This window comes from Streptomyces sp. NPDC053474 (genome assembly GCF_044544845.1).
Lineage (GTDB): Bacteria > Actinomycetota > Actinomycetes > Streptomycetales > Streptomycetaceae > Streptomyces.
On sequence record NZ_JBITXV010000016.1, the window covers coordinates 113,774 to 171,444 of the forward strand.

32 protein-coding genes and 1 pseudogene (2 of these 33 running past the window's edge) are annotated in these 57,671 nt (G+C 73.2%); 7 read left to right on the plus strand and 26 right to left on the minus strand.

Annotated features, from left to right (window positions below; genetic code table 11):
• The 5 genes from ACIG3E_RS32080 to ACIG3E_RS32100 form a co-directional block, all read right to left on the minus strand.
• Nucleotides 1-2,920, minus strand: the 5' portion of a protein-coding gene (locus tag ACIG3E_RS32080) for an alpha-mannosidase (protein ID WP_399623071.1). It extends 98 nt beyond the left edge of the window; only the first 2,920 of its 3,018 coding nucleotides appear in the window; its start codon is at nucleotides 2,918-2,920; its stop codon lies off the left edge, out of view.
• 280 nt (nucleotides 2,921-3,200) lie between these two features.
• Nucleotides 3,201-4,472, minus strand: a complete 1,272-nt coding sequence (locus tag ACIG3E_RS32085; protein WP_399623072.1) for a glycosyl hydrolase — start codon at nucleotides 4,470-4,472, stop codon at nucleotides 3,201-3,203.
• 43 nt (nucleotides 4,473-4,515) lie between these two features.
• Nucleotides 4,516-5,430 carry a carbohydrate ABC transporter permease gene (locus ACIG3E_RS32090; protein ID WP_399623073.1) on the minus strand — a complete coding sequence of 305 codons (915 nt, stop codon included), beginning with the start codon at nucleotides 5,428-5,430 and terminating at the stop codon, nucleotides 4,516-4,518.
• A complete protein-coding gene (locus ACIG3E_RS32095) occupies nucleotides 5,427-6,398 on the minus strand; it encodes a carbohydrate ABC transporter permease (RefSeq protein ID WP_399623074.1) in 972 nt (323 codons plus the stop codon). The genes ACIG3E_RS32090 and ACIG3E_RS32095 overlap by 4 nt, the downstream gene beginning before the upstream one ends.
• 24 nt (nucleotides 6,399-6,422) lie before the next feature.
• Nucleotides 6,423-7,727, minus strand: a complete 1,305-nt coding sequence (locus ACIG3E_RS32100) for an extracellular solute-binding protein (RefSeq protein ID WP_399623075.1) — start codon at nucleotides 7,725-7,727, stop codon at nucleotides 6,423-6,425.
• A gap of 341 nt (nucleotides 7,728-8,068) precedes the next feature.
• Between ACIG3E_RS32100 and ACIG3E_RS32105 the strand changes: the two genes are divergently transcribed.
• On the plus strand, nucleotides 8,069-9,091 hold the full coding sequence (locus ACIG3E_RS32105) for a LacI family DNA-binding transcriptional regulator (RefSeq protein ID WP_399623076.1): 1,023 nt from the start codon (nucleotides 8,069-8,071) through the stop codon (nucleotides 9,089-9,091).
• Nucleotides 9,092-9,185: 94 nt separating this feature from the next.
• Here the strand turns inward: ACIG3E_RS32105 and ACIG3E_RS32110 are convergent, their stop codons facing one another.
• The 8 genes from ACIG3E_RS32110 to ACIG3E_RS32145 form a co-directional block, all read right to left on the minus strand.
• Nucleotides 9,186-13,571, minus strand: a complete 4,386-nt coding sequence (locus ACIG3E_RS32110) for a CHAT domain-containing protein (protein ID WP_399623077.1) — start codon at nucleotides 13,569-13,571, stop codon at nucleotides 9,186-9,188.
• Nucleotides 13,572-13,648: 77 nt separating this feature from the next.
• Nucleotides 13,649-14,998 carry an MFS transporter gene (locus tag ACIG3E_RS32115; protein ID WP_399623078.1) on the minus strand — a complete coding sequence of 450 codons (1,350 nt, stop codon included), beginning with the start codon at nucleotides 14,996-14,998 and terminating at the stop codon, nucleotides 13,649-13,651.
• A complete protein-coding gene (locus ACIG3E_RS32120; RefSeq protein ID WP_399623079.1) occupies nucleotides 14,995-15,795 on the minus strand; it encodes a helix-turn-helix domain-containing protein in 801 nt (266 codons plus the stop codon). The genes ACIG3E_RS32115 and ACIG3E_RS32120 overlap by 4 nt, the downstream gene beginning before the upstream one ends.
• 280 nt (nucleotides 15,796-16,075) lie before the next feature.
• Entirely contained in the window at nucleotides 16,076-16,249 is a 174-nt protein-coding gene (locus ACIG3E_RS32125) for a hypothetical protein (RefSeq protein WP_172381448.1), read from the minus strand.
• Between the two features lie 312 nt (nucleotides 16,250-16,561).
• The gene (locus ACIG3E_RS32130) at nucleotides 16,562-18,070 is read right to left on the minus strand and encodes an SDR family NAD(P)-dependent oxidoreductase (RefSeq protein ID WP_399623080.1); all 1,509 of its coding nucleotides are present in this window, start codon (nucleotides 18,068-18,070) and stop codon (nucleotides 16,562-16,564) included.
• Nucleotides 18,071-18,145: 75 nt separating this feature from the next.
• Nucleotides 18,146-19,591 carry a wax ester/triacylglycerol synthase family O-acyltransferase gene (locus tag ACIG3E_RS32135; protein WP_399623081.1) on the minus strand — a complete coding sequence of 482 codons (1,446 nt, stop codon included), beginning with the start codon at nucleotides 19,589-19,591 and terminating at the stop codon, nucleotides 18,146-18,148.
• A 125-nt stretch (nucleotides 19,592-19,716) separates the two neighbouring features.
• Nucleotides 19,717-21,591 carry a molecular chaperone HtpG gene (gene htpG / locus ACIG3E_RS32140; protein ID WP_399623082.1) on the minus strand — a complete coding sequence of 625 codons (1,875 nt, stop codon included), beginning with the start codon at nucleotides 21,589-21,591 and terminating at the stop codon, nucleotides 19,717-19,719.
• A 168-nt stretch (nucleotides 21,592-21,759) separates the two neighbouring features.
• On the minus strand, nucleotides 21,760-21,984 hold the full coding sequence (locus ACIG3E_RS32145; RefSeq protein ID WP_242726957.1) for a DUF5988 family protein: 225 nt from the start codon (nucleotides 21,982-21,984) through the stop codon (nucleotides 21,760-21,762).
• Nucleotides 21,985-22,721: 737 nt separating this feature from the next.
• On the opposite strand from ACIG3E_RS32145, the gene ACIG3E_RS32150 reads away from it, so the two are divergent.
• A complete protein-coding gene (locus ACIG3E_RS32150) occupies nucleotides 22,722-23,210 on the plus strand; it encodes a type II 3-dehydroquinate dehydratase (protein WP_399623083.1) in 489 nt (162 codons plus the stop codon).
• An 11-nt stretch (nucleotides 23,211-23,221) separates the two neighbouring features.
• Here the strand turns inward: ACIG3E_RS32150 and ACIG3E_RS32155 are convergent, their stop codons facing one another.
• Nucleotides 23,222-23,953: a response regulator transcription factor gene (locus tag ACIG3E_RS32155; protein ID WP_399623084.1), complete on the minus strand. Its 732-nt coding sequence runs from the start codon at nucleotides 23,951-23,953 to the stop codon at nucleotides 23,222-23,224.
• 1,280 nt (nucleotides 23,954-25,233) lie between these two features.
• On the opposite strand from ACIG3E_RS32155, the gene ACIG3E_RS32160 reads away from it, so the two are divergent.
• The 4 genes from ACIG3E_RS32160 (at nucleotide 25,234) to ACIG3E_RS32175 (ending at nucleotide 28,911) form a co-directional block, all read left to right on the plus strand.
• On the plus strand, nucleotides 25,234-26,340 hold the full coding sequence (locus tag ACIG3E_RS32160; RefSeq protein ID WP_399623085.1) for a LuxR C-terminal-related transcriptional regulator: 1,107 nt from the start codon (nucleotides 25,234-25,236) through the stop codon (nucleotides 26,338-26,340).
• A gap of 176 nt (nucleotides 26,341-26,516) precedes the next feature.
• Nucleotides 26,517-26,714 carry a ferredoxin gene (locus ACIG3E_RS32165; RefSeq protein ID WP_399623086.1) on the plus strand — a complete coding sequence of 66 codons (198 nt, stop codon included), beginning with the start codon at nucleotides 26,517-26,519 and terminating at the stop codon, nucleotides 26,712-26,714.
• 249 nt (nucleotides 26,715-26,963) lie between these two features.
• Nucleotides 26,964-27,767, plus strand: a complete 804-nt coding sequence (locus tag ACIG3E_RS32170) for a class I SAM-dependent methyltransferase (RefSeq protein WP_399623087.1) — start codon at nucleotides 26,964-26,966, stop codon at nucleotides 27,765-27,767.
• Nucleotides 27,768-27,843: 76 nt separating this feature from the next.
• Nucleotides 27,844-28,911 carry a methyltransferase gene (locus tag ACIG3E_RS32175; protein ID WP_399623088.1) on the plus strand — a complete coding sequence of 356 codons (1,068 nt, stop codon included), beginning with the start codon at nucleotides 27,844-27,846 and terminating at the stop codon, nucleotides 28,909-28,911.
• 80 nt (nucleotides 28,912-28,991) lie between these two features.
• Here ACIG3E_RS32175 and ACIG3E_RS32180 read toward each other — a convergent pair whose 3' ends face one another.
• On the minus strand, nucleotides 28,992-30,245 hold the full coding sequence (locus ACIG3E_RS32180) for a cytochrome P450 (RefSeq protein WP_399623089.1): 1,254 nt from the start codon (nucleotides 30,243-30,245) through the stop codon (nucleotides 28,992-28,994).
• Nucleotides 30,246-30,543: 298 nt separating this feature from the next.
• On the opposite strand from ACIG3E_RS32180, the gene ACIG3E_RS32185 reads away from it, so the two are divergent.
• Nucleotides 30,544-32,151 (plus strand): bifunctional 3-(3-hydroxy-phenyl)propionate/3-hydroxycinnamic acid hydroxylase, encoded by a 1,608-nt coding sequence (locus ACIG3E_RS32185; protein WP_399623090.1) that lies wholly within the window; start codon nucleotides 30,544-30,546, stop codon nucleotides 32,149-32,151.
• A 71-nt stretch (nucleotides 32,152-32,222) separates the two neighbouring features.
• Here ACIG3E_RS32185 and ACIG3E_RS32190 read toward each other — a convergent pair whose 3' ends face one another.
• The 11 genes and pseudogenes from ACIG3E_RS32190 to ACIG3E_RS32240 all read right to left on the minus strand — a co-directional run.
• Nucleotides 32,223-33,467 (minus strand): cytochrome P450, encoded by a 1,245-nt coding sequence (locus ACIG3E_RS32190; protein ID WP_399623091.1) that lies wholly within the window; start codon nucleotides 33,465-33,467, stop codon nucleotides 32,223-32,225.
• A 289-nt stretch (nucleotides 33,468-33,756) separates the two neighbouring features.
• Nucleotides 33,757-34,698 (minus strand): ROK family protein, encoded by a 942-nt coding sequence (locus tag ACIG3E_RS32195; RefSeq protein ID WP_399623092.1) that lies wholly within the window; start codon nucleotides 34,696-34,698, stop codon nucleotides 33,757-33,759.
• Nucleotides 34,699-34,712: 14 nt separating this feature from the next.
• Nucleotides 34,713-35,405 (minus strand): HAD-IA family hydrolase, encoded by a 693-nt coding sequence (locus ACIG3E_RS32200; RefSeq protein ID WP_399623137.1) that lies wholly within the window; start codon nucleotides 35,403-35,405, stop codon nucleotides 34,713-34,715.
• 41 nt (nucleotides 35,406-35,446) lie between these two features.
• Entirely contained in the window at nucleotides 35,447-36,547 is a 1,101-nt protein-coding gene (locus tag ACIG3E_RS32205) for a Gfo/Idh/MocA family protein (RefSeq protein ID WP_399623093.1), read from the minus strand.
• Complete coding sequence (rifK, locus tag ACIG3E_RS32210) at nucleotides 36,544-37,704, minus strand: 3-amino-5-hydroxybenzoate synthase (protein WP_399623094.1); 1,161 nt, start codon at nucleotides 37,702-37,704, stop codon at nucleotides 36,544-36,546. Before rifK ends, ACIG3E_RS32205 begins: the two co-directional genes overlap by 4 nt.
• Nucleotides 37,705-37,931: 227 nt before the next feature.
• Nucleotides 37,932-38,816, minus strand: coding sequence for a shikimate dehydrogenase family protein (locus ACIG3E_RS32215; protein ID WP_399623095.1), 885 nt, complete (start codon nucleotides 38,814-38,816; stop codon nucleotides 37,932-37,934).
• Nucleotides 38,813-40,084: a 3-deoxy-7-phosphoheptulonate synthase gene (locus ACIG3E_RS32220; protein ID WP_399623096.1), complete on the minus strand. Its 1,272-nt coding sequence runs from the start codon at nucleotides 40,082-40,084 to the stop codon at nucleotides 38,813-38,815. The genes ACIG3E_RS32215 and ACIG3E_RS32220 overlap by 4 nt, the downstream gene beginning before the upstream one ends.
• Nucleotides 40,081-41,154 carry a 3-dehydroquinate synthase family protein gene (locus ACIG3E_RS32225; protein WP_399623097.1) on the minus strand — a complete coding sequence of 358 codons (1,074 nt, stop codon included), beginning with the start codon at nucleotides 41,152-41,154 and terminating at the stop codon, nucleotides 40,081-40,083. The genes ACIG3E_RS32220 and ACIG3E_RS32225 overlap by 4 nt, the downstream gene beginning before the upstream one ends.
• A 46-nt stretch (nucleotides 41,155-41,200) precedes the next feature.
• Nucleotides 41,201-42,049, minus strand: coding sequence for an arylamine N-acetyltransferase (locus ACIG3E_RS32230; protein WP_399623098.1), 849 nt, complete (start codon nucleotides 42,047-42,049; stop codon nucleotides 41,201-41,203).
• Between the two features lie 43 nt (nucleotides 42,050-42,092).
• Entirely contained in the window at nucleotides 42,093-51,044 is an 8,952-nt protein-coding gene (locus ACIG3E_RS32235; protein WP_399623138.1) for an SDR family NAD(P)-dependent oxidoreductase, read from the minus strand.
• An 18-nt stretch (nucleotides 51,045-51,062) separates the two neighbouring features.
• A pseudogene (locus tag ACIG3E_RS32240) lies at nucleotides 51,063-57,671 on the minus strand (SDR family NAD(P)-dependent oxidoreductase) (its annotated part continues 617 nt past the right edge of the window); the annotation flags it as partial.

Genomic DNA, 57,671 nt, shown 5'->3' on the forward strand with positions numbered 1-57,671 from the left:
GCCGCTCCAGGAGGTCGGTCACATCCACGGCCGCCGCGTCGAAGCCGAGGCGCAGCGTGGTGCGGGCCCGGCCGCCCCGCGCCTCGTGGAAGCGGATCACGACGTCACCGCTGCCGTCGTCGGCGAGCTTGACGGCCGTGACGACCACGGCGTCGTCGCCGACGCTCACCAGCGGCGCGACCTCCGCCGCGCCCCCGGTGACCCGCCGCTCCGGCAGGTTGATCCGGTAGCCCTCGCGCACCGCGTCGACGATGCCCGCGCCGGGCGCGAGCGCGTGCCGGAAGCGGTGGACGCCCTGGTCGGTCTCGGGGTCGGGGAAGCGGGGCGCGCGCAGCAGCGACACCCGCACCGTGGTGGTCGTCCCGGCGTCGCTGTCCCGCACGGTACGGGTCACGTCGTGGCCGTACGTGGAGTCGTTGACGAGGGCGACGCCCCAGCCGGGCTCCTCCACGTGCACGAAGCGGTGGTTGCAGGCCTCGAACTTCGCGGCCTCCCAGCTGGTGTTGGTGTGGGTCGGCCGGTGGAAGTGCCCGAACTGCGTCTCGGACGCGTACCGCTCGGCGTGCACGTCCAGCGGGAAGGCCAGCTTGAGGAACTTCTCCGTCTCGTGCCAGTCCACCTCGGTGTCGATGTCGAGGCGCCGCAGGCCCGGGGCGAGGGTCAGGACCTGCGTCATCCGCGAGTCCCCGAAGCGGCGCTCGACCCGCACGGACGCACCGTCGCCCGCGGTGACGGCCTCGGCGTCGGTGAGGTCGGTGACGGTGTGGCGGTAGAACTCGTCGACGTCCCACGCGTCCCACATGTTCGGGAAGTCGGCGTGCAGCTGCGGCAGGTTCAGGGCCTGCCCCGGCGCGACCGTCTCCCGCCCCGACACCAGGTCGTAGGCGGAGACCACGAGCCCGCGCGCGTCGACCTCGACGCGCAGCAGGCCGTTGTCCAGGACGTAACCGCCGTCGGCGCGGGCGGCGATCCCCGACTGGCCGTCGGTCACCGGGGCGTGGGCGCCGCCCGCGGGGACACCGGCCCGGGCGTGCGGCGCGGAGTTGAACACGAGGGTGTGCCCGCCCTCGCCCGCGAGCGCCCGCTGCGCCGCGTCGATGATCGCGTTCAGGTCGTCCGCCACGGCCGCGTACGTCGCCCGGGCCTCGCGGTGCACCCAGGCGATCGACGAGCCGGGCAGGATGTCGTGGAACTGGTGGAGCAGCACCGTCTTCCAGATGCGGTCCAACTCCTCGTACGGGTACGGGAATCCGGCGCGCACGGCGGCCGTCGCCGCCCACAGCTCGGCCTCCCGCAGGAGGTGCTCGCTGCGGCGGTTGCCCTGCTTGGTGCCCGCCTGGCTGGTGAGCGTCGCGCGGTGCAGCTCCAGATAGAGCTCGCCGACCCACACCGGCGCGTTCGGATACTCCGCCTCGGCCTTCTCGAAGAACTCCGCCGGGGTCTCCCACCGCACGGTCGGCGAGCCCTCCAGGTTCCGCAGCCGGGCCACCTTCGCGATCATCTCGCGGGTCGTGCCGCCGCCCCCGTCGCCCCAGCCGACCGGCGCGAGGGAGTGCCGGGCCACGCCCTTGTCCTTGAAGTTCCGCGCGGCGTGGTGGATCTCGCTGCCCTTGACGGCGCAGTTGTAGGTGTCGACGGGCGGGAAGTGCGTGAAGATCCTGGTGCCGTCGATGCCCTCCCACTGGAAGGTGTGGTGCGGGAACTTGTTGGTCTGCGACCAGGAGATCTTCTGGGTGAGCAGCCACTTCGACCCGGCGGCCTTGATGATCTGCGGCAGGCCCGCGGCGAAGCCGAAGGTGTCCGGCAGCCACGCCTCGTCGTTCTCGACCCCGAACTCCTCGATGAAGAAGCGCTTGCCGTGCACGAACTGCCGCGCCATCGCCTCCGAGCCCGGCATGTTCGTGTCGGACTCCACCCACATGCCGCCCGCCGGTACGAACCGGCCGTCGGCGACCGCCTTCTTCACCCGCGCCCACACCTCGGGCCGGTGCTCCTTGACCCACGCCCACTGCTGCGCCTGCGACATGGCGAAGACGAAGTCCGGGTCGTCGTCGAGCAGACCCGTCATGTTGGAGGTGGTCCGCGCCACCTTCCGTACGGTCTCGCGCAGCGGCCACAGCCACGCCGAGTCGATGTGGGCGTGGCCGACGGCGCTGACGCGGTGCGCGGAGTCGTGCGCGGGCGCGGCGAGGACGCCCTCGAGGCGGGCGCGGGCGGCGGCGGCCGTGCCGTTCACGTCCTGGAGGTCCACGGCGTCGAGCGCGCGGTCGACCGCCCGCAGGACCTCGTGGCGGCGGCCCGAGTCCTCGGGCAGCTCCTGCATCAGCTCGCCCAGGACCTCCAGGTCCATGACGAGCCCCCACACCGTCTCGTCGAACACGGCGAGGTCCATGCGCTCCAGGCGGTACTGCGGCTCGCTGCCCGCGGTGTCCTTGTCGCCGAGCTGGGTGGGCAGGAAGGGGTGGTAGTCGAGGATGACCGGGTTCGACGCGGCCTCGACGCGCAGGTCCACGCTCTCGCCGCCCTCGGCCGGAGAGGCGATCCGCACCCACTGGTTGCGGGGGTTGAGGCCCTTCACCGGGGTGCCGTCGGGCCGGTAGACGAGGCCTTCGCACTGGAACCCGGGCATGTTCTCGTCGAAGCCGAGGTCGAGGATCGCCTCCACCGTGCGGCCCGCCCAGGCGGCCGGGACGGTCCCGGTGACGTGGAACCAGCTGGTGCCCCAGGGGGCGCCCCAGCGGGCCCCCACCTCGATGGGCTCGGGGGTGGCGGCGAGGCCTTCGGCCACGGGTACCGGTTCGCCCGGGGCGTTCCAGACGGCCACGGTCAGGGGGACGGACTCGGGGTAGACGGCGGGCCGTATGCGCTCGTCCAGAACGCGCTTGAGTCGGCCTTCTACCAGTTTGCGGTCGTCGTGCATGAGGGGTCTCCCTAGGTCGTCGCACGTGCATGGCTGAGGTGGTGGCCCTGCCGGGGGCTCCCCAAGCCCGCCCCTTCCCGAAACTGGGGGCTCCGCCCCCAGACCCCCGCTCCTCAAACGCCGGAGAGGCTGAAGGGTCTGCCGCGACCGGCGACAGTTCCAGCCCGTCCGGCGTTTGAGGACGAGGCGCGAAGCGCCGAAAAGGCGGGGGCACGGGGGCGGCAGCCCCCGGATCGGGAAGGGGCGGGTCAGGGGCGTCCCACGCGGGCGGCGGGAACGGTCAGAGGACGTCGGACGGGAAGACCACCTCCGTGATGCCTCGCTCCGCGAGGTACCCCGCGTCCACCGCCCGTTCGGCGAGAACCAGCGCGGGCCGCACCCCCTGCCCGGCCAGCCGCGCGAAGGCCTCGAACACGTCCCCGCCGGGCCCGCACCGGGCCCGCCGCCCCGCGTCGGGGCCGACGTCGACGACGACGGCCGTGCTCCGCGCCGCGGGCGCCTCCCACCGCTCCTTGGCGAGCCGGGCGAGGGCGGCCCCCGCGGGCTTCACGCGGCCCTCGTTCGTGAGCAGGCCGAGGCTGTACTCAAGGTCGGGGAAGTCCGCGAGGGAGCGCGACACGTCGTGGGAGCACCACCACGTCACGCCCCACACGTCGGCGCAGTCCAGCGCCGCGGCCACGGTCCTCTCGGTGAACGCGGCCGCGTCCGCCGCGGGGATGAGCGGGGCGGGCGCGCCGACCTCCTGGAGCCACACGGGCCGGTGCGGGTCCAGGGCCCAGGCCTTGGACAGCTCGATGAGGTAGGCGGCGTGCTGGCCGGTGGCGACCCCGTCGCGCCCGTGCCGCTGCGCGGTGCCGTTGAACACCCACGAGTGCACGGCCGTCACGGACCCGAGCCGCGCGGCCTGCGCGGGGGTGAAGGGCTGGTCGTCCTGGTACCAGGCGGCGTCGTACTCGGCGTGCAGGTGGAGGCGTCCTGGCGCCCCCTCCTCGCACGCGGCGAGGACCTGCTCCAGCCAGGCCCCGGCCTGCTCCTGGGTGATGCGGTCGGGGTCGGGGTGCGGCCCGGCGGCGAACTGGTTGATCTCGTTGCCGATGGTCATGCCGATGAAGTTGGGCCGGTCGGCGAGGGCCGCGGCGAGGGTCCGCAGGTACTCCCGCTGGCCGGAGATCACGTCGGGGTCGGTGAAGAGGTTGCGCCGGTGCCAGGTCTGCGTCCACGCGGGCAGGAAGTCGAAGCTGGACAGATGGCCCTGGAGGCCGTCGACGTTGACGTCGAGCCCGCGCTCGGCGGCGGCGTCGGCGAGCGCGACGAGCTGCTCGACGGCGCGCGGCCGGATCAGGGTGCGGTTGGGCTGGAAGTACGGCCAGATCGGGAACACCCGGATGTGGTCGAGCCCGAGCGAGGCGATGGCGTCGAGGTCACGGCGTACGGAGTCCAGGTCGAAGTCGAGCCAGTGGTGGAACCACCCTTCGCTGGGGGTGTAGTTGGCGCCGAAGCGGGGCGGCCTCGCGGGGGCGGCGGCCGGTCCTGGCAGGTCGTCTGACGTCAAGGCGGATCCTGGTTCTCAAGGAGAGGGGCGGGTGGGGCGGGCCTCAGCCCTTGACGGCGCCCTCCCCGACCCCGCGGAAGAAGTACCGCTGGAGGCAGGCGAAGAGCACGATCAGCGGCAGCACGGCGATCACCGTGCCCGCGGCGACGAGGCGTTCGTCGTTGGCGAAGGTGCCGTGCAGGTAGTTGAGGCCGATGGTCAGGGTGAACTTGTCGGGGTCGCTCAGCACGATCAGGGGCCACAGGAAGTCGTCCCAGGCGCCCATGAAGGCGAAGATGGCGACGACGGCGAGGGTGCCCTTCACGGCGGGCAGCGCGATGCGGACGAACCGCTGCCACACGTTCGCCCCGTCGACGAACGCGGCTTCCTCGATCTCGTACGGGACGTTGAGGAAGGCGTTGCGCATCAGCAGCACGTTGAGCGCCGAGACGCAGCCGGGCAGCAGGACGCCGATGAGGGTGTTGTTGAGGCCGAGGTCCCGCATGGTGGTGAACTGGGCGATGATGATGCCCTCGACGGGCACGAGCATGGCCAGGATGAACACGAGCGTCGCCGCCTTGCGGCCGCGGTAGCGCAGGCGCGCCAGGGCGTATCCGGCGAGGGCCGCGCCCACGCAGTTGGTGACGACGTTGGCCGCGGCGACCTTCAGGGAGTTGAAGGCGTAGTCCCACACGGGGATGGTGTCGGCGACGCGTTCGTAGTTGTGCAGGGTCGGGTCGGACGGCAGGAACGTGGGCGGGGAGCTGAAGATGTTCTCGTGCGGCCCCTTCAGGGACGTCGACAGCTGCCACAGGAACGGGCCGATCATCAGGGCCAGGACGAGCAGCAGCAGGAGGTAGCGCAGGGCGAGCTCCCACACGCGCAGGCGGCGCCCGTTCTCGTCCGTGAACCGCCGCTTCCGCGGCCTGACGGTCTCGGCGCGCTCCGCGCGGCCCGCTTCGGCGGAGGGGGTCGTCATCGGTTCTCCTTCCGGTCCGCGCGCAGCACGAGCAGCATCAGCGCGACGGTGACGACGAAGATGACGACGGAGATCGCGGAGGCGTAGCCGACCCGGCCGGTCAGCCCGGTGCCGTTGCGCTGCACGAGCATCACGAGCGTGGTGTCCTCGCCCGCGGGCCCACCGGTCGGCCCCGCCATCAGATACACCTCGGAGAACACCTTGAACGCGGCGACCGAGGACAGCGCGGCGACCAGCACCATGGTGGAGCGCACGGCGGGCACGGTGACGCTGACGAAGCGGCGGATCGGTCCGGCCCCGTCGACGGCGGCGGCCTCGTGCAGTTCGCGCGGGACGTTCGCGAGCGCCGCCAGATAAATGATCATGTAGTAGCCGAGGCCCTTCCAGACCGTGACGGCCATGGCGGAGAACAGCAGCAGCCACTGGTCGCTGAGGAAGCCGACCTTGCCCGCCCCCACCGCCTCCAGGACGGCGTTCACCAGGCCCCGCTCGTCGAGCATCCACACCCAGATCAGGCCGACGACGACGATGGAGGCGACCACCGGCGTGTAGAAGGCGGACCGGAAGAACGTGATGCCGGGGATCTGCTTCTGTACGAGCATCGCGAGCAGCAGCGGCAGGACGACGAGCGCGGGCACGACCACGAGGACGTACAGGGTGCTGTTGCGCAGGCCGATCCAGAACATCTCGTCGTGCAGCAGCTCGCGGAAGTTGGCGAGGCCCACGTACTCGCCCTCGACCAGCTGCCGTTTGTCGGTGAAGGCGTTGATCACCGTGCTGACGAAGGGGTAGAGGATGAACCAGCCGACGATCACGAGGCCGGGGGCGGCGAACAGCCAGGGGCTGGTGGGCAGTTGGCGCCGCACGCGGCGGCGGGCGCCCGCCTCCCCTGCGGCGGTCCGCCGGGCGGCCGAGGGGGCGGCTCCGGCGGGCCGCACCGGGGTGGCGGCGGGGCTTGAACTCTTCATGGCTGCGGTTCCCTGGTCGGCGGATCAGCTCTGCTGGAGCAGCCGGTCACACTGCTTGACAGCGTTGTCAAGCGCTTCTTCGGGGCTCTCCTTGCCCTGGAGCGCCTTGGCGACGGAGTTGCGGAGGGCGACCTTCATCTGCTCGCTGAACAGCACGGGCGTGTAGTTCACCGCGGTCTTCAGGGACTTGGCGGCGGCGACGCGCACGCGCGTCTCGTCCGTGCCGTCCTCCTTGGTGAAGTACGGGTCGTCCAGGGAGCCCTTGGTGCTCGGGAAGATCGCGACCTTCTTGGCGAAGGACATCTGGCGCTGCGCGTCGGTCACGAAGTGCGCGAAGGCGACGGCGGCGGGCGTCTGCTTGGTGCGCTTGTTCACCATCACGCCCATCACGTACATGTTGTCCTTGCCGGTGGAGCTGATCTGCGGCGTGATGCCGATGTTCTTGTAGAGGCCCGGGGCGTCCTTCTTGAACTTCTCCAGGTCCAGGGCGCTGCCCGGGTTCATCGCGACGGCCTCGGTGAGGAACTTCTTGCCGGTCGACTCGGGCGTCGCGGTCAGGGCCTGGCCGTCCAGGGCCTTGGCGTCGTAGAGCTTCTTGTACTGCGTGAGGAGCTTGACGCCCTTGGCGTCGTTGAAGGTGAAGCCGGTGCCTTCCTTGTTCATCAGCGGGACGCCGTAGCGGCCGAAGTCCTCGATGGTGGGGACGTTGGCGAGCGTGGCGATGTCGCCGTCGCTCTTGTCCGCGATCTTCAGGGCGTCGGCGAAGAGCTGATCGTAGGTCTTCGGCGGCTTCGCCGCGTCCAGGCCCGCCTCCTTGAACAGCCGCTTGTTGTAGAACAGCGGGCCGGTGTTCAGGTACCAGGGGAAGGCGTACGTGCCCCGCACTCCGGGGACCTGGTGGCTCTTCCAGGCGCCCGGCAGATACTCCTTCTCGTACTTGCCCGCCGCCTGGTCCAGGTCGAGGGCGATGCCCGCCTTGGCCAGCGGCGCCACCAAGTCCGGCGAGACGTTCACGACGTCGGGCAGGGTACCCCCGGCGGCATCCGCGCTGATCTTGTCGGCGTAGCCCTCGCCGGGCTGGTCGACCCACTTGACCTCGGTGCCCGGGTACTTGTCCTCGAAGTCGTCGATCAGGCCCTCGAAGTACGACTTGAAGTTCGCCTTCAGGTTCCAGGTCTGGAAGGTGATCTTGCCTTCGACCTTGCCGGAGGCGTCGGTCGAGCCGCCGTCGTCATTGCCGCCGCAGGCGCTCAGGACGAGCAGGGAGGCGACGGCGGCGGCAGCGGGGACCGCCCGGCGGGGGCTGCGGAATATCCGGGAATGACGCACGTGAACGGCTCCTTTGCTCGGCCCGGCGCATGGCGGCACGGGCCACCGGCAGCGGTGGCGACCCGCGTGGAACCGCGGATTCGCACCGAGGCAGACCCTGCATGGAGTTCCGGTGAAAAGTCAATGGATTGGTGCCGATTCGTCTCCTCCGAGGCCACTCACACTCACTAACTCGCAGTTCAGAGCCGTTGGTTGAAAGCCTTGCCACCCACAGCTAATGCGCTTTAGGGTGTGCTAGCTCAAGCGCATTAGTACCTGCGCGGCCGGAGCGCATCGGGCGCTCCGCACGCGGAAAGGGGCAACGGGTGCAAGGCAAGCGGTCACCGGCACGCCGGCCGACCATGAAGGACATCGCCCTGCGCGCAGGCGTCTCCGAGAGCGCCGTCTCCTTCGCGCTGAACGACAGACCCGGGGTCTCCGAGGTGACCCGCGACCGGGTGCGCAGGGTCGCCGAGCAGCTGGGCTGGCGGCCCAGCACGGCGGCGCGCGCCCTGTCCGGCGAGGGCGCCGCCACGGTCGGCCTGGTGGTGGCCAGGCCCGCCGCCACGCTCGGCGTCGACTCGTTCTTCCTCCAGCTGATCTCGGGCATCCAGGAGGTCCTTGCCGAGCGTCAGCTGGGGCTGCTCTTCCAGGTGGTGGAGGACGTCGAGGCGGAGTGCGCGGCGTACCGGCGGTGGTGGGCCGAGCACCGCGTCGACGGCGTCCTCGTCGTGGACCCGCGCACCGACGACCCGCGGCCCGCGCTCCTGGAGGAGCTCGGGCTGCCCGCGGTGGTCACCGGCGGCGTGCCCGACCCCGAACGGCCGCCGCGCGCCGGGCTCTCGACCGTGTGGGCCGACGACGCGGGCGCGATGGCGGCCGTCGTCGGCCATCTGCACGCGCTCGGGCACCGCCGCATCGTGCACATCGCCGGGCTCCCCGGCCTCGCGCACACCGAGCGCCGCGTGCGCACCCTGCGTGCCGAGGCCGAGCGCCGGGGCCTGCGCGGGGTCCGGTCGGTCACCACCGACTACTCGGACGCCGAGGGCGCCGCCGTGACCCGCCGGGTACTGCGCTCGGCCAGCCCGCCGACGGCCCTCGTCTACGACAACGACGTGATGGCCGTCGCCGGGGTGGCGGCCGCGGCCTCCCTCGGCTTCGCCGTGCCCGCCGACGTGTCGGTGGTGGCCTGGGAGGACTCGGCCCTGTGCCGCATGGTGCACCCGTGGCTGACCGCCCTGTCCCGGGACACGGTGTCCTTCGGACGGACGGCCGCGCGCGAGCTCCTCGGCCTGCTCGACGACGGCCCCGCACGGACGGTGCAGGTGCCGTTGCCCACGCTGATCGAGCGGGAGAGCACGGGGGCGGTGCGCGCGGCCGGGTGAGCCGCCCGCGCGCTCACGCCGGGCGGCAGGGCGAGTCCGACCCGGGTCTCGCGCCGCGGCAGAGGCTCGTACCCCGCGGGCAGGCCGGTGGCGGTCAGCCTGGGGCGCTCCCTCGGGGCGCGGTACGGGGGCCGGGGTGCGGGGCGCGCCAGTCGCCGAGCAGACGGAAGGCCGCCCAGCTCTCCAGGCGGCCGCCGCCCGGGCGGTCGCGGGCCGCGAGCAGGGCGGTGCGCAGGGCGGCGCCGGGTGCCTCGCCCGCGGCGGTCAGGTCGTGGAAGTCGCCCATGAGGGCGGCCGTGGTGGCGTCCGGCACCCGCCATAGGCTCATCACCAGGGAGCGCACGCCCGCGTGGAGCAGGGACCAGCTCAGGCCGAGGGTCTCGTCGGTGCGGCTGGCACGGCCGCGGCCGGTCTCGCAGGCGGACAGGACGGCGAGCCGGACGCCGTGCCAGTCCCGCCGCAGGATGTCACGGGCCGTCAGGACGCCGTCGGCGAGGACGAGTCCGCAGGCCAGCGGGTCCGTGGCGGCGAAGGAGGCGTGGCAGGCGGCGTGGAACACCTCCGCGCCGGGCAGGGCGCGCAGCACCCGCTCCCGGGTCGCCCCCTCGCCGAGCAGCGGGGCGCAGCCGAGGCGCTCGCCCAGGGCCAGCGCCTCGGCGCGCGCGTGCGGCAGGTCGCCGCCGGGGTCACCGAGGACGACGGCGCCGGTGCCCGCGACGGGCACGAATGGGGTCTCCCCTGCTAGAGCGGAGCCGAGAGCTCGGGGAAGGGTGAGGGTGCGCAGGAGCGACACGGTCGGCAGATACGCGACGGCGTTGCGGTCGATCAGCGCCCCGGAGCCGTCGGGGCGCAGCGCGTGGAAGGGCACGCGGTGCAGGGCCCCGGTGGGGCAGATCACGACGGTGTCCTCGGGGCGGGTGAGCGCGGCCAGCGGCGCCACCAGCGGGTCGAGGACGCGGTGGAAGAGGCCGGGCGTGTCCTCGGCCATCTCGCGGACGCGCCCCGCGCTGCTCAGGTGGTCCCCGATGAAGCGCAGCACCGCCGTGCCGTCGGCGTCGACCGGGGTCACGCGCACGGGGCCCTCGGCGCCGTCGCCGCCCAGGGTGAACAGGGCGATCTCGCCGGTGTCGAGCAGCGCGTACGAGGCCACCACCGTGCGCGCTCCGGCGAGTTCGCGGGAGACGGCGCCGGGGTCCATGACGGTGGCGCGGCGGACCCCGACGTATTCCTCGGCGTGCGGGCCGTATCCGGCGAGCCGCCGCCACAAGGCGTCGAGGCGCGCGGTGAGGTCGTCGTGGCGCTTCCAGTCCACCGCGGGCGCCGCCGCGAGGGCCGCGCGCTCGGCGATGAGGGCCGCCTCGTCGGCCAGCAAGGCGGGCGGTACGCCGTCGGGCGCGCGGAGCTGGGCGGTGCTCATGGCGTCGAGCAGGGAGCGGGCGCGCAGCCGCTCGGACGCGGTGAAGGCCGCGGCAATGTGGTGGCCCGGGTCGGGGCGGTGCGGGCCGTCCGTGGCGGGTTCCGCATCCGCCGTGCGCCGGGCCTCGCTCTCCGCGCGCTGGAGGCGGTAGCGGGTCAGCAGTTCGTACGCCTCGGCCCGGGCGTCCTGGAGGTGGCCGCGCCGCTCGGGGTGCGGCTCGGCCGCGCACACCAGGTCGGCCAGTTCCACGCCGAGTTCGAGTACGTCCGTGGCCGTGTGCTGCTCGCCGTGCTCCCAGGCGGCGCGGGCCATGGGCAGGATCGCGGGCCAGGCACGCTCGGCGGACAGGACGCGCCAGCCGCGCGTCGCGGTGGGCTCGCTCCCGGATGCCCAGAACAGCGGGTCGCCCTGCTGCCCCGGCACGCCCGACAGGTGCAGCACCTGTTCGTAGGCGAGCACGGCGTGGCCGAGGTCGGGGTGGCGGCGCAGCACGGCGGCGGTGGCGAGCCAGTCCTGGGCGAGCCGGTCGGCGTCGCCGGAGTCGCGCCCACGGGCCTCGGCGAGGTGGTGCAGGGCCATGCGCGGGAAGCCCTGTTCGCCGAGGACGACACCCAGGGAGTGGTGGACGGTGGCCAGCGCGATCGGCACCGGGGAGCGCGGCGCCTCCCGCTCGGCGAGCCGCAGGGCCTCGTGGAACCGGCTCAGGGCGCGCTCCCGCTCCCCCAGCTCGTGCCAGGCCACGGCGAGTTCGACGAGCGACACGATCCGCTCGTGGTCGCTGTCCGGGACGTCGGCGGTGATCTCGTCGAGCCTGCGCTGGTACTCATCCGCCGCGGCCGCGTCGCCGCGGCGGCGCGCCACCCGCGCGAGGTCCCGGTACAGCTCGGTCCAGTGGTCGAGGCCGCCGCACCGGCCGTGGTCGAGCCAGGGGCCGCGGCCCGTGCGCTCCCGCTCGTGCTCGTCGGTCACCAGCCACCGCTCGGTCTGGCGCAGCAGGTCGTACGCCTCGCTATAGCGCCCCATGGCGTCCAGGACGCCCGCGGCCTGCTTCAGGGCGTCCGCGAGCAGCCGCGCGCGGCCCGGCTCCTCGGGGTCGCCGGTGGGCCACTGCCGGTCGAGGTGCTCGGCGATCTGTACGCCGCGCCGGGCGAGCAGCAGGGAGCGCTCGAAGTCGCCCGCCTTGGCGGCCCACTGGGACACCGTCATCCGCAGCGTGTCGAGGGCGCCCGCCCAGTGGTCCGCCCCTTCGGCGCGCAGCCAGGCGTCGAAGCGGTCATCGTCACCGGCCGCGGCGAGCAGTTCGCCGAGCGCGGGCTCGCGGTCCCGCACGGTGGCTTCGAGCTCGGCGGGCGCGTGGGGTTCGGCCGCCGGGGGTGTTGCCACGGCCTCATCGGTGGCCGGGGCCGGGGCGGGCACCACGGCCGGGGGCGGCAGGGCTTCGAGGGCCTGCCGGGCCCCGCCGCAGCCGGGGTCGAGGGCCAGCGCGCGTGCGTAGCAGCGCCGGGCCTCCTCCGTGCCGTCGAGCGTGTCGCGGTAGGTGTCCCCGAGGAAGCGCCAGGCCATCGGCGTCTCCTCGACGGCGAGCGACTCCTGGAAGTAGGCCCGGGCGAGCCCCTTCTCGCCGCGTACGAAGTGCACGTCGCCGAGCATCAGCAGGGCGAGCGAGCTCTCCGGGTCGGCGTCCAGGGCGCGTTGGTAGTACGTCGCGGCGTCGGCGTACTCACCGCGGTGGAAGTGGTGCTCGCCCTGGCCGATGAGCTCGGACGCCTCGCGCTGGGCGCGGGTCACGAGGTCGACGCCGAGCACCTTGGCCACCGTGGCCGCGAGGCCCGGCTCCTCCTCGGCGAGCTGTTTCAGCCGGACCGCGCCGTCCGGGCTGCCCGCGACCATGGCCGCCCAGAGCTGGGCGGCGACCTCGCCGCCGTCGGGGTCGAGGAACGGTTTCCCGTCACGCAAGGGCGGGTGCGCGGGCGGCGGCGCGGCGGGGGCGTTGCCCGTCGTGGGCAGCACGTCGGTGAGGTCACGGCCGCCGGTGACGAGGGCCAGCTCCTCGTCCCACTTTGCCGCCTCCGGGCGGAGCCTGGCGGTGAGGAGCAGCGCGATCAGCTCGACGAAGGGCTCGTCGTCGGGCACCTGGCTTTGCTCACGCCCGTCGCTTTCCCCGCGCCCATCGCCTTGCCCACGCTCCTGGCCTTGCTCGCACCCGTGACCTTGCCCGCGCTCCTGGCCTTGCCCACGCCCATCACCTCCCCCACGCCCGTCCCCGGCCTCGGCCTCGGCCGACCTGCGGGCGAACTCAGCCATCCAGGCGATCCACAGTTCGACGTCCGCGTCGGGGCCCCACTGCTGCGGCCAGCGCTTCAGGACGGCTTCCCGGCTTCCCTCTGTGGGGTCGCCGCCCCCGGCGACCGTCGCCACCACGTCGTACGCCGCGCAGCGCACCGTCAACGCCCGGCGCAGGCCCGTGAGTTCGTATCCGCACATCTCCTCCAGCGGGCCGAGCACGTCCCGTGCGGGTGCCGGGAACCGGTCGGTGCCGTCGTCGGTGAGGGCGGCTCCGACCGTGCCGAGTGCGAAGGCGACGCCGTCGAGCGGGGCGGCGTCCGGGTGTGCGGCGAGCGAGAAGTGGTGGTGCGCTTCGGCCCGGTGCCCGGTCGCGTCGGCGGCGATGCCGCGCACCAGATGGGTCTGCGCGGCCAGCATCCGCGCCATACGGCGGACGCCGTTCCCGGGGAGGGCCTGACCGACCACCAGCGCGGCGCCGATCCCTTCGAGCACGTCGGCCAGGAGCCCGGCTTCCTCGGGAACGCGCCGGGGGTCCTCGCAGGTCGCCCCGTACCCGAAGAGGTCCGCGAGCAGGCCCGTCGTCGCAGCGGGCGAGCGCCGTGCCACCTCGTCCCGGCGGGCCGCGAGCGGCAGTGCCGCGAGGGCGCGCAGCCGCTCCCCGGCCGCCGCCCGGTCGGCCACCACCGGGCCCTGTGCTCCCTGCGTCTCCGGAGGCCGCGGTCCGAACCGGTCGTGCATCGACCTGGCCCACGTCACCAGCATGGTCAGCCCCAGCACCACGTCCCCCTCACGCCGTCCCTCACCTCACCCCGGGGGAAACGCGGTGTGTGGCGTCGCGGTTCCACGGCGTCACGTCAACGTTCCGCCGTGGAATCGGAGTTGACCAGCGGGAACCGATCGGCGGGCGCGCCGGTAGCGGCCGCCGGTTCCGCGCGGCGCGCCCACAGCGCGGCGCCCGCGAGCAGGACGGCGGCACCAAGGAGCCAGCGCGCGGGCCCGGCGGGCAGGAAACCGGCGATCAACCCCGTGAGCGCGCCGACCAGTTGCAGCGCGAGGGACTGGACGGAGAGGGCGGTGGCCCGGCCCTCGCTCGGCACGCGGCGGTGCAGCAGCTCGTTCTGGCTGGGGTTCGCCGCGCCGAGGCCCAGGTACACGAGCGCGTAGCCACCCACCGCGAGCAGCACCGGGGCCGGTCCTGTGGCGGTCGCCGTGACCGCGAGCAGCAGCAGACCGCCCCCGGCGGCGCCGAGGCAGAGGAGGACGGCGCGCTCCCCGCCACCGGCGACGCGGGCCACGGGCGGGGCGAGCTGGCTGCCGAGGGCCGAGCAGAGGTATCCGGCGCAGGCGAGCCCCGCGAACACCACCGCTCCCGACTCCGCCGCGCCGGTCAGGTCCGCGGCGCGGCCCGGCGTGAGCAGCTCGACGGTGACCAGGGCGCTGCCCGCCGCGCCCGCGCTGAGCACGACCCGGCGCACCAGGGCGTCGCTGCCGCCCAGGCGCATCCCGGCGACGATGGTCCCGGGGACGCCGCGCAGCACGCCCCGGAGGGTGGCCCGCGGGCGGGGCGGCTCGGGCAGGGCGGTCAGGACGTACACGATGAAGGCGAAGGCGACGCCCACGCCGAGCAGCGCCGGTACGGACAGCGGCAGGACGAGCCCCGACGTGGCCCGGTCGAGGCGGGCGCCGAGGTCGGGGCCGAGCCCCAGGAGCCAGGGCAGCGACCCGCCGACGAGCGTGCCGACCGCCAGGGCGACGGAGGAGGCGGTGGCGCCGCGCGCCAGGCCGGTGCGCAGCTCGGCGTCGGGCCCCGCGCTCGCCTGCACGGTGTCGACGTACCAGGCCTCGGCGGGGCCGCTGGACAGGGCGCGGCCCGCTCCCTTGAAGGCCATGGCGAGGGCGAGCACCCAGGCGGTGGTGCCGAGCGCGTGCAGGGTGAGCGCCACCACGTCGAGTACGCCCGCGGCGGCGAGTACGGCCTTGCGGCCGAGGACGTCCGCGAGCCCGCCGGTGGGCAGTTCGAGCAGCGCGGCGGTCAGCGAGTGCGCGGCGACGCAGCCCGCGACCGCCGCGAGGGCGAGGCCCCGCTCGGTCATCAGCGGGACCATCGGGGCGATGGCGAGGCCCAGCGGCAGCCAGAAGAGGCCGCAGGCGATCACGTATCTGCGCCGGGCGCCGCAGGGGTCGAGGGGTCGGCGGACCGTCATGACACGCCCCCGCTGACGTTCCGGTGCGTGCCGGAGCCGCCGCGTCCGCCGGGGCCGTCCGGCTCGTCACCGCGGGCGGCGTCCGGTCCGTACGTCTCCGGGTCGTCAGGTCCGTACGCCTCCGGGTCGTCCGGTCCATACGCGCCCGGATCCTCAGGCCCGTCGGACGCGCCTGCGGCGTCGCCCTCCGCCGGGCCGGGTCCGCTGTCCTCGGCGGGTGCCGGTGTCGCCACCGGCAGGGTCGCGGCGAAGACCACGACCTGCTCCGCGCCCGGGTCCGCTGCGTCCCGTGCGGTCAGTTCCGCGAGCTTGCCCTCGAAGGCCTGCCACAGCTCGGCCAGGGAGGCGGCGGTCAGGCGCGGCATGAGGTCGGTGATCCCGGCGTGTTCGCGCCACTCGGGCCCGAAGCGCCCGGCGTCGAGGTCCCGCTCGTGCCGGGCCAGGGACCGGGTCAGATGGTCGATCTGGCGCCGGGCCATGCTGCTCCGGAAGGCGCGGCCCTCCGGCGAGGCGTCCATGTCCGCGTTGTTCCAGCTGGTGACGGCGTGGACCGACCGCCAGCGCCGCTCGCGCCCGTCGCGGTGCTCCGCCTCGGCCACGAATGCGTACTTCGCCAGGACCCGCAGGTGGTAGCTGGTGGAGGCGGACGACTCGCCGGTCTTGACGGCGAGCTCGCTCGCGGTCGCGGGGCCGTCGGCGCGCAGCAGGCCGAGCAGCCTGATGCGCAGGGGGTGGGTGAGGGCCTTGAGGGCGGCGGCGTCCCGCTCGGGGTCGAGGATCCGGTGTTCATCAGCCATACGGGGAGGCTAGGCCGCCACGCACACTTTCCCAAATAGTTTTTGCAGAATTTTCTTGGGGAAATCTTGGCGCGAGCGGACGGACCGGCAGGACGCAGGGCGGCCAGGAGGGCTGTGAGGGCAGGAGAGCCGGGGGGCAGGAAAGGCGGGGGGCAGGAGGGGCCGGGGAGGCGAGAGGGCCGGAGATACAGGAGGGCCGGGATCGTACGGCGTACGAGACGGCACGCACCCCGCGCCATGGGGTCGGCGCGGGGTGCGTGGGACGTGCGAGCGGATGCCGTCAGTCGATACCCGGCAGGATGTGCGGCTCGGCGAGGTCGTCCTCGTAACCGGCGAGACGGATCGGGGCCGCCTTGGCCCAGGCCTCCAGGTTGCGGAGCTGCTTCGGGCGGCCCGCCCGCTCACCGCCGGTCTCGGCCTGCCGCTTCTCCTGCTTCGTCAGATCTGGTGTCACCGCGCACTCCTCTGTGTCGCGTAGCGGACAAACGATGCCTCATTGCTTTCGCTGTCTTCGCGGTCGCGGTGGCGCCGGGTTCGGGCGGGATCGCGGCCGTGGTGGCGAGCCTGTCCCGGGACGGCAGCGAGGCGGTGGTGGATGCCTTCCAGCCGTCCGTTCGCACCAGATTAACCAAATGAGCGGCGGTCTGCTCGATAGCGCTAGACCTAAGGGGTGACTTCCGGACATCTCCCCGCGAGGAGACGCCCCGTCAGCCGAAGGAGGCGCGCGCCGCCCTTGACGCGGGGGCGGGTGCGCGGTGCGTCGGCGTCACCACTTGCCGGGCGCGTAGTCCTTCAGGAAGACGCCGTACACGTCGTCGCCCGCCTCGCCGCGTACGACGGGGTCGTAGACGCGGGCCGCGCCGTCGACCAGGTCGAGCGGGGCGTGGAAGCCCTCCTCGGCCAGGCGCAGCTTGTCGTAGTGGGGGCGCTCGTCGGTGATCCAGCCGGTGTCGACGGAGGTCATGAGGATGCCGTCGGTCTGGAACATCTCCTGGGCGCTGGTGCGGGTCACCATGTTCATGGCGGCCTTCGCGGCGTTGGTGTTGGGGTGGCCCGCGCCCTTGTAGCCGCGGCCGAACACGCCCTCCATCGCGGAGACGTTGACGACGTACGCGCGCTTGCTCGGCGCCTTGCGCGCCGCCTCGGCCATCACCGCGCGCAGCTTGCTGATGAGGATGAACGGCGCCGTGTAGTTGCACAGCTGCGTCTCGAGCAGCTCCACCGGAGAGATCTGCTCGATGGACTGCACCCAGGTGTTGCTGTCCACGACGTCCGGCACCAGGCCGCCCGCGTCGATGGCGCTGCCGTCGCGGTGCCGCTCGACGCTGGCGTTGCCCGCGACCAGGGCGAGGTCGGCGACCTGCTGCGCGTCGAGCCCGGTGACCCCGACGGGCAGCGCGGCGAGGCCGTCCACCGCGCCGGAGTTGAAGGCGCCGATCACGTGGTGGGCGGGGAGCTCACCGGCGGGCAGCGGAGCGCTCTCGCCCTCGACGAGCGCGGCGTAGGCGGAGGGCAGCCGACGCACGGTCTGCGTGGCGTTGTTGATCAGGATGTCCAGCGGGCCCCGCTCGGCGACCTGCTCGGCGAGGGCCACGGCCTGCGCCGGGTCGCGCAGGTCGATGCCGACGACCTCCAGGCGGTCGATCCAGTCCGCCGAGTCCTCCATGGCCTTGAACCGGCGGATGGCGTCCTTCGGGAAGCGCGTGGTGATCGTGGTGTGGGCACCGTCACGCAGCAGCCGCAGCGCGATGTACATGCCGATCTTGGCGCGGCCGCCGGTGAGCAGCGCGCTCTTGCCCGTGAGGTCGGCGCTGGCGTCGCGCTTGGCGCGGTTCAGGGCGGCGCACTCGGGACAGAGCTGGTGGTAGAAGTAGTCGACCTCCACGTACCGCGTCTTGCAGGTGTAGCAGGAGCGGGGGCGCTGGAGTATCCCCGCGAGCTTGCCCGCCTCGGTGACCGACGACGGCAGGATGCCCTCGGTCTCGTCGTCGATGCGCTGGGCGGAGCCGGTGGCGGTGGCTTCGGTGACGGCCTTGTCGTGGGCGGTCTTCGCGGCCCGGCGCTCCTGGCGGCGGCGCTGCTTCACGGTGCGGTAGATCCCGGCCGTGGCCCGGCGCACGGTGATCGCGTCGGGGTGGTCGACCTCCAGCTTGTCGAGCTCCTCGAGCACGCTGAGGCAGACGGCGAGACGCTCGGGGTCGATGCCCGGACCGTACGCGTCGGCCCCGGCGACGGCGCCGGTGCCTTCCTGTTGGCTCTCGTCTGTGACCGTCATCGCCGCTGTCGTTCCTCATCGCGCTCGTGCCGCGGCCCGTCTGGGGTCGACCGCGGATGCTCCAAAAGCGGAACTTTACGTAGCGCGGGGGCCCGGTATCAAACTCGTTCGGTCGTCGCAGGCGGCCACGAGCCCGGCGAGCTCCGCGCGGACGCAGCCCGCGAGCCGCTCCAGGTCCGGCACGGCCGCCGCGTCGGCGACGAGGCCGTAGTGGACGCGGCCCCGGTAGGTGGAGACCGCGACGGCCAGGGCCTGGCCGCGCGCGAGCGGGGCGAAGGGGTAGACCTCGGTGAGCGGGCAGCCGCCCAGGGCGAGGCCCAGGCTCGGCAGGGGCACGCTGGTGACGAGGACGTCGAAGAGCAGCCGGGCGGCGTGGGCGACGGCCGGGCCGCCGACGCGGTGCCCGAGCGGCGGCACGTGGTCGGCGAGCAGCGCGACGGCACCGGCGCCGCGCAGGGGCCCCGCGTCCTTGTTGCGGTCCATGGCGGCGCGCACGGCGGCCACGCGCGCCAGCGGGGCGGGTTCGTCCACGGGCAGCCGGACCAGATAGCCGGAGAGGCGGTTGCCCTGGGGGTGGGCGGTGCGCGGGCGGCGGCGCGACACGGGGACGAGGGCGCGCGGCGCGACGCCCGCGCTGCCGTCGCCGCGCTCGTCGAGCCAGCGCCGCAGCGCCCCGGCGACGACGGCGATCAGGACGTCGTTGACGGTGCCGCCCGCCGTCTTGCGTACGCGGTGTACGTCGTCCAGGTCGAGCAGGACGCCCTCGGTGCGGCGCGTGCCCGTGGGCCGGGAGGTGAGGGCGGCGCAGGAGCGCGTCCCCCAGGTCGCGCGGGCCACCGACGCGCCGATGCCGAGCGCCCGGCCGACGTCACCGGCGGCCGACCGCAAGGACCCGGCGGCGGACCGCAGGGATCCGGCGGCCCGGCCCGGCACGGCGGCCGCGCGGCCCGGTGCGGCGGCGGCCAGACCGGGCAGTGCGCGCGGATCGAGGGCGCGCCACCACGGCGGGCGCGGTGCGGGGCGCGCGGCGGGGACGGCCGGGGGCTCGGCGCGCGCGGCCTGGTCCATGACCGCGGCCGCGAGCGTGAGGGCCCGCAGCCCGTCCGCGAGCGCGTGGTGGAACTTGAAGAGCACGGCGAAGGACCGGCCGTCCGTACGGGGCAGCACATGTGCCTCCCACGGCGGCCGGTCCCGGCCCAGGGGCCGCTGGAGCAGCGCGCCCGCCGCCGCCTGGAAGTCCCGTACGGGCGCGGCGAGCCGCACGTGGTCCAGCGGGTCGAAGCCGGGCACGGGGTGCCGCGCGGCGCCGCCGAGGGGCAGCAGCACCTGCCGGATGCGCAGGCGCAGGCCCGGTACGGCGGCGGCGCGCGCGGCGAGCAGCTCGGCGGCGTGCGCGGCGGCCGACGGCGAGTCGGCCGCGAAGACGCCCAGGGCCCCCAGGTGCATGGGGTGGTCGGCGGACTCGATGCTCCAGAAGGCGAGATCGAGGGGTGCGAGCAGGTCTGAGCTCTCAGAGGTCATGGCTTGCTCTCGCGTCGATGACGGGGAGCAAGCAGCCAATCACCCTCTGACAATTACGGTCAAGTACGATCTAGATACGTGCAGTTACCGCCTCAGAAAGGCCCGCCCACCCCTCGGTCCTCGGCTCACACCGTCCTGGCGAGGCGGTCCGCGAGCAGCTTGGCGAAGCGCGCCGGGTCCGCCAGGTCGCCCCCTTCGGCGAGCAGGGCGGTGCCGTAGAGGAGCTCGGCCGTCTCGGTCAGCTCGGGGGCGTCGGCACGCTGCTCGTGCGCGGCCTTGAGGCCGGTGACCAGCGGGTGCTCGGGGTTCAGCTCCAGGATGCGCTTGACCGGCGGGACCTCCTGGCCCATCGCCTTGTACATCTTCTCCAGCGTCGGCGTGAGCCCCTCCGCGTCACTGACCAGGCACGCGGGCGAGCTGGTGAGGCGGGTGGTCAGCCGGACGTCCTTCACGTCGTCGAGGGTCTCCTTGAGCCAGCCGAGCAGCGGCGCGTAGGTGCCGGACTCCTCCTCCGACAGCTCCTCGTCGGCGGGCAGGTCGACCGCGCCCCGCGTGACGGACTGGAACTCCTTGCCGTCGTACTCCCGCACGCCCTCGACCCAGATCTCGTCCACCGGGTCGGTGAGCAGCAGGACCTCGTACTCCTTGGCCCGGAAGGCCTCCAGGTGCGGGGAGTTCTCGACCTGCGCGCGGCTCTCGCCGGTCATGAAGTAGATCTTGTCCTGGCCGTCCTTCATCCTGGCGACGTAGTCGGCCAGGGTGGTGGGCTCCTCGCCCGCGGTGGAGGAGAAGGACGCGATGTCGAGGAGCGCCTTGTGGTCCTCGGACCCGTCGAGCAGGCCCTCCTTCACGGCGGGGCCGAACTCGCGCCAGAACGTGCGGTATTTCTCCGCGTCGTTCTTCATGAGGTCCTTGACGGTGGACAGGACCTTCTTCGCCAGACGGCGGCGGATCAGCTGGATGTGCCGGTCCTGCTGGAGGATCTCACGCGAGATGTTCAGGGACAGGTCGGCCGCGTCCACGACCCCCTTGACGAAGCGCAGGTGGCTGGGCAGCAGCTCACGGGTGTCGTCCATGATGAACACGCGCTTGACGTACAGCTGGACGCCGTGCCGGGCGTCGCGCTGGAAGAGGTCGTGCGGGGCGCGCGAGGGGATGAAGAGCAGGGCCTCGTACTCGAAGGTGCCCTCCGCCCGCATCTGGATGACCTCGAGCGGGTCCGCCCAGTCGTGGCTGACGTGCCGGTAGAACTCCCGGTACTCCTCGTCCTTGACCTCGGAGCGCGGCCGCGCCCAGAGCGCCTTCATCGAGTTGAGGGTGTCGTCGCCCATCCGGATGGGGAACGAGATGAAGTCCGAGTACCGCTTGACGATCTCCCGGATCTTCCGGTCGTCGGCGTAGTCGTACAGCGCGTCCTCTTCGTCCGCGGGACGCAGGTGGACGGTGACCGCGGTGCCTTCCGGCGCGTCCTCGACGGTCTCGATGGTGTACGTGCCGTCGCCGTCCGACTCCCAGCGGACGCCGCCCTGCGCACCGGCCGCGCGCGTGAGCAAGGTGACCTTGTCCGCGACCATGAACACGGAGTAGAAGCCGACGCCGAACTGGCCGATCAGCTCGGCCGACTCCTTGTTCCCGCCGTTCCCGCCGTTCCCGTCGTTCCCGCCGTTCCCCTTGTTCTCCTTGAGTCGGCGCAGGGTCTCGGCCGTGCCGGACCGGGCGATGGTGCCGATCAGCCCCACCACGTCCTCGCGGGACATGCCGATGCCGTTGTCCCGCACGGTCAGGGTGCGGGCCTCACTGTCGGCCTCGATCTCGATGTGCAGGTCGTCGGCCCGCAGCGCTTCGTCGGTGAGTCCCGCGAGACGCCGTTTGTCAAGGGCGTCGGAGGCGTTGGAGATGAGCTCGCGCAGGAAGATGTCCTTGTTCGAATAGATCGAGTGGACCATCAACTGGAGGAGCTGCCGCGCTTCTGCCTGGAACTCCAGCGTCTCGGTGCTCATTACGTCCCTTCGCTCTGTCTGATGTGCACAGGTCGGTCACAGGATGCGCGCGTACGCGCCACCGAAATCTGACACATCGACAACCGCACGGACAAGCGCACGCGGCAGGCGACGGGCCCTCCCCCGGCCCGGTCCGGGCGGCGGACCGGGGAGGGAGGGCCCGACGCCTCACTCCGCGACGTACGTGCGCTGGGTCCACACGAAGACGCGCAGCTCACGGTCGTCGACACGGGTCGTCTCGGAGCTGGCCTCGAAGTGTTCGTAGCGGTTGCCGCACAGCACCTTGACCTTGTCCACGCCGAGGTCCGGCAGATAGTGCAGTCGGTCCTCGTCCGTGATCAACGAGCGAGAGCCGCCGCTCAGGAAAACGTTGGGAGTGCCTTTGTCGACCATGCTCATCCTCACCTTCCGGGCTAGCGGTTCCGGTTGTCGCGCTGAACTTGCGTTTCCAGGACTGTGGTTGCGCCGGGTGGCCGCCCGCGGCGACCTGTTCCCGCGCGGGTGGCGAAGGCCGTGAGGGGATCAGTGGAGGGCCGGGTGCGACGGGGGGCACACCCGGCCCTGGTCTGTGGGGAGCGCTCGCGCACCGACGTGACCTGTCGACCGTCAGCACTCACGCGGTCCGCCGGTGGGTCAGCTCAGCGGCGCGGCAGGGCGGACGTACGGTCTCTCGTGCGCATTCGGCTTCCGTTCACCATTTCCGGCCTCGAATTCGGCCGCCGGTCGCGACCGCGCGAACGACTCCGGAATACGGAGATCAGTCACCTGCGGGAAGACGTCTTCCCTGCCGCGCTCCCGTGCGACGAAGGCGTGCCCACGCAGCCCGTCACTCCGGATCACTCGGCCCACGGCCATCCCCCACCCCCGCTCCTTCCAGGAACTGCCGCCCAGCGTACGCGGAGCGTACGGGCAGCGGTATAGGTCCCGGCGTCCATATCTGGCCTCGGTATCAGGTCTACCAAAGCTAGTAGACCTGTTGCTCGTCGTGCAGGGTCGGGCGCGCACGCGCCCCCGCGCGCCGTCGGGACTATCAATTCTGATGATGGCGTGCCGCACGGGGATTCGGGATGGTGGAGGCGACCCACGGTTCACCGGCCGTCCCCGCCCCGAAGGAATAGCGAGGTGCCGCCTTGAGTGTCGTCCTTCTCCTCAACGGGCCCAATCTGGGTGTGCTGGGCCGACGCGAGCCCGAGATATACGGCACGGATACGCTCGCGGACATCGAGGCGGCGGTCGCCGAGGAAGTCGGCGTCCGGGGCTGGGAAGTCCTCTCCCTCCAGCACGACTCGGAAGGCGATCTCGTCGGGGCGATCCACCGGCACGGCCCGAGTACGGTCGGGGCCGTCGTCAATCCGGGTGCCCTCATGATTGCGGGATGGAGTCTGCGCGATGCCCTCGCGAGCTACGCGCCGCCGTGGGTCGAAGTGCATCTCAGCAATGTGTGGGCCCGCGAGCAATTCCGCCACGAATCGGTGATCGCGCCGCTGGCGAGCGGGGTCGTGGTCGGCCTGGGGGCCTTCGGCTACCGCCTGGCCGCCAGGGCCCTGCTGCATCTCACCGCGACCGCGCCGCGCGGCCCTCAGCGGCTGAACGGCGAGGTGGGCGGGGTCAGGCCCTAGCGGAACCCCGGTTACGGCGAGTCGCGCGCCCCGGCCGACGGCACGGAGCCGAGCCGGAATCCGATGCCGCGTTTGGTCTCGATCCAGTCGTAGGATCCGAGCTTCTGACGCAGCGCCCCGATATGCACGTCCAGGGTGCGCGTGGAGCCGAACCAATGCTCGTTCCACACCCGCGCGATGATGGCCTTGCGGGTGTGCAGGGTATCGGGGTCCTCCATCAGCATGGAGAGCAGGTCGAACTCCTTGGGGGTCAGTCTGACCGGCCGCCCGTCCAAGGTCACGTCCCGATTGCGCGGATTCAACCGCAGCGGCCCCGCGACGAGTATCTCGCCCGCCGGGGCGGACGGCCCCGGAGCGTTCCGGCCGACCGGACAGGAAGAGGAGCGCCGCATGACGGCGTCCATGCTCGCCTGCAACTCGTGGAGCGAGTCGGATTTCACCACGCAGTAATCCGCACCGGCGTTCAGGGCGAGCACCCGGTCGATCTCGTTGGCACAGGCACCGACAATGATGATGGGCACGGACGCCTGATTGCGGATTCTTTTGCACACCTCGTGGCTGTCCATGCCGGGGGTGGAGGAGTCGAGCAGCAACAGATCGAAGTCTCCGAAGCTCTCCAGGGCCTGCGCACCGGTGGGCACCGAGATGACGAAGTACTTCGCGGGGAGCGGTGGGTGGTGCAGGGCAGTGCTCAGACGCGCATCATCGCTGACCAGCAGAACGCGTGTGGATGGCTTTCCCAAAACGCTTCCCTCCTGAATTGCCGTGGACCTGCCCGACTCCTCTTGCTGCGCTCTGGACTACCCGCCCCCTATTGATCCGACCTGAAGACCTACCCGGCTGCTATTGCTCCGAAACGGTAGCTGTTCTTCCGGCTTGGATTTTTCGTGAGTGAACTGGCGGGATATGTGGGGCAGTTGGCGTCCACGGCACGGCAGGAGCCCCGGACACGGGGGCCGTCGACGACATCGGGGGTTCGCACGCGCCCTCCGGTGGCCACGGGCCCTGGGGCGCCGCCGCGGGACTCGCCGCAGCGCTCCCCCGGCCACCCCGCGGGCTACTTCACGCACAAGGCCCACCTCGTCCTGGACGGTCACTCCGCACACGGCCACCGCGAGGTCCGCCCCCGAGGCACCCGCCGACCCGGCCGGGTCGCACCGCGCGCCCCACCACCCCACTCGCGCCCGGACGGGACACCCCGGCGTGATCACGCAGGCACCCACCGTGCCACAGCAAGATCATCCTGCAAAGACCCCGAGAGCCCCTATCCTCACGCGATCCGACCGCCCCCCACATGCCATCTCGGGTGCGGTGGGCGCGAATGTGGGGGTTACTCACCCGTAAGTCCACGTGCGGCCGCTAAGGTAAGAATTCGGCCACAGCAAGAAATGGGCCACGGGAAAGCCGCACCCGGGAAGATCGCTGCAAAGCCGGTCAAATCGCAGACGACACCACGGGACCCCTGTCACAGCTTTGAAATTATGCTTCATCTCCGCTGAAGTGCTCCTGCACTTCAGGGGCTTAACGTTGGATCATCGGAACATGTCAGATGCAACATGAGCCCCCGCCCCCTTCCGGCCGGTCCCTCCTCATCGGCACCGACCGGTGCCGCCCCTACGGCATGTCTGCCCGCGTCGCGGCGACGAAGTCGACGCCGCGCGGTAGTCGACGAGGCGTCACATAGGGGTGGTGCGCGCCCCCTTGCGCGCCTGCTCGCCATAAGCGTTCCTGCGCATACTTTCCCGTGGCCGGCGCGGCCGGAGCGGCACACCGGCCACGCGGCGTCAGTGATGAGCCAATGATCAGTGCTGGGCCAATGACAGGAGATGTGATGCTCGATTCACCGTTCCGCCTGCAGCTGCCGCCCTCCCTCTACGTCATGGGGGCCTGCCACAACAGCTCCTGCGAAACCGTTCAGCTGGCCACGCTCTCCTTTTCCGCCTGGTCGCGCGGCGATCTCACAGAAGGACTGCGCCTCGCGGAAAGAGCCGGAAAAACAAAACCGCGGTGCTCGGGGAATTGCGTGGGCCTCGCCAGGATCTGGCACTCCGCACTCCTGGTGAGAATCCGGGAGCCCGCGGCCGGGGCGCGCGTGCTCGCCGGTGTGGAGGAGACGACGGTCAGCACCGCGGAGACCGGCGGCCTCGTCGCGGCCTCCCTGACGTGCGCGGCGGAACTCGCCTTCACCCAGGGGGACATCGACACCGCCGTCGACCTGGCGGCCCAGGGCGTGCGCGAGGCCCAGCAGCTCGGCCTCACCTGTCTGCTGCCCGAGGCGCACGCCGTGATGGCGCTCAGCGCCCTCCGGCAGGGCGACATGAGCGTGAGCTCGGACTTCGCCAACCAGCTGCGGGACGACGCCCTGCTGGGGCAGACGATCCACCGCCCCAGCCAGTGCGCCTGGGCGGCGGCCCAACTCCTGGAGGTGCAGGGCGGCGCGACGAGCGCCGCCCATCTCGTCGTCGGCATCATCACGGACGACCAGCTCGTCCTGGAGCTCCTGGCCGCGCAGCCGGCGGCCGCCGCCTGGCTGGTCCGGGCGGCGCGGAAGCTGGGCGACGAGGTCCTCGCCAAGCGGGTGACCGCTGAGGCGTCCGAACTCGCCGCGCGCAACCCCGGAATCCGTTCCGTGGAAGCGGCGGGAACCCATGCCGAAGGACTCCTCGCGGAGAATCCCGAGACCCTCATCACCGCGGCCGAGAGCCATCGGGACGCGTGGGCGGGAGCGTCCGCCCACGAAGACGCCGGAAAGCTCCTCGCGGACACCCGGCAGGAACGGGACCGGGCCGTGGAAATCCTGGAGAGGGCGGTGGACGGATACTCCAAGTCCGCGGCCCCGCGCGATGCCCGCCGGGTCGTCAGCAGGCTCCGTTCCCTGGGAGTGCGGCGCGGTCGCTATCCGCAGTACGCCACCCACGACAGCGTGAAGATCGGCTCTCTCACCAATTCGGAAGTGGCCGTGGCCGAGCTGGTGAGCCAGGGATTCACGAACTCCCAGGTCGGTGAGCGCCTCTTCATCTCCGGCCACACCGTGGCATTCCACCTCAAGAAGATCTTCCGCAAGATGAATGTGGCCTCGCGCGTCGAACTCACCCGCACGTGGAGCCGGATATCAAGTGCCGATTACTGAATCCAGCGCCGCTATTCGACGTCCGGTGGTAACGTTACCCGGCTGCGGGCCGGAGTAGCGCATCGGAAAGAGGAAGTGTCCCGCGCGGGGCACGGACGGATTTCCCCCCGTTCGTGCCGTGCGGTCAACGGGGCACTTCCGCGAGGCAATTCACCGTGCCCCGGAGGCAAACCACCATGAAGATCATCGCGGATGCCGGTCAATGCGTCGGCTCCGGCCAGTGCGTGTTCACCGAACCGAGCCTGTTCGACCAGAGCGAGGACGAGGGCACGGTCGTCGTGCTCGACGCCGAGCCCGCGGGCGACCTCCTGCGGCGCAAGGCCCGCGAGGCCGTCGACAACTGCCCGGCCCAGGCACTCTCCCTCGTCGAGTGAGCCGCCCGGCGGCCTATCAGATCGAGGGGTGCCCAGCGGGTCGGGCCCGCCCTAGTCTTCGAGGAACGAGCCCGCCCCTTCCACTCGGCGCCGCACGGCGGGGCCCCTCGTGTGCCCGCCGCGGGCCCGTGCGCCCCGCCCCTTTCGGTGTCCCGGGCGCTCGTGACCGCGGTGTCGCGCGAGAGCGGTGTGCCGCTCGGCTCGCGCGGTGACCGCCGCGGCCTTCCCGGCAGAGAGAGGACTTCGTCGATGACCGCGATCAACGCCTGGCTGGCCGAGGACTACGCGCAGGTGAACGCGCCCCACATCAAGACGGCGCTCGCCGCCCTCGAACGCGCGGGCGGCGCCCTGGACAAGGGCGGCACCTTCGCCGAGATCGGCTGCGGCACCGGGGAGGTCGCGCGGGCCGTCGCGGAGCGGGGCTTCGACGTGTGGGCCAGCGACGCCTCGCCGTCCATGGTGGCGGCGACCCGGCAGCGGTGCGCCGGGCTCCCCGTGCGCGCCGAGGTCTGCCCGGCCGAGCAACTCCAGCTACCGGAGGGCCAGTTCGACCTCATCCACTCCTCCTGGGTGCTGCACTGGCTGGCCGAGGCCGAGGAGCCGCTGCGCCGGATGGCCCGCGCGCTGCGCCCGGGCGGCCACCTCGTCCTCCAGTGGTCCGGCGCCCAGCCGCGCGGCGACGGCGCGGGCATGTTCGGGATCGTCCGCGAGGTCTCGGGCAGCGCGAAGTGGAAGGACCTGCTCGCCTCGGCGCCACCCGCGATGCGCGACTACCCGGCCGACGAGGTGGCGCGGGTGCTCCAGGAGGCCGGTCTCGAACTGACCGACTACGACCCGGCGATCGTGCACGCGCTCGGCGGGGACGGCGCGATGCCCTCCGACGAGGAGCTGGCGCAGATGCGCCGACGCTACAAGCTGATGGGCTTCGCCACGCAGGCCGACGCGCTCGGCGAGCGCGTCGACGAGTTCGTGGACGAGGTCCTGCGGGCCGCCTTCGCGGCGGGCAAGGCCGGTCTCCACCACGCCAGGATCGTCGCCCGGCGACCGGAGTGAGTCCGGCACGCGGGATCCCCCGTGTCGGAGCGGGACGTTGTGGCAGCCGACCAGCCGACCCGAAGGAATGAGTGCGATGAACGCAGTGGACACCTTCACGCGTCTGCGCGAGTACATGGTGGGGCCCTCGCGGTTCATGATCCTGCTGTCCTGCTTCGAGCTCGGCCTCGTCGACGCGCTGCGCGAGCGGCCCGGGATGACCGCGGCCCAGCTCGGCGAAGCCGTCGGCGCCAAGCCGGACGCCGTGGAGCAACTCCTGCACCTGCCGGTCAAGGAGGGCTTCGTCGCCTTCGACAAGGCCTCCGGCGGCTACTCCCTCGACGCGTTCGCGGGCGTGTCCGCGGCCGACCTCCAGCGGCTGCTCCCCGTGCTGGACATGATCAAGGTCGTCATGCTCCGGCAGATGTTCTACCTCACCGACAGCGTCAGGACCGGCAGCATCGTCGGCCTGGACAAACTGTACGGATTCGAGGGCAACCTCTACGAGGCCGTGGCCGAGCACAAGGACCTGCGCGAGTCCTGGGCGACGATGATGGACGACGTCACCGCCCACATGGACCCCTGGTTCTTCCGCAACATCCACGTCCCGCCGGGCTCGCGGGTGCTCGACCTGGCCGGGAACACCGGGCTCGGCGCGATCCTCGCCCACCGCCTCAAGGCGTCGCCCGGCCTGCGCGTGACGACGTTCGACCTGCCCGAGAAGAAGGACGAGTGCCTGGCGAACTTCCGGGCCCAGGGCGTGGCGGAGCACTGCTCCTTCATCGGCGGCGACGTCTTCGAGAGCGTGCCCAAGGGGTTCGACGTCGTCCTGATCAAGCACTTCCTCGACATGTTCGACAAGGACGACGTGCGGACGATCCTCCACCGCGTCAGCGAGGCGCTGGACGTCGGCGGGAAGGTCAACATCCTCGTGCCGGTCTACCCCGAGGACATCAGGGAGCCCAGCAGCGTCGGCGTCGACATCTTCCCCGCCTACTTCCTCGGCTGCACCATGGGCCAGGGCGGCCCGCAGAAGCTGTCGACGTACCGCAAGTGGCTGGAGGAGGCCGGGTTCCGGGTCACCAGGACGGTCGCCCAGGACCTCACCGCCCTGCCGGGGGCCCTGATCGCCCACGGCATCCTGTGCGCGACGAAGGCCGCCTGACCGCACGCCCCGAGCGCCCGTACGCCGCACCCCCTCGCCCGGCCTCCTGCCAGGGACGAGGGGGTGCGGCGTACGGGCGCTCAGACCAGGCGCAGCGGGAGCGCGTCGACCCGGGTGACGCCGGGCCGCAGGGTCCACCGGATCTCCTCGCGCCGCACCGCCAGAGACAGGTCGGGGAACCGGTCGAACAGCGCGCGCAGCGCCACCTCCGCCTCCTGGAGCGCCAGCGGCGCGCCGAGGCAGTAGTGCGCCCCCTGGCCGAAGCCGAGGTGGCTCTGCCCGGCCCCGCGGCCGACGTCGAGGCGCTCGGGCTCCTCGTACCGGCGCGGGTCGGTGTTGGCGGGCAGGATCAGCGGCATGACCGTGGCGCCCGCCGGGATCGTCACGCCGCCCAGCTCGACGTCCTGTGAGGGGTGCCGGGGCAGTCCCCACTGGGTGGGGCCCAGGCGCATGAGTTCGTTGACCGCCTGCGGCCAGCGGGACGGGTCCGCCCGGACGAGGGCCAGCTGGTCCGGGTTCTCCAGGAGGGCGAGCACCGAGTTGGCGAGCAGGTGCGTCGTCGTCTCGTGCCCGGTGATGACCAGGGTGAAGACGAGGGTGACCAGCTCCCGTTCGGAGAGCCGGTCGCCGTCGTCCTCCTGGGCCTGGATGAGCGCGGAGATCAGGTCGTCGCGCGGCTCGGCGCGGCGCCGCGCGATGGCCTCCAGCATGTGGTCGACGCACTCGCGCATGACCTGCGGGAGGCGCTCGCGGTGCTCCGTGGGCGAGGACAGGCAGTGGCCCCACTCGAACCAGGGCGCGCGGTCCGCCTCGTCGATGCCGACCAGCTCGCAGATCACGGTGAACGGCAGCGGATAGCAGAACGCGGTCAACAGGTCGACGGGGGTGCCGTCGCGCCCCGCGTCGGCCATCGCGTCGAGCAGCGCCGTGGTGATCTCCTCGACCCGCGGGCGCAGCCGGGCCACGCGCCGGGCCGTGAACGCCTTGGAGACCAGGCCGCGCAGCCTGCGGTGGTCCGCGCCGTCGATCTGCATCAGCTTGTCTTCGAGGTAGTCGACCAGGTCGGTGGGGAGGTTGAGCTGGCGCATGATCGTCGTACGGGTGTCCGGGGCGTCCGGCACCGAAGCGGGGTTGTTGTGGAACCTCGGGTCGGTCAGGACCCGGCGTACGTCCTCGTAGCGGGTGACCAGCCACATCGGGCGCCCGCCCATGATCGAGCCGGTCAGGGTCGGCGCCTGCTCGCGCAGCCGCGCGTACGCGCCGAACGGGTCGGCGATCAGGTCCGGCGAGAGCAGGTCGACCGGCTCGGTCGCGTTCTCGGCGGTGGCTGTCATGGGGCTCCCCTTCGGCGTCGAGGAATGGTCACGACTCCTGGGCAGGCTAAGGCCGAAATAGCCGGTGGAGCATCCCTCAACCTGGTAAGGTTTTCCGCTTCTTGACACGTTTCGTACCGTGGAATAGCGTGCCAGCGAATTCCCACGTGCTCGATTGGCCGCGTGGTGGATTTCCCGTGCGATCGCTTTCTCGCGTGACCGATTTCCCACGTGCTCGATTGACCACGTGGTGGAATTCCCCCTCTTCCAACAGCGCGCATGTGCGAGGTTTCCCTTGACGCCGTTCAGCGAAGTGCCTGTGGACCCCGCGGACGCCGACGTCGTCGTCGTGGGCAACGGACCGGTCGGCGCCACGCTCTCGGTGCTGCTCGCCCAGCGCGGCTGGCGCGTGACCGTGCTGGAGCGCCGTCGGCGGCCGTATCCGCTCCCCCGGGCGACCAGCTTCGACGGGGAGACCGCCCGGCTCCTCGCCACCACCGGCATCGGCCCCGGCCTGGGCCGGATCACCGAACCAGCCACCGGCTACCAGTGGCGGACCGCCGCCGGTGCGGCGCTGGTGGACATCCCCTTCACGACGGCGGGCCCCTACGGCTGGCCGGACGCCAACACGATGCACCAGCCCGCCCTGGAGGAGCTGATCGCGGCCAGGGCCGCGGCGCTCGACGGGGTCACGGTCCTGCGCGGCCACGAGGTCGTCGGCATCGCCGACGGCGAGCGGCGGGTGGAGGTGACGGCCGCCACCGGCGACGGCTCCGCCCGCGTCCTGTCCGCGCGGTGGGTCGTGGGCTGCGACGGCGCCAACAGCTTCGTGCGCGACCACCTCGACGTGCCCGTCACCGACCTCGGGTTCTCCTACGAGTGGCTGCTCTGCGACGTCGAGCTGCGCGAGCCGCGCGCGTTCACCCCCACCAACGTGCAGGTCTGCGACCCGGCGAGGCCCACGACGTTGGTGGGCAGCGGCCCCGGGCGGCGGCGCTGGGAGTTCATGCGGCTGCCGGGCGAGAGCGCGGCCGAGCTCACCCGGGACGAGACGGCCTGGCGGCTGCTCGCTCCGTTCGGCGTCACCCCCGACACGGCGACGCTGCTGCGCAGCACCACGTACATCTTCCAGGCCAGTTGGGCCGACCGGTGGCGCGTGGGGCACGTCCTGCTCGCCGGGGACGCGGCCCACCTCATGCCGCCCTTCGCCGGGCAGGGCATGTGTTCCGGCATCCGGGACGTCGTCAACCTGGCGTGGAAGCTGGATCTGACGCTGCGCGGCCGCGCGGCCGCGTCCCTCCTGGACAGCTATGCGCACGAGCGCCGCGCGCAGGCCAAGGAGGCGATCCTGGCCTCGGTCCAGCTGGGGCGGCTGATCTGTGTGACGGACCCCGTGGCCGCCGCCGAGCGGGACGCCACGGTCCTCGCCAACCGGCGCGGCCGCGCCCCGTCGGGGCCGGAGCCCGCGAAGCCGCTGCCCGGCGGACTGCTGCACCGGGGGCCCGCGGCGACCGCGCCCGCGGGCGCGGTCGTCCCCCAGGGGCGCGTGGGCCGGGGCGGCCCGGCCGGTCTCTTCGACGACGTCGTGGGCCGCGGCTTCGTCCTGCTGACCACCGAGGAGCCGGGTGCCGTGCTCGACGCGGAACAGCTGGCCTTCCTCGGCGAGTTGGAGGCCCACGTGGTGCGGCTGCTGCCGCCGGGAGCCAGGGCGGGCCAGGCGCCGGGCGCCACCGTGGAGGTGGTGGACACCGACGACGTCTACCGGCCGTATCTGGCCCGGTGCGCGGCGACGGCGCTGCTCGTCCGCCCGGACTACCACGTCTTCGGCGCCGCGAACGGCCCCGACGGCATCCGCGAGTTGCTCGACGACCTGCGGGAGCGGCTGTACGCCCCGCTTCCGACCGGCGTGCCGCACGGGGCGAGCTGACGGGCCGTCGCGGGTGCCCCCGGGCGCACGCCCGGCCGCGCCGGGGCCGGACCCCGGCGCGGCGGGGCGGCTCAGGCCAGGCGCAGCGGAAGCTCCGCGACCCGGGTGAAGCCGGGCCGCAGGGCCCACGGGATCTCCTCGCGCTTCACCGCAAGGGACAGGTCGGGGAACCGGTCGAACAGCGCCTGGAGCGCCACCTCGGCCTCCAGATACGCCAGCGGCGCGCCCAGGCAGTGGTGCGCGCCCATCCCGAAGCCCACGTGGCTCGCCGCGCCCCTGCGCACGTCGAGGCGCTCGGGGTCCGGGTACTTGCGCGGGTCGGTGTTCGCGGCCAGGAGCAGCGGAGTGACCGCCGAGCCCGCCGGGATGCGCACGCCGCTCAGCTCCATCTCCTGCGCCGCGTAGCGGGGCTGCGCGAACTGGGAGGGGCCCAGGCGCATGAGTTCCCGCACGGCGGGCTGCCAGCGGGAGGGGTCCGCGCGCAGCAGGGCCAGCTGGTCCGGGTTCTCCAGGAGGGCGAGCACCGAGTTGCCGAGGAGATACGTCGTCGACTCGTGCCCGGCGGTCACCATGGTGAAGACGAGGGTGACCATCTCCCGGTCGGAGAGCCGGTCGCCGTCGTCCTCCTGGGCCTGGACGAGTGCCGAGATCAGGTCGTCGCGCGGCTCGGCGCGGCGGCGTTCGATCACGTCCGTGACGTGTGCGGCGCACTCGCGCAGGATGGTCGGGAGGTGCTCGACCTGCATCAGGGACAGCACGCGCCCCCAGCCCGACCACTGCGGGCGGTCCGCCTCGTCGATGCCGACCAGCTCGCAGATCACGGCGATGGGCACCGGGTAGCAGAACGACTCCACGAGGTCGACGGGCGTGCCGTCGCGGCCCGCGTCGGCCATGCCGTCGAGCAGCCGCGCGGTGAGCTGCTCGATGCGCGGGCGCATCTCGGCGACCCGCCGCGCGGTGAACGCGCGGGAGACCAGCTTGCGCAGCCGGGCGTGCGGGGCGCCGTCGAGGTTCATCATCGCCTTGGCGATGAGGTCCTCCACGTCGGACGGGATGTTGAGCTGCTTCAGGATCGCGTGCTCGCCGTCCGGGTCGCCGCCCCGCACGGACGACGGGTCGGTGACGAACCGCGGGTCGGTGAGGACCAGGCGCACGTCGTCGTAGCCGGTGACGAGCCACATCGGTGACCCCAGGACCGTGCCCGCGAGGACCGGTGCCTGCTCCCGCATCCGCGCGTACTTCGCGAAGGGGTCGGCCGTCAGGTCCGGCGAGAGCAGGTCGATCGGCTGGGTCGTGTTCTCGGTGGTGGCTGTCATGGGTCTACCCCTTCTGCGTCAAGGAAAATGGACCGGCCGACCCACCACCGTGAGACAGGAACACGGGACGGGCATTGCCGTGCGATGCGGTGAAGTCCGACGGCCCCTTTTCCTCCCGTACGCCGTCACTTTCTCCCGTATGCCGTCACGCCGCGGCGCGTTCCGTGCCGACGCCTCGATACAGTCCGGCTCTTCGGGACGATAGGCCAGCCACGGCTGGTTGAGCATCCCCCGACCTGATAAGGAATGACGCGCTGCTTTCCTGGTTCTCTGGGGAAAGGGACCGGTTTTATGGGTCAGGGAAGGGGCGGCGCGCGAGCAAGCGGGCCAGGGACACCGCGCCGTGCAGCGAGGACAGGCCGCCGAGGGCGGCCTCCTCCACGGGCAGCGGGGGCCTGCCCGGGCGGGCCAGCTCCGTGACGTGGTCGGCGACGAGCCCGGCGAACCCGGGGACGCCGTTCGCGAAGCCGCCGCCGACGCGGACGAGGCGCGGCTGGACCAGCTCCTGGACGCCCACCGCGGCGGCCGCCAGGGCCCGGCAGGTCCTGCGCAGCGCGGTGACGGCCCAGGGCCGCCCGTCGCCCCAGGCCTTGACCAGGTCGTCGAAGGAGGCCGTGCTCCCCCGCTGTCTGCTCGCGCGGCGCAGCGTCGCCGGGCCCGAGGCCACGGCCTGGAGGCACCCCCGGCGGCCGCAGCCGCACCGCGGACCGCCCAGCTCGACGACCATGTGCCCGACCTCGAAGGAGCCGCGGCCCAGGCCGGGGCACGGCTCGCCCCCGAGGACGAGGCCGCCGCCGACGCCCGTACCGACGCCGAGGTAGAGCAGGTCGTCGCAGCCCGAGGACCGGGACTCCGCGAGCGCGCCGAGGTCGCCGTCGTCCGCCCAGGCGACGGCCGCCCCGGGGAACAGGGGGCGCAGGGCCGCGCCCAGGTCCGTGCCGGTCCACTCCGGCCGACTCGGCCAGGCGGTGACGCGCTCGGCCGGTCCGACCGTGGCGGGCATCGCGACACCCACCGCCCGCAGGGAGACACCGAGGTCGGCCCGTAACTCGGCTACCTGTGCGGCGAGTTGGCCGAGGTCCCGGGCGGCGCTGTGGCGCGGGGGCCACGAGAACGCCCGCTCGTGGACGCACCTGTCGCCGGTCTCCACTCGGAGGGCGACCTTGGTGCCGCCGATGTCGACGCCCAGGTACGAGGCGTCCTCCTCACCGTCGCCCCCGCCGATGCCCATGCCGTTCGCCCGCCTCAGGCGCCGGGCACGGGCGGGCACAGGTCCAGCAGGTCGGCCGGGCGGTGCAGGACGGCGTCCGGCCCGGCGGCGAGCAGCTCGTCCGCGTCGTCGACGGCCCACAGCGCGGCGACCGAGGTCACGTTGGCGCCCTGGGCGCTGGCGAGGTCGGTCGGCGCGTCACCCACCATGACGGCCTCCTCGGCGGTCACGCCCAGCAGGCGCAGGGCCTGCTCCACGATGTCCGGCGCGGGCTTGGGCCGGGGCACCTCGTCCGAGCCGAGGACATGGGCGAAGAACGGGAGCAGGCCCAGCTGTTCGAGGAGGGAGCGCGCCCGCGGCCCGCTCTTGCCGGTGGCCACCGCGAGCTTGAGCCCGCGTACGCGCAGGGTCAAGAGCAGCTCGACGACGCCCTCGAAGACCGGCACCTTGGGGGCGAGGCGGTAGCTCTCACGGACGAACGGCTCCTCCATCTCCAGGGGCAGGCCCATGATCCGCATGATGTCCGGGAAGTAGCGCCCCAAGTGCCGCCGGTACTCGTCGAAGGGCGCCGGGCCCTCGCCGACGACCTCCTTGTAGGCGATCGCGAACGCCTCGTACATCACCGCGAAGCTGTCGACGATGACGCCGTCCAGGTCGAAGACCACGGCGCGCCTGACGGGCACGAGCGTGTCCGTCGCGGTCGCCGTCGGCCCCGTCCCCGCGCTGATGCCGTCCACCGCGTCGGCCGGATCTCCCGAAGCCGCTGGTGTCACTGGCTCTCCCCCGTCCATCGCCCCGCGGGCACGCCGTCGCGCGGGTGCGCGGAGCGGGCCGAGGCGTAGAAGTCCTCGATGACGCGGACCGTCGTGCGGGCCTCGGCGATGGCCCGGCCGCGGCTGTCCGGTTCCTTCAGGACGGCGGCGAGGCCGTCCAGCTGGCGCCGGTACTCGTCGCCGATCGGCTCGTCCGGCACCGGGACCCGCGTGGTGGTGCCTTCGCGCGTCAGCGTCAGGACGGGCTCGGGGTCGCGGTGGGGGCTGAAGCCGAAGGTGCAGCGCAGCTCGGCGGTGCCCGCGCTGCCCGCGAACTGGATCCGGGTGACGTCCAGGGCCTCGTGGGACGCCCAGCCCGCGCGCAGACCCACGGAGATCCCGTCGGCGCGGACGAGGAAGCCCCGCGCGGTGTCCTCGACGTCGCCGGCGGCCTCGGCGCCGGGCCGGTCGTGCCGCCAGGCCGCACCCCAGGCCGGGGCGTTGACGAAGTCGCTCGACGTCACGCCGACGACCTGGGTGAAGGGGGCCGGGCCGAGCAGCGCGGCGAGCGTGTCGAACAGGTGCCAGCCGAGGTCGAAGAGGACCCCGCCGCCCGCCTCGCCGCGCCGGGTGAACCAGCCGCCCGCCCTCGGCACGCCGCGCGCCCTGACCCAGGACAGCTCGGCGTGCCGGACGTGTCCGAGGTCCGGCACCAGGGCCGCGAGGGCCGCCACGTCGCCGCGGTGGGGGGCCGCGCTGCCCGCGAGGAGCGTGGCCCCGCCCGCGCGTTCGGCGGCGGCCAGGGCGTCGGCCTCGGCGGTGGTCAGGCACACCGGCTTCTCCAGGAAGACGGAGACGCCCCGGCCGAGGAGGGCTCCCGCCACCTCGGCGTGCAGATGGTTGGGTACGGCGACGACGGCGAGGTCGACGTCCGCCGCGCTGAGCGCGTCCGCCGCCGGGTGCACGGGAACGCCCGGCGGGGCCTCGAACGCCGCGCGTGCCGCGGCCTCGGTGTCGACGAGGGCCACCACGTCGAAGTCGGCGTGCGCGCGCAGCCGGGGCGCCCAGAGCTCCCGGCCCGCCCAGCCGAGTCCGACGACGGCCGTCCTGACGCTCATATGACGGCCACGGCGTCCGCGACGATCGCGGCGGTCTCGTGCAGGGCCTGCTCCTCGGCGAGCAGCACCCGGTGGTGGAGCCAGACGCAGTCCTGGCTGATGGCCTCGGTGCGGGGGCAGCGCTCGGCGACCTCGTCGGGGGTCTCGTCGGGCGCGCCGAACTCCCAGAAGGCGGCGGTGCGGTAGATCGCGCGGAAGCCCGCGAACGCCGGGACGCCCACCTCGACGAGCCGGTCGACGAGGGCGTTGCGCTCCTCTTCACCGATGCCGGGGACCCGGAACATCGCCATGTAGTGGGAGGGGAAGTCGGTGCGCTCGTCACCGCGCTGCGGGGTCACTCCGTCGATCGCGCCGAGGAGCCCGGAAAGGAGTGCCCAGCGCTTCTGACGGGTGCTCACCTGCTGGTCGAGGCGGCCGAGCTGGGCCCGGAGCACCGCCGCCGAGAACTCGTTGAGCCGCAGATTGGATCCGGCGATCTGGTGCAGGTACCTGCGGTCGGTGCGGGGCCGCCCGCAGCTGTGCCGCAGGAACGCGGTCTCGTACAGCTCGGTGTCGGGGAACAGGACGGCGCCGCCCTCACCGGCGGTCATCAGCTTGCCGTTCTGGAAGCTGAACGCGGCGACGGAGCCGAGTTCGCCGACGCGCTTCCCGCGCCAGCGGGCGCCGTGGGCGTGCGCGGCGTCCTGGAGCAGCGGCACGCCCGTGTCGGCGGAGAGCTTGGCCAGGGCGTCCATGTCCGCCATGAAGCCCGCCATGTGCACGGGCATGATCACCCGGGTCCTGGGGGTCACGGCGGCGGCGGTCGCCGCCACGTCGAGGGAGTACGTGTCCTCGTCGACGTCCACGGGTACGGCGACCGCGCCGAGGCGCTGCGCCGCCTGGGAGGAGGAGATGAAGGTGAAGGCCGGGACGATGACCTCGGTGCCGGGGCCGACGCCCATGCACTGGAGGGCGAGTTCGAGGGCGTGCGTGCCGTTCGTGACCGCGAGGGCGTGGGGGGCGCCGTGGTGCTCGGCGAACTCCCGCTCGAAGGAGTCGACTTCGCTGCCGCCCATCCGCCACCACTGGCCCTGTTCGAGGGCGCGGACGAGTCCTTCCCGCTCCCGCACGTCGTACTGCGGCCACGCGGGGTACTCCGGCGCCTGTCGCACGTTCATGTGTCTCCAACCATGGGTGGGCTCGACGCGGGGTGCGGGACGGTCGGGGCCGCGTGCCGCGGAGGGGGACGCGGGCGCACGTGGGCACACTCGCCGTCGAGATCGCGGACGTCGCGCACACTCCGCCCCGTGCGGCGTCATGTGTCGGAAGAAAAGCTGACCAACAGGTCCAAAGTAGAGGCCCGGTGGCGCCCCCGCATCCCTCGGTCAGGTAGTCGGCGCCGCCGCTAGGCGAGGCCGAAGAAGGCCTGATAGGCGTCCAGTTGGCCCTCCAGCATGTGGATGCCGTGATGGACGGGGTGTCCCAGGGCGGCCGCCTCGCGCAGGAGCCTGGTCTCGCGGGGCTTCATGACGATGTCGGCCACCACGCCGCCCGGCCGCAGGCAGTCCGGCGGGAAGGGCAGCGGGTCGTCGGGGCGCAGCCCGAGCGGGGTGGCGTTCACGGCGATGTCGGCGCCCCGCGGGTGCGGTCCGGTCAGCGCGCGGACCCGGCCGGGCCAGTGCGCGTCGAGACGGGCGACGAGGGCGCCGAGCCTCGCGGTGTCCGTGTCGTACGCGGAGAGGCGGTCGACGCCCGCCGTAAGGAGGGCCGCGGCGATGGCGCTGCCCGCGCCGCCCGTTCCGACGAGCGCCACGTGGGCGCCCTTGGGGTCGTGTCCGGCGGCGACGAGGCCCGTCACGAAGCCCGAGCCGTCGAAGTTCTCCGCGAGCCAGCCGCCGTCGGCCTCCCGGCGCAGCACGTTGGCGCTGCCGACGATGTCCACGGTCGGGCCCCGCCGGTCGGCGAGCGCGCGTACGGCCGCCTTGTGCGGGACGGTGACGAACATGCCGTCGAGGTTGTCGATCCGCCGCAGGCCGCGTACGACGGCTTCGAGGTGCGGCGGCCGGGCGTGCACCGGCACGAGCACCGCGTCCCGGCCGAGGCGCGCAAAGAGCGGGTTCATCAGGGCGGGCGACTGGACCTGGGCGACGGGGTCGCCCAGGACGGCGTACAGCCGGGTGGTGCCCGTGATGGGCGGGGCGGGTGGGTGTCCGGGGGCGGTCGAGTGTCCCTTGGCGGGTGGGTGCTCCTTGGCGGCAGGGCATTCCTTGGCTGGTGGGTGTCCGGTCATCGCAGTCTTACCTCTCTGTCCGTGGCACCGGCCGCCGCCAGCTCCGCGACGGTGGTGGCGAGTTCCATCGACTGCTCCGCGTTGAGGCGCGGGTCGCAGGCCGTGCGGTAGCGGGCGGGCAGGTCGGCCTCGGTGAGGCCGCGGGGACCGCCGAGGCACTCCGTGACGTCGTCGCCGGTGAGCTCGACGTGCAGGCCGCCGGGGTGGGTGCCCAGGCGCCGGTGCACCTCGAAGAACCCGGAGACCTCGTCGGCGATGTGCTGGAGCGCGCGGGTCTTGTGGCCGCCCGCCGACGTGTACGTGTTGCCGTGCATCGGGTCGCAGCTCCAGATCACCTGGTGGCCGGAGGCGGTGACCTTCTCCACGATCGCGGGCAGGACGGCGCGGACCCGGGTGTGCCCCATGCGGCTGATCAGTGTGAGGCGTCCCGGTTCGCCGTGCGGGTCGAGCCTGCGCACGTAGGCGAGGGCCTGCTCCGGGGTGGTGCGGGGGCCGAGCTTGAGGCCGATCGGGTTGGACAGGAGCTCCGCGAGCGCGATGTGCGCGCCGTCGGGGTCGCGGGTGCGCTCGCCGACCCACAGGAAGTGCGCGAGGCCGCTGGCGAGCCGGGGCTCGGGGCCGCCGAGGTCCGCCCGCAGCGAGGTCCGCTCGTAGTCGAGCACGAGCGCCTCGTGGCTGACGTAGAGCTCGCCGTCGTCGTCGGGCCGTGCCCGCGTGCCGGTCCTGAAGTCCCGGACCACGGCCATGGCGTCCGCCGCGTCGGCGCGGGCCCGCAGCATCCGGGAGGGGTCCGGCGTGCGGGCCGCGGGCGTGGGCTCGATCGAGTTGACCAGGTCGCCGCGGTAGACGGGAAGGCCCCGCGCGTCCAGGGGCCGGGAGCGCGGCTTGGCGTACTGCCCGGCCATCCGGGCGACCGTGACGACGGGCCGCCCCGCGCGGCGGGCGAGCACCGCGGCCATGTCCGTGAGCAGGCCCAGGTTGGCCCGCTGGTGGGCCTCGGTGTTCTCGGCGAAGGCTTCGGCGCAGTCGCCGCCCTGGAGCAGGAACGCCTCGCCGTGCGCGACCGCGGCGAGGCGCTCCGCCAGGCGCGCGGTCTCGGCGGGGGTCACGAGCGGCTCGGCCCGGCTCAGGGCCGCCACCACGGCTTGCGCCCGCTCCGGGTCCGGCCAGTCCGGCTGCTGCGCGACCGGCCTGGCCAGGGCCGCCGCGAGCCGGTCGGCCAGGAGGCGGTGCGCGGGTCCTGCCTCGGGCTGGGGCGGGCGGCTCATGCCCTGGCCGCTTCGGCCGCGACAACCCCGGGCTCGGCGGCGCCGACGAGCTCGGCGAGGGGCGCCCGGGGCATCTCTTCCAGGACGCGGGCGACGGCCTCCCGGGGCACGTCGCTCACCAGCTCGGCGCCGTCCGGGCCGTCCAGGGCGAAGGCGAGGCCGGTGAGCGCCTTCTTGTCGTGCCGCATCAGCCGCAGCAGGGCGGCGGGGTCGGACTCGGCGGGCAGCGCGGCGGGCAGCCCGTAGTGCTGGACGACGTCCTGGTGTTCCGCCACCCGGGCCGGGCCGATCCGGCCCAGGGCACCGGCGAGGCGGCCCGCGAAGACCGTGCCGACGGCCACCGCCTCGCCGTGGCGCAGGGCGTAGCCGGTCTCCTTCTCCAGGGCGTGGCCCAGCGTGTGGCCGTAGTTGAGGATGTGCCGCACCCCGGTGTCCCGCTCGTCCGCCTCCACGATGCGGGCCTTGAGGGTGACGCTCGCGGTGATCTGCTCCACGAGCGGAAGGCCGCGCAGGTCGGCGGCGCCGATGAAGTGGCAGCGGGCGATCTCCCCGAGCCCGTTCAGGAGTTCCCTGCGCGGCAGGGTCGCGAGGTAGTCGGTGTCGCACAGCACCGCGCTGGGCTGCCAGTAGGCCCCGACGAGGTTCTTCCCGGCGGGCAGGTTCACCGCCGTCTTGCCGCCGACGCTGGCGTCGACCTGGGCGAGCAGCGTGGTGGGCAGGTGCACCACGGGCACGCCCCGGTGGTACAGCGCCGCCGCGAGGCCGACCACGTCGGTGGTCGTCCCGCCGCCGCAGGACACGACGACGTCGGACCGGGTGAGTCCGAACCGTACGAACTCCCCGCACAGCGCCTCCACCGTGGCGAGGGTCTTCTCCCGTTCCCCGTCGCGGGCCGGCAGCAGCAGCGTCTCGACGCCGGTGTCGGGCACCCACTCCCGCGGGCGTGCCGACACGACGACGGCCCGCCTGGCGCCGAGGCGCCGGACCACGTCGGTGAGCGACGCGCGTACCCCCGGGCCGATCAGCACGTCGTACGCGTGGTCGGTGAGGCGCAGCGGTACGGAAGCCATCTTGTCCCCCTTCGGGGCGCCGCGCGGGCGTGCGCGCGGCGCGAGGTCAGCTGAATTCGCCGGACAGAATGCGGAAGACCAGGTCGCGGTGTTCGTCGTCGTCCTTGATCGTGCGCACGTCCTCGCGGCCGCCGCGGACCGTCAGGCAGCGCCGCCCCTTCAGGACGACCTGGCCGTCGTCGAAGGTGCGCCCGCACAGGACGTCCAGGCCGTCGTGCGCCCCGGTGGTCGCCTCGATCTCCGTGAAGATGCGGTCCGTTCCGCGCGCGATCGGGCACGCGTCGGGCGGGGCGGCGGTGACCGCGTACTCCCGGTTGAGGAGCTCCTCCAGTTCCCTCCAGTCGCTCCACTGCCGGGGCTTCGTCGTGAAGGTGTAGACGACGCTCCACCGGCTGACCCGCCCCCGGCGCTGGAGGGCGAACCCGGACGCGTTCTCGACCAGGCGGTACTGGCATCCGTACTGGGTCTGCACCACGTCGGTGATCCGCAGCGGCTCGATGTAGTGGGGCCCCGGGTAGCCGACGTCGACGAGCCACTCCTCGCCGTCCAGGGCGACCCGGCTGAACATGTGCTCCACGTCCAGCCCGAAGTTCTCCCGGCCTTCGGCGGTGCTGGCCGCCAGCAGCGTGACGTCGTAGCCGAGTTCACCGAGCAGCCGGTGGAAGAGCCGGGCCAGCTGGAAGCAGGTGCCGCCGTGCCCGTCGACGACGCTCGTCTCGAACAGGGCGTCCTCGTCGAGGTCGACGAGGCGGATCCCGTCGCGCAGGTCCTGGGCGGCGCCGTTGTAGGGAATCGCCATGAGGTGGCTCTTGTGCAGCTTCCGCAGCGTCGCGGCGTCCACGCCGGTCTCCGTGCCGCAGCCGATCCGCTGGAGGTAGTCGCTCACGTCGAACACGTCGTCGCCTCTTTCCATGGGTTTCGCGGGGGGACCGCTGGGTTCATACGGAGAGCGCCACCGGGGCCGCGGCCTGTTCGCCGCACATCAGCGCGTGCAGGTGCGCGGCGAGCCTTCCTGGCGTCGGGTGGTCGAAGACGAGGCCGGGGGCGAGCTTCCGCTCGGTGAGGGTGCGCAGCCGGTTGCGCAGCTCGATGGCCGTGAGGGAGTCGAACCCGATCTCGAAGAGCCCCTGGTCGGCGTCGATGTGGTACGTCGTGCCGTGGCCGAGGACCGCCGCCACCTGGCTCCGCACCAGGTCGAGCAGCACCGTCGCCTGCTCGGCCGCGGGCAGGGCGGCGAGCCGCTCGGACAGTTGCCGGTGCTCGTCGCCGCCCGCCGCCCGCGCCTGTTGCCGTCCGGCGCGGACGAGGCCGCGCAGCAGGTGCGGCACCCCGCCACCGGCCGCCGCCCCGGCACGGACGCCCCGCAGGTCCAGCTTGGCCGGTACCAGCAGGGCCTGCCCGGACCCCATGGCCGCGTCGAACAGCTCCATGCCCTCCGCCGGAGTCATCCCCCGCAGTCCGCCGCGGCGGCTCATCCGGCTCTTGGTGAGGTCGTCGGTGTGGGCGGCCATGCCGGTGGTCTGCTCCCACAGGCCCCAGGCCAAGGACAGGCCGGGCAGACCCGCCGCCCGCCGGGTGGCCATCAGACCGTCCAGGAAGGCGTTCGCGGCGGCGTAACTTCCGCTGCCCGCACCCATGAAGACGCCCGACACGGACGAGTAGACGACGAACACATCGAGATCCAGGCCCAGTTCCCGCGTCAACCCGTCCAGGTGGCGCACCGCGTCCACCTTCGGCGCGAACACCCGCTCAAGACGCTCCGGTGTCAGTGCCCCGATCACTCCGTCGTCCGTCACGCCCGCGGTGTGCACGACGCCGGTCAGGCGGTGCTCGTCCGGTACGCCCGCCAGCAAGGCCTTCACCTGGTCGCGGTCGGACACGTCACACGCCACCACCGACACCGTCGCGCCTTCTCGGGTGAGGTCGTCCACCAGCTCCGGCACTCCCTCCGCGTCCGCGCCCCGGCGGCTGGCCAGGAGCAGATGCCGTACGCCGTACCGGGTGACGAGGTGCCGGGCCGCCAGGCCGCCCAGGGATCCGGCACCCGAGATCAGGACGGTTCCCTCCGGGCCGAACACCGGTGACGCGTCGGGGGCTTGGCCGGTGGCGCGGGCGAGGCGTGGTACGGAGAGGACCGTGCCGCGCACGGCGACCTGCGGCTCGCCGCTAGCGAGGGCCGCGCCCAGGACGGGCTCCACGCCGGTGTTCACATCGGCGTCGACGTCCAGCAGGACGATACGGTCCGGGTGTTCGGCCTGCGCGGCGCGTACCAGGCCCCACACGGCCGCCCCTGCCGGATCCCGCACGGTGTCCTCGCCCCCGGCGGGCACCGCGCCCCGGGTGACCACAAGCAGCCGCGACTCTTCCAGTCCGGTTCCGGCCAGCCAGCACTGCACGACGTCGAGGACCCGGGAGGCCAGCGACAGGGCGGCGTCCTCCTCGTCGCCGCCGACGGCGTCCATGACCGCCAGCGCGGGGGCCGCCGCGCCCGACTCCACGTCGTCGGCCAGCGTCGCCACCTCCTCCGCCGTGGCCACGGCCACCCACGACGGCGCGGTCCGCGCCTGTCGCACCGGGGGCAGCTCCGTCCACTCCACCCGGAACAGCGAGTCGGCGCGTGCCGTGTCCGACGCCGTCTCCAACTGCTCGGCGGACACCACCCGGCCGACCAGCGAGTCCAACGTCACGACCAGGCCTCCGGCCTCGTCCACGGCCTCCAGCGACAGGGCGTCGCGCTCGGGCTTCGCCACGCGGACCCGGAGCGCCGAGGCGCCCGCCGCGTGCAGGGCGAGCCCGTTCCAGGCGAAGGGCAGCCGCAGTTCGATGCCGTCCGCGCTGCCGTCACCGGCGGCCTCCGTGACCGCCGCCACGGCGTTCAGCATGGTCGAGTGCAGGGCCGCGTCGAGGAGCGCGGGGTGGATGCCGTACCTGCCCGCTTCCTCCCGCTGCTCCTCGGGCAGGGCGACCTCGGCGAACACCTCGTCGCCGCGCCGCCACACCGCGCGCACGCCCTGGAACACCGGGCCGTACCCGTAGCCGCCCCCGGCGAGCCGGCCGTAGCCGTCGCTGATGTCCACCGGTTCCGCGCCGGGCGGCGGCCACGCCGTGAAGTCGTAGCCGCCCAGGTCATGGGGGTGGCCGGTGGTCGCGAGGAGCCCGGTGGCGTGCCGCGTCCACGTGTCGGCTCCGTCGTCGTCCTCGCGCTGGGAGTACACCTCGACGGTCCGCGCGCCCGTCTCACCCGGCCCGCCCACCGCGACCTGCACGCGCACCCCGCCGCGCCGGGGCACCACGAGCGGCGCCTCGATCACCAGCTCTTCGAGGACCCCGCACCCGGCCTCGTCACCGGCCCGCACCGCCAGCTCCACGAGCCCCGTGCCCGGGACGAGTACGACACCGCTGACCGCGTGGTCGGCCAGCCATGGGTGCGTCCGCAGGGAAAGACGCGAGGTGAACACGAGCCCGTCCGTCTGCGGAAGCCGCACCACCGCGCCCAGCAACGGGTGACCGGCCCCGGCGAGGCCCAGCGCCGCCGCGCCGGTCGCCGACTCGGCAGGCTTGAGCCAGTAGTGCCGGTGGTCGAAGGCGTACGTCGGCAGGTCCGCGGGCGCGTTCCTGGCTCCGGCGGGCAGCGCACCCGCCCAGTCCACGCGCACCCCCTTGACGAACAACTCCGCCATCGACGCCAGGAGTCGCCGCAGTCCGCCCTCCTCGCGCCGCAGCGTGCCCGTCACCACCGCCGTACTGTCGGCGGCATCGACGACCTCGGTGATCGGCTGGACCAGTACGGGGTGCGCGCTCACCTCCACGAACGCGCCGTGCCCCTGCCTGAGCAGGTCGGCCACGGCCGGACCGAACCGCACCTGACCGCGCAAATTGCGGTACCAGTACCCGGCGTCCAGGACCCCGGCCTCCTCCACCCAGCCGCCAGTCACGGTCGAGAAGAACGGCACCACCGGGGCCTTCGCTTCCACACCTGCCAGCGCTTCGGCCAGCACGTCCTCGATGTCCTCTACGTGGCGGGTGTGGGAGGCGTAGTCCACCGCCACCCGGCGCGTGCGCACACCGTCACCGGACAGGGCCTCCAGCGCCTCGTCCAAAGCTTCGGCGTCACCCGCGACCACCACCGACGACGGCCCGTTGACAGCGGCGACCTCCACCCGACCCGCCCAGGGCTCAAGCGGCCCCAGAGCCTCCGCCTCGCTCAGCGCCACCGAGGCCATCCCGCCACGCCCGGCGAGCCGTGCGGCGATGGCCTGGCTCCGCAGCGCCACCACACGGGCCGCGTCCTCAAGGGACAGCGCCCCCGCCACGCAGGCCGCCGCGATCTCCCCCTGCGAGTGACCAAGGACCGCATCCGGCCGGACCCCGACGGACTCCCACACCGACGCCAAACCCACCATCACCGCGAAACTCGCGGGCTGCACCACATCCACCCGCTCAAGAAGCTCAGGCTCAGCATCCCCCCGTAGTACGTCGATGAGCGACCAGTCCACCCACCGCGCAAGGGCGACCGCGCACTCCCCCACCCGCTCCGCGAACACCGGCGAGGAATCGAGGAGTTCACGGCCCATACCTGCCCACTGCGAGCCCTGCCCCGGGAACACCAGCACGAGATCCCCCGGCGCACCCCCGCTCCCCGACACCAGCCCCGGACCGCTCTCACCCCGCTCAAGCGCCCGCAACCCGGCCAGCGCCTCCTCGCCCGAGCCCGCCACCACCACCGCGCGCTCACCCAGCACAGCCCGACCAGAGACCAACGCCCCTGCCGCACCCGCCAACGAAGCGCCAGCACCCGACTCCACATGCGACGCAAGACGCCCGGCCTGCCCCGCCAGCGAAACCCGGCTCCGCGCCGACACCACCAACGGCACCACACCCACCGGGCCGACATCCTCCGCGACCGGCTCCTCGGGCGCCTCCTCCAGGATCAGATGCGCGTTCGTGCCGCTGATGCCGAACGCGGATACCCCGGCCCGGCGCGGACGCCCCTCTCGCGGCCACGCGCGGGCCTCCGTCAGGAGCTCCACCGCGCCCGTCGACCAGTCCACCTCGGTCGTGGGCTCATCCACGTGCAGGGTGGGGGGCATGACCGCGTGCCGCAGTGCCTGCACCATCTTGATCACACCGGCCGCGCCCGCGGCGGCCTGCGCATGGCCGATGTTCGACTTCAACGAGCCCAGCCACAGCGGCCGTTCCGGATCCCTGCCCTGCCCGTACGTCGCGAGCAGGGCCTGCGCCTCGATCGGGTCGCCCAGGGTCGTTCCGGTGCCGTGGCCCTCCACCACGTCCACGTCGGCCGGGGTGAGGCCCGCGTGGGCCAGGGCCTTACGGATCACGCGCTGCTGGGAGGGGCCGTTGGGGGCGGTGAGGCCGTTGGACGCGCCGTCCTGGTTGACCGCGCTGCCCCGCAACACGGCCAGGATCCGGTGCCCGCGCTCGCGCGCCACCGAAAGGCGCTCAAGGACCACCAGGCCGACGCCCTCGGACCAGCCGGTGCCGTCGGCGCCCGCCGCGTAGGACTTGCAGCGCCCGTCGGTGGCCAGGCCCCGCTGCCGAGAGAACTCCACGAAGGCCCCGGGCGTCGCCATCACGGCGACACCACCGGCGAGTGCCATCGAGCACTCGCCCTGCCGCAGCGCCTGCGCGGCCAGGTGCATCGCCACCAGCGACGACGAGCACGCCGTGTCCACCGTGACCGCCGGACCCTCGAAACCGAAGGCGTACGCCACCCGGCCCGAGGCCACGCTCGGCGCCGAGCCTGTGCCCGTGTAGCCCTCCACGTCCCGTGCGTCCGCGCCCATCCCGTAGCCCTGGGTGGACACCCCGGAGAACACCCCGACGTCGGTGCCCTTCAGCGACAGGGGATCGATGCCCGCCTGCTCCAACGCCTCCCAGGAGGTCTCCAGGAGCAGCCGCTGCTGCGGGTCCATCGCCTGCGCCTCGCGCGGCGAGATGCCGAAGAAGCCGGGGTCGAAGAGGCCCGCGCCCTGGAGGAATCCGCCCTGACTCGCGTACGACGTACCGGTGTTGTCGGGATCCGCGTCGAAGAGGTCGTCCAGGTCCCAGCCCCGGTCCTCCGGGAACGGTGCCATCCCCTCGCGGCCCTCCCGTACAAGCCGCCACAAGCCCTCGGGGTCCACCACCCCGCCGGGCAGTCGGCACGCCATCCCGACGATCGCGATCGGCTCGTCCGGATCCGCGGCCACGGGCGGCGCGGACGGGGCCGTGGCGCCGTCCGCCGTCTCGGCCAGTTCCTCGCGCAGGTAGCGGGCGAGCGCCTCCGGGGTCGGGTAGTCGAAGACGAGGGTGGCGGGGAACTTGAGAGCGGTCGCCTCGCGCAGTCGGTTGCGCAGTTCCACCGAGGTGAGGGAGTCGAACCCGGCTTCGTTGAATGCCGTGTCCGGCCGTACGCCCCCGGGGCCCGCGTGCCCGAGGACGACCGCGGCCTGGGTGCGGACCAGGTCGAGCAGCAGGGCCTCCTGTTCCGTCGCGGCGAGCCCGGCCAGGCGCCGGGTCAGCTCGACGTCGCCGGAGGAGGCGGCCCGCGCCTGTTGTCGGCCCGCCCGGACGAGGCCGCGCAGCAGGTGCGGGACCGCGCCGCCGGAGGCCGCACCGGCGCGGGCTCCCCGCAGGTCCAGCTTGATCGGGACCAGCAGCGGCTGCCCGGACGCCACCGCGGCGTCGAACAGCTCCATGCCTTCGGCGGCGGTGATGGCCAGTACGCCGCCGCGGTTCGCACGCGCCTGGTCGACGTCGTCGAGGTGTGCGGTCATGCCCGCGGTCTGCTCCCACAGGCCCCAGGCGAGGGAGAGCCCGGGCAGGCCCGCCGCCCGGCGCCGCGCCATCAGACCGTCGAGGTAGGCGTTGGCCGCCGCGTAGTTGCCCTGGCCCGCCGACCCGAACACGCCCGCCGCGGAGGAGTAGGTGATGAACGCGTCGAGGTCGAGGCCCCGGGTCAGCTCGTCGAGGTGTCGCGCCGCGTCCGCCTTCGGCGCGAACACCCCCGCGAGGCGCTCCGGGGTCAGCGCCCCGATCACCCCGTCGTCCAGCACGCCCGCGGTGTGCACGACGCCGCCCAGCCGGTGCTCGTCGGGTACGGACGCCAGCAGGGCACGGACCTGCTCGCGGTCGGACACGTCGCACGCCACGACCGATACGGTCGCCCCCTGCTCGGCGAGTTCCGCCACCAGCTCCGCCGCTCCCTCGGCGTCCGCGCCTCGGCGGCTGGCGAGGAGAAGGTGCCGTACGCCGTGCCGGGCGACCAGATGACGGGCCAGCAGCCCGCCCAGGGAACCAGTTCCACCAGTGAGTAGAACGCTCTTTCCAGAGCTGAACTTGTTCCCCGCCTCCGGCACATGACCGGCGACCCGCACGAGCCTGGGCACGCAGTACCTCGATCCACGCACCGCGACCTGCGGCTCACCGCCCGCAAGCACCGCTCCCAGCACCGCGTCCAGGGCGCCGTCCGCCATGGGGTCGGTGTCCAGCAGGAGGAGACGGTCCGGGTTCTCCGCCTGGGCCGCGCGCACCAGGCCCCACACAGCCGCTCCCGCCGGGTCGCTCACCACGCCGGTGCCCGCGGGCACCGCCCCCCGGGTCACGACGGCGAGGCGGGACTCCTCAAGGGCGGCCTCGGCCAGCCAGGCCTGGACGACCTCCAACACCCGTGATGTCAGGGCGAGTACCGCGTCCTCACCGTCGCCGCCAACAGCTTCCAGGACGGCCACCGGGGGTACGTCGGCACGCGCGGCCAGGGCCGCCACCTCGTCGGTGGTGGACACCGGCACCCACCTCTGCGGCTCTCCCTGTGGTGGGGGCAGCTCGGTCCAGTCCACGCCGAACAGCGCGGTGGCGGCCGCCGTGTCGGCAGCGCTCTCCAGCTGCCCCTCGGTCACCGGCCGGGACACGAGCGAGTCCATCGTCACGACGGGGCCGCCGGTCTCGTCCGCCGCCGTGAGGGACACGGCGCCGGGGCCGCCGGGCGCCAGGCGCACCCGCAGCGCCGAGGCGCCGACGGCGTGCAGCACGAGGCCGTTCCACGCGAACGGCAGCACGGGCCGCGCGGGTTCGTCCCCCGCCGGGTCCGCCGTGGCGGCGAGCATCCCGGCGTGCAGGGCCGCGTCGAGGAGCGCGGGGTGGATGCCGAACCTGTCGGCCTCCTTGCGCTGCTCCTCGGGCAGGGCGACCTCGGCGAAGACCTCGTCGCCGCGCCGCCACACCGTCCGCAGGCCGCGGAAGGCCGGGCCGTAGCCGTAGCCGCGTGCGGCCAGGTCGTCGTAGAAGTCGCCGGGGTGCACGTCCACCGGGCGCGCGCCGGGCGGCGGCCAGGCGGTGAAGTCGAAGCCGCCGCGGTCCCGGGGGCGGGCGGTGGCCGCCAGGAGGCCCGCGGCGTGGCGGGTCCAGGTGTCCGCGGCGCCGTCGTCCTCGCGCTGGGAGTACACCTCAACGGTGCGCGTGCCCGTCTCACCCGGGGCGCCCACCGCGACCTGCACCCGCACCGCGCCGCGCGCGGGCACCACCAAGGGGGCCTCGATGACCAGCTCTTCGAGGCTCCCGTACCCGGCTTCGTCACCGGCCCGCACGGCCAGCTCCACAAGGCCCGTGCCCGGCAGGAGGACCACACCGCCGACCGCGTGATCGGACAGCCACGGGTGCGTGCGCAGCGAAAGGCGGGAAGTGAAGACCAGGCCGTCGGAGTGCGGGAGGCGCACCACCGCGCCGAGCAAGGGGTGGTCCGCCGCCGCCTGCCCGAGGGAGGCGGCGTCCGTGGCCGACGTGCCGGGCTTGAGCCAGTAGTGCTGGTGGTCGAAGGCGTACGTCGGCAGGTCCACGTGCCGGGAGGCGGACCCGGCGGGCAGCAGGCGCGCCCAGTCCACGGCCACCCCTCGTACGAACAGCTCGGCCATCGAGGCCAGCAGCGTCGCCTCCTCCGGGCGGCCTTCGCGCAGGGCGGCGACGCATGTCACCTCGGCGGTCGTGGCGGTGGCCGTCTCCTCGACCAGGCCGGTCAGGGCCGCGCCGGGCCCCAGCTCCACGAACAGGGTGCCGCCGAACTCCGCGGCGGCCGCGACGCCTTCGGCGAACCGCACCGGTCGGCGCACGTGTTCGGCCCAGTAGCGCGGGTCGGCGAGTTCAGCGGGCTCGGCGATCCGACCGGTCACGTTCGAGATCACCGGGATCGCGGGCCGCTGCCACGCCACGTCGGTGAGCTCCGCGGTGAAGTCGGCCAGCATCGGTTCCATCCGCAGTGAGTGGAACGCGTGCGACACCGCGAGGCGCTTCGTCTTGTGGCCCCGCTCCCGCAGCAGGTCCGCCGCCGCGAGGACCGCGTCCTCGTCGCCGGAGAGCACCAGCGCGGACGGGCCGTTGACCGCGGCGACCTCCACGCCCTCGCGCAGCAGCCCGACGAGCTGATCCTCGCGCGCGGCCACCGCGACCATGGCGCCGCCCGGCGGCAGCGCCTGCATGAGCCGCCCCCTGGCCGCGACCAGGCGGGCCGCGTCCGGCAGCGTGAGGGCGCCCGCCACGTACGCGGCGGTGACCTCGCCGATCGAGTGCCCGATCACCGCGTCCGGCCGTACGCCCCAGGACTCGACGAGACGGGCCAGGGCGCTCTCCACGGCGAAGAGGCCCGTCTGGGTGAACACCGTCTGGTCCAGCAGGTCGGTGCTGCCCGCGACCGTGCCCAGGACCACGTCCCGTACGGGGTGGTCGACCCGCCCGGCGAGGCACGCGTCCAGCTGCTCGCAGGCCTCGTCGAAGGCTTCCGCGAACGCCGGGTACCGCTCGTACAGCTCCCGGCCCGCCCCCGCCCGCTGTGAGCCCTGCCCGGGGAACACCCAGACGACCTTGCCCGCTTCGCCCGACCCGGTGACCCGGCCGGACACGACACCGGCGGCGTTCTCGCCCCGCGCGAGCGCGCCGAGGCCGGTCATCGCCTCGTCGGCCGAGCGGGCGACGACCACGGCGCGTTCGTGGAGCAGCGCGCGGTCCGACAGGAGCGCCCGGGCGACGTCCGCGAGGGCCGCGCCGCCGGACTCACCGGGCTCCGGCGACCGGATGTACGACGTGAGGCGTGCGGCCTGGCCCGCCAGCGCCCCGGCGCCGTGTGCCGAGACCACCAGGGGTACCACGCCGTCGGGTTCCGTCCGTTCGGGGAGCGGCGCGGCCGCGACCGGGGGTGCTTCCTCCAGGATCAGATGAGCGTTGGTGCCGCTGATCCCGAACGAGGAGACTCCGGCCCGGCGGGGGCGGTCGTCGCGCGGCCACGCGCGCGCCTCCGTCAGGAGTTCGACCGCGCCCGTCGACCAGTCCACTTCGGTGGTGGGCTCCTGGGCGTGCAGCGTGGGCGGCATGACGCCGTGGCGGAGCGCCTGCACCACTTTGATCACGCTGGCGACACCGGCGGCGGCCTGCGTGTGGCCGATGTTCGACTTCAGCGAGCCGAGCCACAGGGGCCGTCGCGGGTCGCGGCCCTGCCCGTACGTGGCGAGGAGGGCCTGGGCCTCGATCGGGTCGCCCAGCGCGGTCCCGGTGCCGTGGCCCTCCACGACGTCCACGTCTGCGGGGACGAGTCCGGCTCCGGCGAGGGCCTTGCGGATCACGCGCTCCTGCGAGGGGCCGTTGGGGGCGGTGAGGCCGTTGGAGGCGCCGTCCTGGTTGACCGCGCTGCCCCGGACGACGGCGAGGATCCGGTGGCCGCGCTCCTGTGCGACCGAGAGGCGCTCCAGGACCACCACGCCCGCGCCCTCGGCGAGGCCCATGCCGTCGGCGCCGTCGGCGTACGCCTTGCACCGGCCGTCGGAGGCCATGCCGCGCTGCCGCGAGAACGCCACGAACGTGCCGGGCGTCGACATCACCATCGCGCCCCCGGCCAGGGCCATCGAGCACTCGCCCTGCCGCAGCGCCTGCGCGGCCAGGTGGAGGGCCACGAGCGACGAGGAGCACGCGGTGTCCACGGTGACGGCCGGGCCCTCGAAGCCGAAGACGTACGACACCCGGCCGGAGGCCACGCTTCCGGCCACGCCCGTGCCGGTGAAGCTCTCCAGCTCCGGGGCGATGGCTCCGGCTCCGGCTCCGTAGCCCTGGCTGGACACGCCGGTGAAGACACCGACGTCGGTGCCCTTCAGTGACAGGGGGTCGATGCCCGCCTGTTCCAACGCCTCCCAGGAGGTTTCCAGGAGCAGTCGCTGCTGCGGGTCCATGGCCAGGGCCTCGCGGGGTGAGATGCCGAAGAAGCCGGGGTCGAAGAGGCCCGCGCCGCGCAGGAAGCCGCCCTGGTCGGTGTAGGACGTACCGGGGTTGTCGGGGTCCGGGTCGAAGAGGCCGTCCAGCTCCCAGCCCCGGTCGTCGGGGAATCCCGACACCGCGTCCCGCCCCTCGGACACCAGGCGCCACAGTTCCTCCGGCCCCGTCACCCCGCCCGGCAGCCGACAGGCCATCCCCACGATCGCCACGGGCTCGCCCGCGTGGGAGGAGCCTTGTTTCCGCAGCTGGTGCAGTTCGGTCGTGACGCGCTTGAGGTACTGGAGGAGTTTTTCGTCCGTGGCCATTGTTCAGTCCTCACGAAGGTTGGGTGGAACCGCGGAGCCTCGCACCGGTCCCGGAGGGGACCCGGCGCGTGCCGGTCTCACACGAGCCCCAGTTCGTCATCGATGAAGTCGAGGACTTCGTCGGCCGACGCGGATTCCAGCTGCTCCGCGACGGTGGCGGCGTCCGTCCGCCCGAGCACGCCGTTGCACCTGGCCACCAGGCCTTGCAGGCGTAGCGCGACGCTGGACTTCATGGCCGCGTCGAGGGGCAGGGCGCCGATCAGCGCCTCGACGTCCTCGATCCGCGCGTGCACGCGGGCGAGCACGTCGTCGCTCACGCCGAGGCCGTCGCGCAGATGCCGGGCGAGGGCCAGCGGGTTCGGCTGGTCGAAGACGAGTGTGGCGGGCAGTTTCAGGCCGGTCGCCTCGCGCAGCCGGTTGCGCAGCTCCACCGAGGTGAGCGAGTCGAACCCCACGTCCTTGAACGCCGTGTCCGCCCGCACCCCGCCCGGCCCGCTGTGCCCGAGCACGACCGCGGCCTGCGTCCGCACCAGGTCGAGCAGCAGGGCCTCCTGCTCCGCGGCGGCGAGCCCGGCCAGGCGGCGCACCAGTTCGCCGTCGCTCGCGGCCGCCGCCCGGGCCTGCTGCCGTACCGCCGGTACGAGGCCGCGCAGCAGGGGCGGCACTCCGCCGCCGCCCGCCGCTCCGGCCCGCACGCCCTGGAGGTCCAGTTTGACCGGCACGAGCAGCGACCGTCCGGACGCCACGGCGGCGTCGAAGAGTTCCATGCCCTCGGCAGGTTTGATCCCCACGACGCCGGTGCGGTGGGCGCGCCGGCTCATGCGCGTCTGGTCGGCGGAGCTGAGGTGGGTGGTCATGTTGGTGGCGTGCTCCCACGTGCCCCAGGCGAGCGAGAGGCCGGGCAGGCCCAAGGCCCGCCGGTGCGCCATCAGACCGTCCAGGAACGCGTTCGCCGCCGCGTAACCGCCACTGCCCGCCCCCATGAACACCGACGAGGCCGACGAATACACGACGAACGCCCCCAGACCCAGACCCCGCGTCAACTCGTCGAGATGCCGCACCGCATCCACCTTCGGCGCGAACACCCCCGCCACACGCTCCGCAGTCAGCGCCCCGACCACACCGGCATCGAAGACACCCGCCGTATGAACGACACCCGTCAGCGGATGTTCGCCACTGCTGACGGACGCCAACAGGGCCTTCACCTGCTCGCGATCGGATACGTCGCAGGCGACCACCGACACCGTCGTGCCCCGCGCGGTGAGCTCGGCGACGAGTTCCGGTACGCCCTCGGCGTCCGTGCCCCGGCGACTGGCGAGCACCAGGCTGCGTACTCCATACCGGCTGACGAGATGCCGGGCCACCAGGGCACCCAGCGACCCACCACCCGAGACAAGGACGGTCCCCGCATCCCCGAACGCCGCCTGCGCGTCTGCGTGTTGATCCGATACGCGGGCGAGCCGAGGCACGGTGAAGGTCGTTCCGCGCACCGCGATCTGCGGCTCACCGCTGGCGAGCACCGGCCCCAGGGCGGAGCCCACACCCTCCGGGGAGGCCGGGTCGAGGTCAAGGAGGACCAGGCGGTCCGGGTTCTCGGCCTGCGCGGCCCGTACCAGGCCCCAGACCGCGGACGCCGCCGGATCCGTCACCGCGCCGTCCCCGGCGGGCACCGCGCCCCGCGTCGCGACCACCAGGCGTGACTCTTCGAGATCGGCCTCGGCCAGCCACGCCTGTACGACCGCCAACACCTGGGTGGTCAGGGCGAGTACGGCGTCCTCGCCATCGCCGCCGACGGCTTCCAGGACGGCCACCGGGGGGACGTCGGCGCGCCCGACCAGGGCCGCCACCTCGTCAGTGGTGGCCACGGGCACCCAGGCCCGCGGCTCGCCCCGCGGCTGCGGCAGTTCGGTCCAGTCCACGCCGAACAGCGAGGTGGCGGCTGGCACGGCCTCCACCTGGTCGGCGGACACCGGCCGGGACACCAGCGAGTCCATGGTCACGACCAGGCCACCGGTCTCGTCCGCGGCCTGCACGGACAACGCGTCGGGGCCGCACGGCGCGACGCGTACACGCAGCGCGGAAGCCCCGGCCGCGTGCAGCACGAGGCCGTTCCACGCGAACGCGAGGATCGGTTCCCCGGAGTCCTCCGCCGCCGGGTCCGCGGCGGCGGCGAACGTCGCCACTTGCAGGGCCGCGTCGAGGAGCGCGGGGTGGATGCCGTACCGGGTTGCTTCCTTGCGCTGTTCCTCGGGCAGGGCGACCTCGGCGAACACCTCGTCGCCGCACCGCCACGCCGCGCGCACGCCCTGGAACGCCGGGCCGTAGCCGAAGCCCCGCGCGGCCAGTCCGTCGTAGAAGTCACCCGTTTCTACGTCGACCTTCTGCGCGCCGGGGGGCGGCCAGGCGGCGAAGTCGTGGTCCGGCCTCGCCCCTGCTGTGGCCGAGGATGCCGTCACCTGGCCGGTGGCGTGGCGTGTCCAGGCATCGGCGCCGTCCTCGCGCTGGGAGTACACCTCCACGCTCCGCGCGCCGGTCCCGCCCGGTCCGCCCACCGCGACCTGCACCCGGACGCCACCGTGCTCGGGCACCACCAACGGCGCCTCGATCACCAGCTCTTCGAGGACCCCGCAGCCGGTCTCGTCACCGGCCCGCACCACCAGTTCCACCAAAGCCGTGCCCGGCAGGAGCACCGCGCCACCGACGGCGTGGTCGGCCAGCCAGGGGTGAGCGCGGAGCGAGAGGCGGGACGTGAGGACGAGGCCGTCGGAGTGCGGAAGGCGCACGACCGCGCCAAGCAGCGGGTGATCGGCAGAGGTCTGCCCCAGCGACGCCGCGTCGGTCGGCTCCGCGCCCGGTGTGAGCCAGTAGTGCTGGTGGTCGAAGGCGTACGTGGGCAGGGGCACGCGCGCGGATCGCGTGGGCAGCACACCATGCCAGTCGACAGCTACGCCCCGCACGAACAGCTCGGCCATCGAGGCCAGGAGTCGCCGTCGTCCGCCCTCCTCGCGCCGCAGCGTGCCCGTCACCACCGCCGTACTGTCGGCGGCATCGACGACCTCGGTGATCGGCTGGACCAGTACGGGGTGGGCGCTGGCCTCTACGAACACGCCGTGGCCCTGCGCGAGAAGGTCGGCGACGGCGGGACCGAACCGCACCTGACCGCGTAGGTTGCGGTACCAGTACCCGGCGTCCAGGACCCCGGCTTCCTCCACCCAGCCGCCAGTCACGGTCGAGTAGAACGGCACCACCGGGGCCTTCGCGTCCACACCTGCCAGTGCTTCGGCAAGGGTGCCCTGGATGTCCTCTACGTGGCGGGTGTGGGAGGCGTAGTCCACCGCGACCCGGCGCGTGCGCACACCGTCACCGGACAGGGCCTCCAGCACCTCGTCCAAAGCTTCGGCGGCACCCGCGACCACCACCGACGACGGCCCGTTGACAGCGGCGACCTCCACCCGGCCTGCCCAGGGCTCCAGCCGCGTGGCCACCTCTGCCTCGCCGAGCGCGACCGAAGCCATACCCCCACGCCCGGCCAGGTCGCGAGCGATGGCCTGACTCCGCAACGCCACCACACGGGACGCATCTTCAAGCGACAACGCCCCGGCTACGCAAGCCGCCGCGATCTCCCCCTGCGAGTGACCAAGCACCGCGTCCGGCCGAACCCCAACGGACTCCCACACCGCAGCCAAACCCAGCATCACGGCGAAACTCGCAGGCTGCACCACATCCACCCGCTCAAGGAACTCGGGATCAGCCTCACCCCGTAGTACGTCGACAAGCGACCAGTCCACCCACGGCCCCAACGCCGCCGCACACTCCCCCACCCGCTCCGCGAACACCGCCGAGGAATCGAGGAGTTCACGCCCCATACCTGCCCACTGCGCCCCCTGCCCCGGAAACACCAGCACAAGGTCGCCCGGGACACCGGAGCCCGCGACGCTCCCGGAGACGACGTTCGGGCCGCTCTCGCCGCGCGCCAACGCCCGCAGCCCGGTGAGCGCGTCCTCGGTCGAGTCCGCCACGACCACCGCGCGGTCGTCGAGGAGCGCCCGGCCGGACACCAGGGCTCCGGCCACCGTGGCCAGGGGTGTCCCATCGGCCGTCTCGAGGAACGTCGCGAGACGCCCGGCCTGTCCCGACAGCGCCCCCAGGCTCCGCGCCGACACCACCAGCGGCACCACACCCACAGGGGCCGGATCCTCCGCGACCGGCTCCTCGGGCGCCTCCTCCAGGATCAGATGCGCGTTCGTCCCGCTCACGCCGAACGAGGACACACCAGCCCGGCGGGGACGGCCGTCGCGCGGCCACGCGCGGGCCTCCGTCAGGAGTTCCACCGCGCCCGTCGACCAGTCGACCTCGGTCGTGGGCGCCTGCGCGTGCAGCGTGGGCGGCATGATGCCGTGGCGCAGCGCCTGCACCATCTTGATCACGCTGCCCACACCGGCGGCGGCCTGCGTGTGGCCGATGTTCGACTTCAACGAGCCGAGCCAGAGCGGCTGTTCGGGATTCCTGTCCCGTCCGTACGTGGCGAGGAGCGCCTGCGCCTCGATCGGGTCGCCGAGGGCCGTGCCCGTGCCGTGGCCCTCCACCACGTCCACGTCGGCCGGGGTGAGGCCCGCGTGGGCCAGGGCGCTGCGGATGACCCGCTGTTGCGCGGGGCCGTTGGGGGCGGTGAGGCCGTTGGAGGCGCCGTCCTGGTTGACCGCGCTGGCCCGCAGCACCGCGAGGACCTGGTGGCCGCGCTCGCGGGCCACCGAGAGGCGTTCGAGCACGACCACGCCCGCGCCCTCGGCGAGGCCCATGCCGTCGGCGCCGTCCGCGAAGGCCTTGCACCGGCCGTCCGTGGCCAGGCCGCGCTGCCGGGAGAACGCCACGAAGTTGCCGGGTGTGGCCATCACCATCGCGCCCCCGGCCAGGGCCATCGAGCAGTCGCCGTGCCGCAGCGCCTGCGCCGCCAGGTGCATC

What these genes read in the sequence shown, in the direction of transcription:
- ACIG3E_RS32090 (WP_399623073.1), bottom strand. Translation starts at nt 5,430, where the DNA reads ATGACGACCCCCTCCGCCGAAGCGGGCCGCGCGGAGCGCGCCGAGACC.
- ACIG3E_RS32205 (WP_399623093.1), bottom strand. Translation starts at nt 36,547, where the DNA reads ATGAGCGTCAGGACGGCCGTCGTCGGACTCGGCTGGGCGGGCCGGGAG.
- ACIG3E_RS32165 (WP_399623086.1), top strand. Translation starts at nt 26,517, where the DNA reads ATGAAGATCATCGCGGATGCCGGTCAATGCGTCGGCTCCGGCCAGTGC.
- ACIG3E_RS32135 (WP_399623081.1), bottom strand. Translation starts at nt 19,591, where the DNA reads ATGACCTCTGAGAGCTCAGACCTGCTCGCACCCCTCGATCTCGCCTTC.
- ACIG3E_RS32215 (WP_399623095.1), bottom strand. Translation starts at nt 38,816, where the DNA reads ATGACCGGACACCCACCAGCCAAGGAATGCCCTGCCGCCAAGGAGCAC.
- ACIG3E_RS32225 (WP_399623097.1), bottom strand. Translation starts at nt 41,154, where the DNA reads ATGGCTTCCGTACCGCTGCGCCTCACCGACCACGCGTACGACGTGCTG.
- rifK (WP_399623094.1), bottom strand. Translation starts at nt 37,704, where the DNA reads ATGAACGTGCGACAGGCGCCGGAGTACCCCGCGTGGCCGCAGTACGAC.
- ACIG3E_RS32145 (WP_242726957.1), bottom strand. Translation starts at nt 21,984, where the DNA reads ATGGTCGACAAAGGCACTCCCAACGTTTTCCTGAGCGGCGGCTCTCGC.
- ACIG3E_RS32095 (WP_399623074.1), bottom strand. Translation starts at nt 6,398, where the DNA reads ATGAAGAGTTCAAGCCCCGCCGCCACCCCGGTGCGGCCCGCCGGAGCC.
- ACIG3E_RS32105 (WP_399623076.1), top strand. Translation starts at nt 8,069, where the DNA reads ATGAAGGACATCGCCCTGCGCGCAGGCGTCTCCGAGAGCGCCGTCTCC.
- ACIG3E_RS32130 (WP_399623080.1), bottom strand. Translation starts at nt 18,070, where the DNA reads ATGACGGTCACAGACGAGAGCCAACAGGAAGGCACCGGCGCCGTCGCC.
- ACIG3E_RS32195 (WP_399623092.1), bottom strand. Translation starts at nt 34,698, where the DNA reads ATGGGCATCGGCGGGGGCGACGGTGAGGAGGACGCCTCGTACCTGGGC.
- ACIG3E_RS32175 (WP_399623088.1), top strand. Translation starts at nt 27,844, where the DNA reads ATGAACGCAGTGGACACCTTCACGCGTCTGCGCGAGTACATGGTGGGG.
- htpG (WP_399623082.1), bottom strand. Translation starts at nt 21,591, where the DNA reads ATGAGCACCGAGACGCTGGAGTTCCAGGCAGAAGCGCGGCAGCTCCTC.
- ACIG3E_RS32115 (WP_399623078.1), bottom strand. Translation starts at nt 14,998, where the DNA reads ATGACGGTCCGCCGACCCCTCGACCCCTGCGGCGCCCGGCGCAGATAC.
- ACIG3E_RS32180 (WP_399623089.1), bottom strand. Translation starts at nt 30,245, where the DNA reads ATGACAGCCACCGCCGAGAACGCGACCGAGCCGGTCGACCTGCTCTCG.
- ACIG3E_RS32190 (WP_399623091.1), bottom strand. Translation starts at nt 33,467, where the DNA reads ATGACAGCCACCACCGAGAACACGACCCAGCCGATCGACCTGCTCTCG.
- ACIG3E_RS32120 (WP_399623079.1), bottom strand. Translation starts at nt 15,795, where the DNA reads ATGGCTGATGAACACCGGATCCTCGACCCCGAGCGGGACGCCGCCGCC.
- ACIG3E_RS32170 (WP_399623087.1), top strand. Translation starts at nt 26,964, where the DNA reads ATGACCGCGATCAACGCCTGGCTGGCCGAGGACTACGCGCAGGTGAAC.
- ACIG3E_RS32220 (WP_399623096.1), bottom strand. Translation starts at nt 40,084, where the DNA reads ATGAGCCGCCCGCCCCAGCCCGAGGCAGGACCCGCGCACCGCCTCCTG.